General features: G+C 71.8%; 49 protein-coding genes and 1 riboswitch (2 of these 50 only partly in view). Of the genes, 14 read left to right on the top strand and 35 right to left on the bottom strand.

Going from position 1 to position 57035, the window contains the following annotated elements; all coding sequences use genetic code 11:
• From NOSIN_RS06505 to NOSIN_RS06460, 10 genes are all read right to left on the bottom strand, one after another.
• Nucleotides 1–572 carry the 5' portion of an MFS transporter gene (locus NOSIN_RS06505; protein WP_077689868.1) on the bottom strand. It extends 718 nt beyond the left edge of the window, so only the first 572 of its 1290 coding nucleotides appear in the window; its start codon is at nt 570–572; its stop codon lies off the left edge, out of view.
• 74 nt (nt 573–646) lie between these two features.
• Complete coding sequence (locus tag NOSIN_RS06500) at nt 647–916, bottom strand: hypothetical protein (RefSeq protein WP_077693448.1); 270 nt, start codon at nt 914–916, stop codon at nt 647–649.
• Between the two features lie 222 nt (nt 917–1138).
• Nucleotides 1139–1543: an aspartate 1-decarboxylase gene (panD, locus tag NOSIN_RS06495; protein ID WP_077689867.1), complete on the bottom strand. Its 405-nt coding sequence runs from the start codon at nt 1541–1543 to the stop codon at nt 1139–1141.
• 253 nt (nt 1544–1796) lie between these two features.
• Entirely contained in the window at nt 1797–4637 is a 2841-nt protein-coding gene (locus NOSIN_RS06490; RefSeq protein ID WP_077689866.1) for a DEAD/DEAH box helicase, read from the bottom strand.
• Between the two features lie 12 nt (nt 4638–4649).
• Nucleotides 4650–5546: a diacylglycerol/lipid kinase family protein gene (locus tag NOSIN_RS06485; protein WP_077689865.1), complete on the bottom strand. Its 897-nt coding sequence runs from the start codon at nt 5544–5546 to the stop codon at nt 4650–4652.
• A 99-nt stretch (nt 5547–5645) separates the two neighbouring features.
• Nucleotides 5646–6068: a DUF397 domain-containing protein gene (locus NOSIN_RS06480; protein ID WP_077689864.1), complete on the bottom strand. Its 423-nt coding sequence runs from the start codon at nt 6066–6068 to the stop codon at nt 5646–5648.
• A 108-nt stretch (nt 6069–6176) separates the two neighbouring features.
• Entirely contained in the window at nt 6177–7007 is an 831-nt protein-coding gene (gene tatC, locus NOSIN_RS06475) for a twin-arginine translocase subunit TatC (protein ID WP_077689863.1), read from the bottom strand.
• A 163-nt stretch (nt 7008–7170) separates the two neighbouring features.
• Nucleotides 7171–7497 (bottom strand): Sec-independent protein translocase subunit TatA, encoded by a 327-nt coding sequence (tatA, locus tag NOSIN_RS06470; protein WP_077689862.1) that lies wholly within the window; start codon nt 7495–7497, stop codon nt 7171–7173.
• A 66-nt stretch (nt 7498–7563) separates the two neighbouring features.
• Nucleotides 7564–7749 carry a hypothetical protein gene (locus NOSIN_RS06465; protein WP_077689861.1) on the bottom strand — a complete coding sequence of 62 codons (186 nt, stop codon included), beginning with the start codon at nt 7747–7749 and terminating at the stop codon, nt 7564–7566.
• A gap of 60 nt (nt 7750–7809) precedes the next feature.
• On the bottom strand, nt 7810–9864 hold the full coding sequence (locus NOSIN_RS06460) for a helix-turn-helix transcriptional regulator (protein ID WP_077689860.1): 2055 nt from the start codon (nt 9862–9864) through the stop codon (nt 7810–7812).
• A 96-nt stretch (nt 9865–9960) separates the two neighbouring features.
• Between NOSIN_RS06460 and NOSIN_RS06455 the strand changes: the two genes are divergently transcribed.
• The gene (locus NOSIN_RS06455) at nt 9961–11049 is read left to right on the top strand and encodes a DUF3866 family protein (RefSeq protein ID WP_077689859.1); all 1089 of its coding nucleotides are present in this window, start codon (nt 9961–9963) and stop codon (nt 11047–11049) included.
• Between the two features lie 75 nt (nt 11050–11124).
• Here NOSIN_RS06455 and NOSIN_RS06450 read toward each other — a convergent pair whose 3' ends face one another.
• The 6 genes from NOSIN_RS06450 to NOSIN_RS06425 form a co-directional block, all read right to left on the bottom strand.
• Nucleotides 11125–12255 (bottom strand): methionyl-tRNA formyltransferase, encoded by a 1131-nt coding sequence (locus NOSIN_RS06450; RefSeq protein ID WP_077689858.1) that lies wholly within the window; start codon nt 12253–12255, stop codon nt 11125–11127.
• 292 nt (nt 12256–12547) lie between these two features.
• Nucleotides 12548–13678, bottom strand: a complete 1131-nt coding sequence (locus NOSIN_RS06445; RefSeq protein ID WP_077689857.1) for an FKBP-type peptidyl-prolyl cis-trans isomerase — start codon at nt 13676–13678, stop codon at nt 12548–12550.
• A gap of 227 nt (nt 13679–13905) precedes the next feature.
• Nucleotides 13906–15264 (bottom strand): Pup--protein ligase, encoded by a 1359-nt coding sequence (gene pafA, locus NOSIN_RS06440; RefSeq protein ID WP_077689856.1) that lies wholly within the window; start codon nt 15262–15264, stop codon nt 13906–13908.
• Between the two features lie 112 nt (nt 15265–15376).
• The gene (gene prcA, locus NOSIN_RS06435; RefSeq protein WP_077689855.1) at nt 15377–16138 is read right to left on the bottom strand and encodes a proteasome subunit alpha; all 762 of its coding nucleotides are present in this window, start codon (nt 16136–16138) and stop codon (nt 15377–15379) included.
• A gap of 53 nt (nt 16139–16191) precedes the next feature.
• The gene (gene prcB, locus NOSIN_RS06430; RefSeq protein WP_077689854.1) at nt 16192–17034 is read right to left on the bottom strand and encodes a proteasome subunit beta; all 843 of its coding nucleotides are present in this window, start codon (nt 17032–17034) and stop codon (nt 16192–16194) included.
• A 167-nt stretch (nt 17035–17201) separates the two neighbouring features.
• Nucleotides 17202–17405, bottom strand: coding sequence for a ubiquitin-like protein Pup (locus NOSIN_RS06425; RefSeq protein WP_077689853.1), 204 nt, complete (start codon nt 17403–17405; stop codon nt 17202–17204).
• Nucleotides 17406–18473: 1068 nt separating this feature from the next.
• Here NOSIN_RS06425 and NOSIN_RS06420 point away from each other — a divergent pair.
• Nucleotides 18474–19625, top strand: a complete 1152-nt coding sequence (locus NOSIN_RS06420) for a S1 family peptidase (RefSeq protein WP_077689852.1) — start codon at nt 18474–18476, stop codon at nt 19623–19625.
• A gap of 136 nt (nt 19626–19761) precedes the next feature.
• Here the strand turns inward: NOSIN_RS06420 and dop are convergent, their stop codons facing one another.
• From dop to NOSIN_RS06405, 3 genes are all read right to left on the bottom strand, one after another.
• Nucleotides 19762–21279, bottom strand: a complete 1518-nt coding sequence (gene dop / locus NOSIN_RS06415) for a depupylase/deamidase Dop (protein ID WP_077689851.1) — start codon at nt 21277–21279, stop codon at nt 19762–19764.
• A gap of 236 nt (nt 21280–21515) precedes the next feature.
• A complete protein-coding gene (locus NOSIN_RS06410; protein ID WP_077689850.1) occupies nt 21516–22823 on the bottom strand; it encodes a hypothetical protein in 1308 nt (435 codons plus the stop codon).
• Nucleotides 22813–24825, bottom strand: coding sequence for a hypothetical protein (locus NOSIN_RS06405; protein WP_143832866.1), 2013 nt, complete (start codon nt 24823–24825; stop codon nt 22813–22815). The genes NOSIN_RS06410 and NOSIN_RS06405 overlap by 11 nt, the downstream gene beginning before the upstream one ends.
• A gap of 43 nt (nt 24826–24868) precedes the next feature.
• Between NOSIN_RS06405 and NOSIN_RS26635 the strand changes: the two genes are divergently transcribed.
• The 3 genes from NOSIN_RS26635 to NOSIN_RS06395 all read left to right on the top strand — a co-directional run bounded on the left by NOSIN_RS26635 (nt 24869) and on the right by NOSIN_RS06395 (nt 27078).
• Nucleotides 24869–25060: a hypothetical protein gene (locus NOSIN_RS26635; protein ID WP_143832865.1), complete on the top strand. Its 192-nt coding sequence runs from the start codon at nt 24869–24871 to the stop codon at nt 25058–25060.
• 531 nt (nt 25061–25591) lie between these two features.
• Nucleotides 25592–26353, top strand: a complete 762-nt coding sequence (locus NOSIN_RS06400) for a hypothetical protein (protein WP_077689848.1) — start codon at nt 25592–25594, stop codon at nt 26351–26353.
• A gap of 35 nt (nt 26354–26388) precedes the next feature.
• On the top strand, nt 26389–27078 hold the full coding sequence (locus NOSIN_RS06395; RefSeq protein WP_077689847.1) for a class F sortase: 690 nt from the start codon (nt 26389–26391) through the stop codon (nt 27076–27078).
• A gap of 423 nt (nt 27079–27501) precedes the next feature.
• Here NOSIN_RS06395 and arc read toward each other — a convergent pair whose 3' ends face one another.
• Nucleotides 27502–29271 carry a proteasome ATPase gene (gene arc / locus NOSIN_RS06385; protein ID WP_077689846.1) on the bottom strand — a complete coding sequence of 590 codons (1770 nt, stop codon included), beginning with the start codon at nt 29269–29271 and terminating at the stop codon, nt 27502–27504.
• Nucleotides 29272–29601: 330 nt separating this feature from the next.
• A complete protein-coding gene (locus tag NOSIN_RS06380) occupies nt 29602–30627 on the bottom strand; it encodes a tRNA (adenine-N1)-methyltransferase (protein ID WP_077689845.1) in 1026 nt (341 codons plus the stop codon).
• Nucleotides 30628–30861: 234 nt separating this feature from the next.
• Here NOSIN_RS06380 and ppgK point away from each other — a divergent pair, with 234 nt between their 5' ends.
• On the top strand, nt 30862–31626 hold the full coding sequence (ppgK, locus tag NOSIN_RS06375) for a polyphosphate--glucose phosphotransferase (RefSeq protein ID WP_077689844.1): 765 nt from the start codon (nt 30862–30864) through the stop codon (nt 31624–31626).
• A 39-nt stretch (nt 31627–31665) separates the two neighbouring features.
• Here the strand turns inward: ppgK and NOSIN_RS06370 are convergent, their stop codons facing one another.
• Complete coding sequence (locus tag NOSIN_RS06370) at nt 31666–32076, bottom strand: DUF2000 domain-containing protein (RefSeq protein ID WP_077689843.1); 411 nt, start codon at nt 32074–32076, stop codon at nt 31666–31668.
• Between the two features lie 74 nt (nt 32077–32150).
• Between NOSIN_RS06370 and NOSIN_RS06365 the strand changes: the two genes are divergently transcribed.
• A complete protein-coding gene (locus NOSIN_RS06365) occupies nt 32151–32975 on the top strand; it encodes an AraC family transcriptional regulator (protein ID WP_236743314.1) in 825 nt (274 codons plus the stop codon).
• A gap of 174 nt (nt 32976–33149) precedes the next feature.
• Here the strand turns inward: NOSIN_RS06365 and NOSIN_RS06360 are convergent, their stop codons facing one another.
• A complete protein-coding gene (locus NOSIN_RS06360) occupies nt 33150–33440 on the bottom strand; it encodes a hypothetical protein (protein ID WP_236743313.1) in 291 nt (96 codons plus the stop codon).
• 294 nt (nt 33441–33734) lie between these two features.
• Between NOSIN_RS06360 and NOSIN_RS06355 the strand changes: the two genes are divergently transcribed.
• Nucleotides 33735–35012 (top strand): helix-turn-helix domain-containing protein, encoded by a 1278-nt coding sequence (locus NOSIN_RS06355; protein ID WP_077689841.1) that lies wholly within the window; start codon nt 33735–33737, stop codon nt 35010–35012.
• 32 nt (nt 35013–35044) lie between these two features.
• On the top strand, nt 35045–35518 hold the full coding sequence (locus NOSIN_RS06350) for a hypothetical protein (RefSeq protein ID WP_077689840.1): 474 nt from the start codon (nt 35045–35047) through the stop codon (nt 35516–35518).
• Nucleotides 35519–35640: 122 nt separating this feature from the next.
• Here the strand turns inward: NOSIN_RS06350 and NOSIN_RS06345 are convergent, their stop codons facing one another.
• Nucleotides 35641–36735, bottom strand: a complete 1095-nt coding sequence (locus tag NOSIN_RS06345; protein WP_227015403.1) for a site-2 protease family protein — start codon at nt 36733–36735, stop codon at nt 35641–35643.
• 168 nt (nt 36736–36903) lie between these two features.
• Between NOSIN_RS06345 and NOSIN_RS06340 the strand changes: the two genes are divergently transcribed.
• From NOSIN_RS06340 to NOSIN_RS06325, 4 genes are all read left to right on the top strand, one after another.
• Nucleotides 36904–37758, top strand: coding sequence for a RecB family exonuclease (locus NOSIN_RS06340; protein ID WP_077689838.1), 855 nt, complete (start codon nt 36904–36906; stop codon nt 37756–37758).
• A 55-nt stretch (nt 37759–37813) separates the two neighbouring features.
• Nucleotides 37814–38518: a response regulator gene (locus tag NOSIN_RS06335; RefSeq protein ID WP_077689837.1), complete on the top strand. Its 705-nt coding sequence runs from the start codon at nt 37814–37816 to the stop codon at nt 38516–38518.
• Nucleotides 38519–38797: 279 nt separating this feature from the next.
• Entirely contained in the window at nt 38798–40246 is a 1449-nt protein-coding gene (locus NOSIN_RS06330) for a threonine/serine exporter family protein (RefSeq protein WP_227015400.1), read from the top strand.
• 185 nt (nt 40247–40431) lie between these two features.
• Nucleotides 40432–40620, top strand: a complete 189-nt coding sequence (locus NOSIN_RS06325; RefSeq protein WP_077689836.1) for a DUF5999 family protein — start codon at nt 40432–40434, stop codon at nt 40618–40620.
• Nucleotides 40621–40707: 87 nt separating this feature from the next.
• Here NOSIN_RS06325 and NOSIN_RS06320 read toward each other — a convergent pair whose 3' ends face one another.
• From NOSIN_RS06320 to NOSIN_RS06275, 10 genes are all read right to left on the bottom strand, one after another.
• Complete coding sequence (locus NOSIN_RS06320) at nt 40708–41934, bottom strand: tetratricopeptide repeat protein (RefSeq protein ID WP_077689835.1); 1227 nt, start codon at nt 41932–41934, stop codon at nt 40708–40710.
• 278 nt (nt 41935–42212) lie between these two features.
• Nucleotides 42213–45107 (bottom strand): aminomethyl-transferring glycine dehydrogenase, encoded by a 2895-nt coding sequence (gene gcvP / locus NOSIN_RS06315; protein ID WP_077689834.1) that lies wholly within the window; start codon nt 45105–45107, stop codon nt 42213–42215.
• Nucleotides 45108–45205: 98 nt separating this feature from the next.
• Nucleotides 45206–45296: riboswitch (glycine riboswitch) on the bottom strand.
• A gap of 207 nt (nt 45297–45503) precedes the next feature.
• Complete coding sequence (locus tag NOSIN_RS06310; protein WP_077689833.1) at nt 45504–45992, bottom strand: MerR family transcriptional regulator; 489 nt, start codon at nt 45990–45992, stop codon at nt 45504–45506.
• 475 nt (nt 45993–46467) lie between these two features.
• Nucleotides 46468–46941, bottom strand: coding sequence for a bifunctional nuclease family protein (locus NOSIN_RS06305; protein WP_077689832.1), 474 nt, complete (start codon nt 46939–46941; stop codon nt 46468–46470).
• 173 nt (nt 46942–47114) lie between these two features.
• Entirely contained in the window at nt 47115–47657 is a 543-nt protein-coding gene (locus tag NOSIN_RS06300; RefSeq protein ID WP_077689831.1) for an FHA domain-containing protein, read from the bottom strand.
• A 629-nt stretch (nt 47658–48286) separates the two neighbouring features.
• The gene (locus NOSIN_RS06295; protein ID WP_077693445.1) at nt 48287–50788 is read right to left on the bottom strand and encodes a mannose-1-phosphate guanyltransferase; all 2502 of its coding nucleotides are present in this window, start codon (nt 50786–50788) and stop codon (nt 48287–48289) included.
• 201 nt (nt 50789–50989) lie between these two features.
• The gene (locus tag NOSIN_RS06290; RefSeq protein WP_077689830.1) at nt 50990–51745 is read right to left on the bottom strand and encodes a CDP-alcohol phosphatidyltransferase family protein; all 756 of its coding nucleotides are present in this window, start codon (nt 51743–51745) and stop codon (nt 50990–50992) included.
• Between the two features lie 305 nt (nt 51746–52050).
• Nucleotides 52051–52977, bottom strand: a complete 927-nt coding sequence (locus NOSIN_RS06285; RefSeq protein ID WP_077689829.1) for an ArsA family ATPase — start codon at nt 52975–52977, stop codon at nt 52051–52053.
• Complete coding sequence (locus NOSIN_RS06280) at nt 52974–53285, bottom strand: cory-CC-star protein (RefSeq protein ID WP_171986562.1); 312 nt, start codon at nt 53283–53285, stop codon at nt 52974–52976. The genes NOSIN_RS06285 and NOSIN_RS06280 overlap by 4 nt, the downstream gene beginning before the upstream one ends.
• A 13-nt stretch (nt 53286–53298) precedes the next feature.
• On the bottom strand, nt 53299–55092 hold the full coding sequence (locus NOSIN_RS06275) for a carbon starvation CstA family protein (RefSeq protein WP_077689828.1): 1794 nt from the start codon (nt 55090–55092) through the stop codon (nt 53299–53301).
• Nucleotides 55093–55232: 140 nt separating this feature from the next.
• Here NOSIN_RS06275 and NOSIN_RS06270 point away from each other — a divergent pair, with 140 nt between their 5' ends.
• Complete coding sequence (locus NOSIN_RS06270; RefSeq protein WP_236743312.1) at nt 55233–56024, top strand: hypothetical protein; 792 nt, start codon at nt 55233–55235, stop codon at nt 56022–56024.
• 43 nt (nt 56025–56067) lie between these two features.
• On the opposite strand, the gene NOSIN_RS06265 is transcribed toward NOSIN_RS06270, so the two are convergent.
• On the bottom strand, nt 56068–57035 hold the 3' portion of the coding sequence (locus NOSIN_RS06265) for a flavin monoamine oxidase family protein (RefSeq protein ID WP_077689826.1). Its footprint extends 430 nt past the window's final position; only the last 968 of its 1398 coding nucleotides appear in the window; the start codon falls outside the window, past its right edge; the stop codon is at nt 56068–56070.

Here is a 57035-nt window from a genome sequence, read left to right as displayed (position 1 = left end):
GTGAACAGCACCGGGCCCAGGAGCGCGGGCAGGCCGAGGAGGACGGCCGCGCTTCCACTGGGGCCGATCAGGTTGGGGCCCGCCACCGAGCCGATCGTGGTCGCCCACACCACGATGGACAGGTCCCGGCCGCGGCTGCGCTCGGATGCCAGGTCGGCGGCGGCGTGGCGGGCCTGGAGGTTGGTGGCGGTACCGCCGCCGACCAGCACCATGCCCGCCAGGAACAGCGTGAACACGCCCAGCACCGTGGCGGCGATGACGACGGTGCCTCCGAGTGCGCCGAGCACCCAGCCCGTCGCGAGGCCGGGGCGGCGGCCGTGCCGGGCGGCCAGCGAGGACAGGGGGAGGGCGAACACCGCGGCGCCCAGGGTGATCATGGTGGTGGCCGCGCCGGACCACGCGTCGGATCCGGTGAGCTCCAGCGCGATGAGCGCGCCCACGGCGAGCATGGCGCCCATCCCGATGCCGCCGACCACCTGGGCGAGCATGAGGGCCAGGACGGTACGGCGCTGGAGCCGGGACCGCGTCTCCTCGGTGAGACGCCCTCCCGGCTGAGCGGTATGTGTCGACACGCGGCCTGCCTTCCGATTCGTCCCATGCAACGGAGGAAGCCTAGCCCCGGCCGCCGTGCGACGGCCATGTCGGTCTACCCACCATCACGGACACGCGGCGCCCGGCCCCGCCCGTAGCGCCACCGCAGGAAGCCGTGCTCGCGTTCGACGTAGCGCATCTCGGAGTAGAGGACGTGCGGGTCGTGCGCGCTGATGACGACCCCGCTCTCGGGAACCACCGGCCAGCACGCGAACGCCCAGAAGCAGCGGGTGTAGGGACCCCACAGGACGACCCAGGCGCCCTGCTTCTGCCACTCGACGTGTGCGGCGATCCTGCGCTGTTCCTCGTCTCCGGTCTCGTCCATGCCGATGTGGACATACCCGGCACCGGGGCGGCCCACCAGGCCGGAACCGGCCATGCCACCGGTGACGTACGGCCCTTGCACGGACCGCCGGGCGTGCTCCCGCTCCCGCACTCCGCCGGTCGGGGCGCCGGTCTCCGGCGCCCCGGGGAAGCACCCCGGAAGAAGGTGCCCGCGCCGACGCGCGCGGCGTCGGCACGGGCACCCACCCGCCGTGGCGGGGGCTCAGCGGCCGGAGACCAGCTCACTGTCCGGAACCGGCTCGGCCGGGTCGTTGCCCAGGGCGACGATCCTGTTGTCCCGGTCCACGTGCACGATGTGCTGGACGTGCTCGGCCCGCTCGGCCTCGGTCAACTGGGCGTAGGAGATGACGATGACCATGTCGCCGGGGCTGACCAGCCGTGCGGCGGCACCGTTGATGCCGATGACGCCCGTGCCGCGCTCTCCGGTGATCGCGTAGGTGACCAGCCGGGCGCCGTTGTCGATATCGACGATGTGGACCTGCTCGCCGTCGACGATGTCGGCGGCGTCCATCAGGTCGGCGTCGATCGTGACCGACCCCACGTAGTGCAGGTCGGCCTGCGTGACCGTGGCGCGGTGGATCTTTCCGTTGATGAGGGTGCGCAGCACTGCTCAAGCCTCTTTCAGGTGTCTGGCGAACTACAGGCCTCGGGGGTCCCGTGTTTGTCCATGATGGCCCCACACGTGTACCGCTTCGGCCACCGGGGTCCTTCATCGCACGCAACATCCCCGAGGACCCGGGTGTTCCTCACCGGGATCCGCCCGGCGGCCGGTTGCACCGCCCGTGAGGAGGAGCCGGGGCGGACGCCGGCCGGCCACGGGCACACCGGCCGCCTTCCCCGGCGACCGGCGCACCGCCCGCCTAGCTGAACGAGGAGTAGGCCACCACGCCCCGGCGCACCAGGTCACAGGCCTTGCGCGCCGTGGAGCGCACCTCGGCGTCGCCGCTGGCCCCCGCGATCTGGCTGAGCATGTCCACCAGCATCTTGGTGGTGCGCACGAAGTCCCCGGCGGTCATGTCGGCCTGGCGCAGGATGGCGTCCAGCCGGTCGCCGCTCGCCCAGCGGTGCGCCGTCCACACGAACCCCAGGTCGGGCTGGCGCAGGAACGACACCCGGTGCCGGGACTCGACCTCGTTGAGCTCGCCCCACAGCCGCACCATCTCCACGAGCGTCTCCTCGATCCGCCCGCCGGGCAGGCGCGGGTAGGCGTCGTCGCTGCGGCGCGCCTCGTAGACCAGCGAGGCCGCGCAGGCCGTCAGCTCCACGGGGGTCAGGTCCCTCCACAGTCCGCGGCGCAGGCACTCGGCCACGAGGAGGTCGAGGTCGGAGTAGATCTTGGCCAGCCGTGTCCCGTCGTCGGAGACGGCGTCCTTCGACAGGTAGTCCAGGTCCTCCAGGACCCCGCACACCCGGTCGAAGGTGCGGGAGATGACGTGCGAGCGCCCCTCCACCCGGCGGCGCAGCCCCTCGGTCTCCTTGCGCAGCCGGAAGTAGCGCTCGGCCCAGCGGGCGTGGTCCTCCCGGTCGGCGCACCCGTGGCAGGGGTGCTGACGCAGCTCCGAGCGCAGCCGCAGCACCTCGGAGTCCTCCCCCGCCTCACGCGAACCCCGCTCGTAGACGGGGTCGGCGCCCTGCTCCTTGAGCTTGTTGCGCAGCGTGGAGGCCAGGTCCTGGCGCGAGCGGGGCGACTTGGCCGAGAAGGACTTGGGCACGCGCATGCGCCCCGACGGCTGTACCGGCACGGTGAAGTCGCTGGCGTTGACCCGCTTGACCTGCTTGTCCACGGTGAGCACCAGCGGCGCGGGCAGGTTGTGGCGCAGCCCCGGGTCCAGCACGACCGCGTGTCCGGAGAAGCGGCCCGACGGGATGCGGATGATGTCGCCGGTGCGCAGCTTCTCCAGGCTCTCCAGCGCCTCGTCGTGGCGCCGGACGGAGCGGGTCTTGGCGAGCATGGACTCGCGGTCGCTCAGGGCACGGCGCAGCGAGGCGTACTCCATGAAGTCGCCCAGGTGGCACTCGGCGGCCTTGGCGTAGCCCTCCAGGGCCTCCTCGTGCTTGCGCAGCTGCTTGACCAGGCCGACCACGGCGCGGTCGGCCTGGAACTGGGCGAAGGAGGCCTCCAGCATGTTGCGGCTGCGCTGGCGGCCGACCTGGCCGACCAGGTTGACCGCCATGTTGTAGGACGGCTGGAAGCTGGAGTTGAGCGGGTAGGTGCGGGTGCCCGCGAGGCTGGCGACCGCCTCGGGATCGGTCCCGGCCTGCCACACGACCACCGCGTGGCCCTCCACGTCGATACCGCGCCGCCCGGCGCGCCCGGTGAGCTGCGTGTACTCGCCGGGGGTGAGCTGGGCGTGGGTCTCGCCGTTCCACTTGTCGAGCTTTTCGATGACCACCGTGCGCGCGGGCATGTTGATGCCCAGCGCCAGGGTCTCGGTGGCGAACACCGCGCGGATGAACCCGCGCGAGAACAGGTGCTCGACGATCTCCTTGAACTTGGGGAGCATCCCGGCGTGGTGGGCGGAGACACCCGCCTCCAGGGCGCGCAGCCACGGCTCGAACCCGAGCACGGCCAGGTCCGCGGGAGGGATGTCGGCGCACTGGGACTCGGCGTACTCGCGGATCTGGCCGGCCTCCTCCGGGGAGGTGAGCACCAGCCCGGAGGACACGCACTGGCGGACGGCCTCGTCGCAGCCCGCCCGGCTGAAGATGAAGGTGATCGCGGGCAGCAGGCCGCCGTCGTCGAGCTCCTCGATGATGGTGGGCCTGGAGGGCGGCGCGAACCGTGAGCGGGGCCGTACGCTGCCGCGGGCCCGCGACTGCGGGTGGCGGCGCCGGTCGGCCATCTGGGTGAGGCGGGAGTCCTCCTCGGCGAAGCGGGTCAGCCGCGGGTTGATCCGCAGCTTCTGGCCGCCCACCTCGATCTCGCGGGGCTGCCAGCCCTGGCGTCGGCGCTCGCGTTTGCGCTTGCCCTTGCGGCCCCGGGCCCCCTCCTGCTCCTCCTGGCCGTTGGAGGGCTCCTCGATGTCCACGAACAGGTCGTGGATGCGGTCACCGACCATGACGTGCTGCCACAGCGGCACGGGCCGCTTCTCGTCGACGATGACGGTGGTGTCACCGCGCACCTGCTGCAACCACTCGCCGAACTCCTCGGCGTTGCTGACGGTGGCCGACAGGGCGACCATGCTCACCGACTCCGGCAGGTGGATGATCACCTCCTCCCAGACCGCGCCGCGGAACCGGTCGGCGAGGTAGTGCACCTCGTCCATCACCACGTAGGCCAGTCCGCCCAGGGTCGCCGAGCCCTCGTAGAGCATGTTGCGCAGCACCTCGGTGGTCATGACGACCACGGGCGCCTCGCCGTTGACGCTGTTGTCCCCGGTCAGCAGCCCGACCTGGTCGGCGCCGTAGCGCCTGACCAGGTCGTTGTACTTCTGGTTGGACAGCGCCTTGATGGGCGTGGTGTAGAAGCACTTGGTGCCCTCGTTCAGGGCCCGGTGCACGGCGAACTCCCCGACCACGGTCTTGCCGGAGCCGGTCGGCGCGGCCACCAGCACCCCGTGGCCGCTCTCCAGGGCCTTGCACGCCCTGATCTGGAACGGGTCGAACTCGAACCCGTAGAGGCCCTGGAAGGCCTCGATGGCGGCGCTGGAGGCCTCCTGGCGCCGACGGAAGGCGGCGTACCGCTCAGCATGACTACTCATATGGCTTCCAGCCTATGAGGTCGGCTCCAACATCTCGACCGCTTTGGGCACGACCTCACAGACCAGCGGCGGATCGCCCATGCGTTCTCCGTCGGCGTAGGCCGCGCCCGCATCGGCGCGGATGGTGACGGTGCGTCCGCGTTCGACCACCACCTCGTCGAGACCGGTGTGGCTGCCGTTGAACACGCGCGGGAACAGGCGCAGGAAGCGGCCGAGCCGGGCCTGGCGGACGAAGACCACGTCGAGGAGGCCGTCGTCGGGCTCGGCGTCGGGGCACACGCGCATGCCACCGCCGTAGGCACAGGTGTTGCCGACCGCGACGAGCATGCCGGGTTCGGCGATGCGGCGGCCGTCCACGTCGATCTCGTAGTCGATGGGACGGAAGGAGCGCAGTTCGGCCATGAGCCCGACCACGTACCCGGCCCGGCCGACCCGGACCCGCTGGGCGTTCACCCGCTCGTTGACCCGGGCGTCGAAGCCGCAGGCCAAAACGCTGAGGAAGTAGCGCCGGGTGCCGTCGGCCAGGCTCAGGCGCACGGCGTCGGTCGGACGGGTGCGGCCCCGCAGGATCGCGGCGGCCGTGTCGTGGACCGACCCGCGCGGGCGGCCGAAGGCGCGGACGATGTCGTTGCCGGTTCCGGCGGGAACGGCGGCCAGGGGGACACCGGTGCCCACCACCCCCTGCAGCGCCTGGTGGACCAGCCCGTCCCCGCCCACGGCCACGAGGGCGTCGGGCCGGTCGGCGGCGGCCAGGCGGGCCATGCGACGGCTGTCGGCCGCCGAGCGGCCGGTGTAGACGTGTACGCGGGCTCCGGCGTCGCGCAGCGCCTCCTTCAGCCGCACCGCGAGGACGGCCGCGCGGCGCCGACCGGAGTGCGGGTTGACCAGGAGGGCGATGTGAGGGGGCATGCGAGTCCTTAGCTACCCGGGGGACCAGGGGGACGAAGGGTGTACGGGGCGGCGGAGGTCGCCCGCACACCCTCGCGCCCGGGTGCGCGCGCGGGGCTGCTAGGAACCCTCGGACTGCTTCTGCTCGGCTTCCTCGCGCTGGCGGCGATGGTACTCCTCCATAGCCTTGGGCGTGTTCAGCGGAGAGGGCACCCAGGCGGCCTCCGTGTCGGCCTCGCCGCGCTGGATGCGGCGCTCCTCCTCGGTGAGGTACTCCTCGGGGATGTCGAACTCGCCGTCACGGGCGCCCAGGACGAAGGCCTCCCACTCGGCGGGGGTGAAGAACAGGGTGCCCTTCTCGGGGGACTTGCCGTCACGCACGGCGCGGAAGCCGTCGTCGAAGGTGGCGACCTCGACCACGGCCTCGGACTCCTCCTTGGACAGGGAGGACCGCATCCAGACCGCGTCGGTGGTGTCGTGCCACTTCTCGTTGCCCATGGCCTCGGGCGGGAGCTCCCGCCCGGCCTCGGTCTGCTCGCTCATCGAACTTCCTCTTCCCAACGACCGTCCTCGGCCGGGAACCCCCGGACCGGCGGGGCGGCGCCACCGGCCACCGCCCAACGCACGACCCTAGGGCATGGCCGGGACGGCTCAGGAGCGTTTCCCGGACTGCTCGCCGACATCGGGATCCTCCAGGGGCGAGGGGGTCTCGTCCATCTCCGAGATCTGGTCGTCGTCCAGGTCGGCGTAGGGGTCGTCGCGCCGCTTGCGCCGGTCGTTGAGGAAGGCGAACAGCTCGGCCAGCTCGAAGAGGACCACGAGCGGCACGGCAAGGGCGAGCATGGAGATCGGTTCGGCCGGGGTGATGACGGCCGCGATCACGAACGCGCCGAAGACGATGACGCGGCGCCACTTGGCGAGGGCCTCGTGCGGCAGGATCCCGGCGATGTTGAGCAGGGCCACCAGCAGCGGCAGCACGAAGCCCACACCGAACATGCCCATCATGATGAGCATGTAGTCCAGGTACTCGCCGATGGTGAGGAAGGGGTCCGCGTCCTCGGGCAGGAACCCGAAGAGCATGGTCAGCGCGTAGGAGGTGATGTAGTAGGCCAGGCCCGCGCCGACGGCGAACAGCACCGCGGCGAACGGCGCGAAGATGTAGGCGTAGCGCTTCTCGCGGCCGTGCAGGGCCGGGGCGACGAAGGCCCAGAGCTGGTACATCCAGAACGGCGCGGAGACGAGGGCTCCGACGAACAGCCAGACCTTGAAGGCGACGAAGAAGGCGTCGAAGGGGCCGGTGACGATGAGGGAGCAGTCGTCGGGACCGCTCACCTGGGACTCGGGGAGGGAGCAGTAGGGCTCCACCAGGAAGTCCCACACCAGGTCGTGGACCAGGTAGCCGACCACGGCGCCCAGCACGAGAGCGATCGCCGCCTTCGTCAGGCGGCTGCGCAGCTCGCGCAGGTGCTCCATGAGCGGCATCCGGGCCTCGGGGTTGCCAGCCCGGCTTCGTGCCCTCATCGTGCGGTCACTCTCTATCTCCTTCGGCCCGCGCCGGTGGGGGGTGGTGCCTGCGGCCGGGGCGCGGCGTCACGCCGCGCGGTACACCGCGAGGCCCCGGTCCGCGCTTCGACCGGTTCCCGTGCTAGTTGCCGTAGGTGCGGTGCGTGGCCTCACCGGACTCGCTGACGATGCGCTGGCCCGCGGGCAGCTGCGGGTAGCCCTGCGGCTGCTGCTGGGGCTGCTGCGGCTCCGCGGACGCGTTCTGCTGCGGGGAGGAGGCCTGCTGGTGCTGGGCGTCCTTGGCCTCCTCGGTGTCGTTCTCCTCGTCGATCAGGCCCTTGCTCTCGGCCTTGAGGATGCGCGCGCTGCGCCCCAGGGAACGGGCCAGGTCCGGAAGCTTCTTGGCTCCGAACAGCAGGATGGCCAGGATCACCAGGATGGCGATGGTAGGTCCGTTGAACGGTCCCATGGTTCTACCTCTCTGTGGGGCGCGACCAAGCGCCTTCGATGGTACGCGCATTCGGACACGGGGTCATCATGGCCCCGTACCGTTTCGGCCGACGCGCTCACGCAGGTCAGCGCTGCTCGTCCGGTACCCGTCCGAGGCCCGGGCCACCGCCACCGACAACACGTCCGCCGCACGGCGCACACGTAGTGCGAGGACACCGATGACGACGAGTCCGGCCGCGACAGCACCGAACAGGACAGCGAGGACGATCACGCTTTTACCCTATCCCTTCAGACATGGACCGCACCTCGCCCCCGGGTGAACGTCTGGGCCTCACTCGGGCGACGAAGTGGTCTCGACCAATTTCGGAGAGGTTTGAGGTGCGCGGTAGTGCTCCAGGGCCCGCCGCGCCTCGGCACGCGTCTCCTCGGCGAGCGCCTCGGGAGACACCACGCGCCCCTGCGGCCCCAGATGCAGCGCCAGCCTCACCACCCAGGCGGGAGCGGGGGTGCGCAGGGTCGCGCGGATCCCTCCCCCCGGCAGTTCGGCCACCGACTCGCACACGTAGTCCTCGGTCACCCAGCGGGCGGTGGGCTCCAGGTCGAGGACGACCTCGGCGTCGCGGTCCGAGCGCTGGAGCACGCCGCCGGACAGGTCGCGGCGGCCCACGCCCTCGGGCACCTCGGCCGCGTAGGGCAGGACGGTCAGCTCCAGGACCCGGTCCAGACGGAACAGGCGCACGTCGCGGCGCAGGTGGCAGTAGCCCTCCAGGAAGGGGTAGCCGTCCTGCACCACCAGGCCCATGGGATCCACGTCGCGCTCGGTGACCTGGTCCAGGTAGCCCGACAGGTAGCGCAGGTGCAGGCGCTGGCCCGTCTCCAGCGCGTCGGCGCAGCGGCGCTGGGTCCGGGCGACCTGCTCGTCGCCCTCCAGCCGCACCTGGACCGAGTCGGCCAGGGAGCCCAGGGCGGCCCCGGCGGCGGCGCGCAGCTTCTCACCGACCCTCTTGAGCGCTCCGACCTCCAGGCCCTCCGCCTCGGGCAGGGCTTCGAGCAGCGACAGGCCCACGACCAGGCTGGCCGCCTCGTCGGCGGTCAGGCGCAGCGGCTGGGCGAGGGTGTCTGCGTTGCCGATGATGATCTCGCCGGTCTCCTTGGCGGCGTCGAGGTCGACGTCGATGAGGTCACCGGGGGTGTAGCCGGGCAGGCCGCACATCCACAGCAGGCTGAGGTCGGCGACCACCTGCTTCTCACTGAGCCCGAAGTGCCGGGCCACCTCGGGCACGCGCACGTCCCGGCCCAGGGCGTAGGGGACGAGCATGAGGAGGCGGCGCAGCTGGTCGGCCGAGCGCGGGCCGCGCGCGGGGGCTCCGGATTCCTCGGCCGCGCCGAGGCCGTCGGGGGCCGCGGTGGCGGCGGGCTCGGCCTCGGCGACGGCCGCCAGGTGGGCGGCCGAGGCCTCACGGGCCTCGGCGGGTTCGACGACGACGGCGCGCGAGCCGAAGGAGGCCACGCGCCGTACGAGGTCGGGAGTGTCGGCGTAGGGGTAGGTGAGGGTGTCCCAGCCGACGCCGGAGCTGTCGCGCTCGCCGGGGACCACGCGCAGGGCGCTGCGGCGCAGGGCGTGCGCGGAGTCGGTACGCACCCGCAGGACGGCGGTGCGCTCGGGCTCGGCCCTTTGCCCCGCGACCACCGAGCGCAGGTCGACGCCCTCGGGGATGACGACTTCGGGGCCGTCGCGCAGGACGGTCACCTCGCCGCGGACGCGGCCCAGGCGGAAGACCCGGCGGGCGCCGCGGACGCGGTCGTGGCCGACCACGTACCAGTGGCCGCGCAGGTTGACGATGCCCCAGGGTTCGATCTCGCGGTTCTCGGTCTCGGTCTGGCCGGGCTTGCGGTAGCCGAAGGAGATGGGGCGCCGGTCGCGGACGGCCTGCCAGACGGGGCCGAAGGAGGGCTCGTCGGTGCGCATGGCCGGCGTGAGGCCGGGCGCGGCCTCGCTGTCGACCGGAACCCCCGCGGAGCGGAGCTTGAACAGGGCGTTGGCGGCGGCCTCGCCCAGGGAGGCGTGCCGCCACGCGCGGGCGGCCAGGCCCAGGACGAGTGCCTCGTCGGGCAGGAGCTCGATCTCTGGCAGCTCGTAGTCGGAGCGGGAGATGCGGTAGCCCTCCTCGCCGCTGATGGCGTCGCCGGTGCCCACCTGGATGGGGATACCGCTGTCGCGCAGTTCGCGCTTGTCGCGCTCGAACATCCGCTTGAACGCCGACTCGGTCTCCGCCTCCGCGTAGCCGTGCACCGTCTGCCTGATCTCCTGCGCGGTCAGGTGACGGCGCGTGGACAACAGACAGATGACCAGGTTCAGCTGTCGTTCCGTCTTCCTGCGCGACATCGTCCGCACCCTTCTCGACCGTGGTGGATGTACCGGGCGGGGCACGCTGGCGCGTCGTCCCGCGGCCGGTTCAGCAACGACGGTACCGTGCCAGGCATGATCCGGTGGCGTCGCGGCGAAGTCCGTCAGATCCTTCCCTCCTGGCCCGGGGCCGTCCTGTGCGCGGTCGCGGTGGAGTCCGCCGGCGGCGGGACGGACGGGTCGGCGACGTGCCGCGCGCTGGCCTACACCGAACTGGTGGGCTCCCCCGAGGTGGGCGACACCGTGCTGCTCAACACCGGAGCCCTGGACCTGGGACTGGGCACGGGGGGATACGCGCTGGTCGTGGCCGTACCGGACCGGCTGCCCGCCGACCGGGAGGGGCCCGGACACCTGGTCAAGGCCCGGTACACGCCGCTGCAGGCGACCGTCCTGGGCGCCGACGAGCAGGGTTCCCCGTACCACGGGGTGATGCGCTCGGCCGAGGACGTGGACGGAATGCCGGTGGTGGTGGCCGACCTCCACTCGGCGCTGCCCGCCGTGGTGGCGGGGGTGCGCGCGCGGCGGCCCGGGGCGCGGATCGTCAACGTGATGCTGGACGGCGGCGCGCTGCCCGCGGCGTTCTCGCGACTGGTGGGCGCTCTGCGCGAGGAGGGGCTGCTGGCGGGGTGCGTGACCACGGGCCAGTCCTTCGGCGGTGACCTGGAGGCGGTGACCGTGCACTCGGGGCTGCTGGCGGCCCGGCACGTGATGGGCGCGGACGTGGCGGTGGTGTGCCAGGGGCCGGGGAACCTGGGCACCGGGACCCCGTGGGGGTTCTCCGGGGTCTCGTGCGGCGAGGCGGTGAACGCGGCGGCGGTGCTGGGCGGGCTCCCGGTGGCGTCGCTGCGTGTGAGCGAGGCCGACGCGCGCGAGCGGCACCGCGGGGTGTCGCACCACAGCCTGACGGCCTACGGGCGGGTGGCGCTGGCCCGGGCACAGGTGGTGGTACCGCTGCTGCCGGGGGTGTTCGGTGAGCGCGTGCGCGCCCAGGCCGGGGCGCTGGGCGACCGGCACGACCTGGTGGAGGTGGGCGTCGACGGCCTGGAGGAGGCGGTGCGGGCACTGCCGGTGAAGGTGTCGACGATGGGCCGGGGACTGGAGGAGGACCGCGCGGCCTTCCTGAGCGCCGCGGCGGCGGGCCGCCACGCGGCCGACCTGTCGTAGCCGTTCCCCGTCCCCTCCCGCGCGGGACGGGGGTGCCCTGGACCGGGGGTGCCCGGCAGGGCCGTGGGTCCTGTGTCAGCGCTGGTCCGCCGGGCTGGGGTCACCCGTCATGACACCGGAGCCGAGCCCCGGACCGGCCGCCTCCGTGGGATCCGCGGTGTTGTCCGAGGCGTCCTCCGCGGCGTTTCTGGCCGGGGGCACCGTCTGGCCCGCCGACTCCTGTGTCTGGCCGGGCACGGGCGACCGGCGGGTGGCCGCCAGCATGTGCGGTGAGGGCGCGTCGAAGAAGGTGCCCGGCCGGAACATGGCCAGCGACGTCGGCTCCGCCCGTACCCCCTCGTCCACCCGCAGCGCCTCGGGCACGAACACCGTGCCGTCCCCGCAGGTGATCCCCCACTGGCGTCCGTTCCCGGTCGCCACCACCTGGCCGGGCGCACCTTCGGAGAGCCGGCCGGCCAACCGTCCCGCGCACAGCGTGATCCGCGCGCCGCCGAACATCGCGAACGCCCCCGGATAGGGGTCGGCGAGCGCGCGCACCATCCTGTCCACGTCGCCTCCGGACGCGGTGAGGTCGATCTGGCCGTCGCTGGGGCGCCGCCGCGGCCACACCGACGTGTGGCCGGTCTGCGGGCGCCGGGGCGCGCTGCCCTCCAGGAGGCCGTCCAGGTGCCGCACGAGCAGTTCCGACTTCAGCCGGCCGACGCGCTCGTACAGGCCGGTGGCGGTGGCGTCGGGCTCGACGTCGAACCAGGCCTGGTCGACGATGTCGCCGCTGCCCGTCTCGCCCCCCAGGTGGAAGAGGGTGACGGCGCTGGAGCGCATGCCCCGCAGGATGGTCCACGGGATGGGTGCCCCGCCGCGCCCGACGGGCAGCGGGGCGGGGTGCAGGCCGACCCCGCCCAGCGGCAGGGAGGACAGGACGTGGTCGTGGACCGGCTGGGACCAGCCCGCGACGACCATCAGGTCGACGCCGTGCTCCGCCAGGGCCTCGCCCACCTCGTCGGAGTCGAGGTCGGCCGCGCGCAGGTGCGGCAGTTCGTGCCGGCGGGTGACGGCCTCGTAGTCGAGGTAGCCGGAGCGGTGCGCGAGTTCGGCCGGGTAGGACACCACCAGACTCGGTGGACGGCCCTGTGCGCAGAGCTCCTCCAGCGCCGGAGCGCCGAGGCCCAGTCCGGACACGTAGCAGTAGCGTCGCCGGTCCGACATCAGCTTCCCCTCCCCTGTCCGCCGATGTTTCGACTCTACGCACCGCCCGGATACGGGCCAGGGAGGGCACAAAGGTGTGTCTGCACGCGAAGCGTGACGGTCGAGGGTGGCGGAGGGTGACGAAGAGGGAGGGACCGCGGTCGAAGGCCGACCGTTGAGGGTGGTGGAGGGCGACGGGCGGGAGTGTCCGCGGCCGAGGGCGGGCCTCTGGAGGTGCCGTGGGAGCGCACGCGGGCCCCCGCGGGTTCGTTGCCCGCGGGGGCCCGTGTGCGTTCAGGGGTGTGGGAGCGGGCTACTCCTCGTTGCCGCCACCCTCCTCGGGTGCGTCGGCCTGCTCCTCGGCGGAGCCTCCGCCTTCCGCGCCCTCGCCCTCGGCACCCTCAGCGCCCTCCTCGGGCTCGGCGGGCGGCGGGTTGTCGTAGGCGCCCAGGACGTCGATGACGAAGACCAGCGTCCCGGCGGGGGCGCCCATGGCCTCCTCCTCGTTCTCGCCGTAGGCCATGGAGCCGGGCACGACCAGCAGCAGGCGGCTGCCGACCGGCTGTCCGACGATGCCCTTGTCCCAGCCCTCGATGACCGCGCCCGCACCGATCGTGGTGTCGAACGGTTCACCGCCCCGGCTCCACGTGGAGTCGAACGCCTTGTGGTCGCCGTTCTCGTCGGCCTCCCAGCGCACACCGGTGTACTGGACGATGACCTGCTGGCCCTTCTCCACCTTGTCGCCGCTGCCCTCGATGAGCGGGACGACCTCCAGCTCCTCGGGCGGGTCGGTGTCGGGGACCTCGATGTTGGGCGCGCTGTGGCCCTCCTGGGTCACCGTGGGCAGACCGTCACCGCCGTCGGTGGTCTGCTCCCCGGGCACGACCGAACCCTTGTTGTAGCGGTTCATCAGGTCGATGACCAGGACGCTGGCGCCCTCGGGAGCGGGCTGGCCGGACTGCTCGGCCTGGTTCCTCTCCTCCTCGGTCAGCGGCGGGAAGACGTACACCGCCCGGCTGCCGACGGGCTGGTTGACCAGCACGTCGCTGATCTGCTCGGGCATCTGCTCCATACGGATCAGGTCGGGAGCGCCGGTCTCGTAGCTGGACTGCCCCTCGACGGGCTCGCCCTCGCCGGGACCGGTCCACTGGTACTGGACGACGTTGGCGATCAGAAGGTCGTCGGCGCGCACCAGTTCGTCCTCGCCCGAGCCCTCGCTGACGATGCCCGAGAGCTCCTCGTCCGGGGGCTTCACATCGGGGAAGGTGATCTCCGGCTCCTCACCGACCGGACCGGTGACGGTGGGGATCCGCGAGTCGAGCTGTTCCTCTCCCATACGCAGGAAAGCGGGAGTACGCCACTCCTCGGGGATGTTTCCGCAGCTTGAGACCGCCAGGGTGATGGCGGTCAGCGGCACCGCGAGGGCGGCAGCACGTCGGTGCATGAGTCACAACCTCTGATTTCCGGCTCAGGACAGGCTCACACTACCGAAAAGAAAGGCCGTAACCACCCCCGGGAACGTCACGAACACCGTAACCCCGCCACAGGCGGCCTTTTCGACCGCTCCACGAAGTTCCCGGGCGCGCCGGACCCACCGGGCATGTTCCGCGGGTACCGCCCGTCCCACCTGCGACGGGCGGTACCCGCGGAACACACCCCCGGATTCGGGGCTCACATTCCGGCGATGAGTTTCTCCACCCTCTCGTCCACCGATTTGAAGGGGTCCTTGCACAGCACGGTGCGCTGTGCCTGGTCGTTGAGCTTCAGGTGCACCCAGTCCACCGTGAAGTCGCGGCGCTGCTCCTGGGCGCGGCGGATGAACTCGCCGCGCAGCCGGGCCCGCGTGGTCTGCGGCGGCACCGACTTGGCCTCGAAGATCTTCAGGTCGCCGACCACCCGGTCCATCTGGCCGCGGTTCTGCATCAGGTAGAACAGCCCGCGGTCGCGGTGGATGTCGTGGTAGGTCAGGTCGAGCTGGGCCACCCTCGGAGAGGACAGGGACAGGTCGTGCTTGTCCCGGTAGCGCTCCAGCAGCAGGTACTTGGCGACCCAGTCGATCTCCCGGGAGACGGTTTCCAGGTTCTGGGTCTCGACCGCCTCCAGGGTGCGCTGCCACAGTTCCAGGACGCGCTTGCCGGTGGCGTCGGTGCCGTGCCGGTCGACGTAGCTCTGCACCTTGTCCAGGTACTCGCGCTGGATCTCCAGCGCACTGGCCTCGCGGCCGTTGGCCAGGCGCACCTTGCGGCGTCCGGTCATGTCGTGGCTGACCTCGCGGATGGCCCGGATGGGGTTCTCCAGCGTGTAGTCGCGCATGACCACACCGGCCTCGATCATCCGCAGCACCAGGTCGGTGGAGCCCAGCTTGAGCAGGGACGTGGTCTCGCTCATGTTGGAGTCGCCGACGATGACGTGCAGGCGGCGGAAGCGCTCGGCGTCGGCGTGGGGCTCGTCGCGGGTGTTGATGATGGGGCGCGAACGCGTGGTGGCCGAGGAGACGCCCTCCCAGATGTGCTCGGCCCGCTGGCTGACACAGAACAGGGCGCCGCGGGGGGTCTGTAGGACCTTTCCGGCACCGCAGACGATCTGTCGGGTGACCAGGAAGGGGATGAGCACGTCGGCCAGGCGGCCGAACTCGCCGTGCCGTCCGACGAGGTAGTTCTCGTGGCAGCCGTAGGAGTTGCCCGCCGAGTCGGTGTTGTTCTTGAACAGGTAGATGTCCCCGGCGATGCCCTCCTCGTGCAGGCGCTGCTCGGCGTCGACCTGCAGCCCCTCCAGGATGCGCTCACCGGCCTTGTCGTGGGCCACCAGGTCCACGAGGTTGTCGCACTCGGGGGTGGCGTACTCGGGGTGGCTGCCCACGTCCAGGTACAGACGGGCGCCGTTGCGCAGGAACACGTTGCTGCTGCGCCCCCAGGAGACCACCCTGCGGAAGAGGTAGCGGGCGACCTCGTCGGGAGACAGGCGGCGCTGTCCCCGGAAGGTACACGTGACCCCGTACTCGTTCTCCAGCCCGAAGATCCGTCGTTCCACGCGGCCTCACCAACTTCCCGTCACCGGGTGCGGACGACGGGGCCTCGCCGTCCGCACCCGCCCGTCCGGTGCGGCGCCTCGGTCGCGCCGCACCGGGATCATCGTTTCCAGGTCACTCGTCGGCCTCGTCCGCGGTGTCCGCACCGGAGGTCCCGCCTCCGGAGGCGGCGCGTCCGTTGGCCTTGCCCTCCTCGATGAGCCTGGTCAGGCGTCGGCCGTGGATACGGCGGAACTTGCGGTGCTGCCTCGCCCGTTCCAGGATGGCGACCTCCAGGTTGGAGGCCTCCAGTTCGCGCTCCTCACCGTTCTCCCGGGCCAGGGCGTGGGTGGCCGCGTTGAGGGCGGCGCTGAGGGAGGCGTCGGCGGCGAAGCGGTCCTTGAGCACGTCCGACACGTGTTCGGAGGAGCCGCCCACGGCCACGAAGCCCTGCTCGTCCACGATGGAGCCGTCGAAGGTGATGCGGTAGATCTCGTCCTCGTCGGCGGCGTCGCCGACCTCGGCGACGACGATCTCCACCTCCCAGGGCTTGAGGCTCTCGCTGAAGACGGTGCCCAGGGTCTGGGCGTAGATGTTGGCGAGCTGGCGCCCGCTGACGTCGCGGCGGTCGTACTGGTACCCGCGCACGTCGGCGAAGCGCACACCCATCAGGCGTAGGTTCTCGAACTCGGGGTAGCGCCCGACGGCGGCGAAGCCGATGCGGTCGTAGATTTCGCTGATCTTGTGCAGGGTGCGGGACATATTGTCCGCCACCATGAGAATGCCGCCCTCATACTGCAGGACGACGGCGCTGCGGCCGCGCGCGATACCCTTGCGCGCGTAGTCCGCCTTGTCCTTCATCTGCTGTTCGGGGGCGACGTAGAACGGCATCGACACCGCGGATCGTTTCCTTACCTAGTCGGGAGATGTCTGGTTGGGGACGGGGCGGCTCAGCCCAACGGGGCCGTGGGGCCGTCGGGGTTGGCCGCGCGTCCCTCGACCACCTCGGTCGCCAGGCGGGCGACCTCTTCGGTGGACAGGCGGCGGTGGCCGTCCTCGGTGATGACGTCGACAAGGGGGAAGATCTTGCGGTGCAGGTCGGGGCCTCCGGTGGCGGAGTCGTCGTCAGCGGCGTCGTAGAGGGCCTCCAGGGCGACCTTGGTGGCGCCGGTCTGGTCGAGGTCCTCGCGGTAGAGCTTCTTGACCGATCCCCTGGCGAAGACCGAGCCGGACCCGATGGAGTGGTAGCGGTGCTCCTCGTAGCGGCCGCCGACGGCGTCGTAGCTGAACACCCGGCCCTGTTCGGTGTTCTCGTCGAAGCCGACCAGGAGCGGGACGACGACGAAGCCCTGCATGGCCATGCCCAGGTTGCCGCGGACCATCTGGGAGAGCTTGTTCGCCTTACCCTCCAGGGAGAGCGACCGGCCCTCCATCTTCTCGTAGTGCTCCAGCTCCACCTGGTAGAGGCGGGCCAGTTCGATGCCGATCCCGGCCGAACCGGCGATGGCCACCGCGGAGAACTCGTCGGTGCGGAACACCTTCTCCATGTCGCGGTTGGCGATGACGTTGCCCTGTGTGGCCCGGCGGTCACCGGCCACCAGCACGCCCCCGGGAAAGGTCAGGGCGACGATGGTCGTGGCGTCGGGAGTGAGGTGCTCGGTCCCGCCGCCCGGGGGCAGCTTGTGTCCGGGCAGCATCTCGGGGCTGACCGAACTGAGAAACTCGGTGAAGGACGAGGTCCCCGCACTCATGAAAGCGGCAGGCAACCGTCCGCCCTCGAACCCTTCGAACACGCGACTCCCTCCACTCGCGTCCCACCCCTGTGTTGGGGGCGGGTGGGACGCCTCTGTTCTTGTTGACTGTGGCCGGACCGTGTTCCGGCCGTTGGGACTGACCCTAGTCCTGCGTGCGGCGGGGCCGGCCGCGCTGGAATGCGCTGTCAGCGAACCGCCGCCGGGGACTACTGGCCGCCCTTCTGCACGAACTGCCGGACGAAGTCCTCGGCGTTGTTCTCCAACACGTCGTCGATCTCGTCGAGGATGTCGTCGACGTCCTCGTCCAGCTGTTCCTTGCCTTCCTGGACGTCGGTCGAGGCCTCGGTCTCCTCGACCTCCTCGTCGCGGCGCGAGGTGTGCTTCTGACCGCCGGTGTCCTTCGTCGCCATGGCTTCCTACCTCCCGTTCGGGCTCCCCGTTCGGGGCTCTCGCCCTTATCTTGGCCCAACACCGGGCGCCTCAACCCCCTTCCCGGTGCCCGATACTCGCTAGTTACCTTGGACCGTCCGTATGCCCGTGCACGTGCCCGTACGTGTGCCGGTCGCGCTCCGGGCGTGTCAGGCGGAGCGCCGCTCCGACCCCCGGGACCGCTCTCGCGCTCCGTCCCGCCACGGGCGGAGGACCCGGGCGGTGTCCGCGTCCGGCCGCTCCGCACCCCCTGCGTTACCCATGGGCCTGTGGACGGAAATCAACCTTAGCCAAAAACCCCAAGGTCAAACAGACCGCCACCACAGGCCGCATAGTGCGCTACGAAGCTGATATCGCAGGGCACTTCCCCCTCCCGTGCGAATGGCGCGTCCGTGCGTCGGTGCCGTCGGCGACGAGGCGCGCCGGCCGAACGGCGGACGCCGTTCGGCCGGACTCCCGCGACCGACGGATCCGGTTCGGACGGTTCCGCGCCGGCGGGCCGCCAGGCCGGGTGGGACCGGGGCCGCCGGAGCGGTCACGACCGCGCGTGCACGCGTGGCCGCGGGCGCGGGACAGCGGCCGCGACCGCTTCCGGCCAGGCATGCGCCCTTTCGTGCGCATACCGAACCGGTCATTTCTCCCCTCGAGGGGACCCGTGACCTCCGGAGTTACACCCATGTAGCCGGATGATCACCGATGGCACCCGGTACCAGTGTCCGCATCCGGCCACAGAACACCCCTTGCGTACATAGCGCCGTTTCGATCCGTGATCACGCGAATGCGAGGATCGGGAGGTCGCACGGACGGCGACTACGCGTAGCCATCACCAAACGAGGGGTCATGGGACCATCCCCTCCCCTTCTGAATGGATCTACACCAAGAGGGTCTTTTCACCAACAAAGTGTGCACTTATGGTTAGGGATCGTTTACCGGATGTCTCGGTGAACTTCGGGAGTCGGACCAACTCCGGCCCTCGAAAGGGGCTTTACGTACCCACAGGAATGGAAGCCCCGATCCCCCCGTCAATCCCCCTGGAGAGTTAAGGACCCATGCGACCCTCCCCCGTTATCTCCGCCGTCGGCACAGGAGCACTGGCCTTCGGCTTGGCACTGTCCATGGCTCCGGGAGCCCTCGCGGCGACCGGACCCGTACCCCAGACCCCCGTCGCCGACGACAACGCGTCCAGCATGCTGGAGGCGATCGAGCGAGACCTCGACCTGTCCCCGTTCGAGGCCGAGTCTCTCCTCGAGGCGCAGGAAGCCGCCATCGACACCGACGCCAAGGCCACCGAGGCCGCAGGAGAGGCCTACGGCGGCTCCCTGTTCGACACCGAAACCCAAGAGCTCACCGTCCTGGTGACCGACGACTCGGCGGTCAAGGCGGTCGAGGCCGCCGGCGCCGAGGCCACCGTGGTCTCCCACGGCGCCGAGGGCCTGACCGAGGTCGTCGAGGACCTCAACGAGGCCGAGGTCCGTGAGGGCGTCCTGGGCTGGTACCCGGACGTGGCCAGCGACACCGTCGTGGTCGAGGTGCTGGAAGGCTCCGAGGCCGACGTCGACGCCCTGCTCGCCGACGCGGGTGTGGACGCCTCCGCCGTCAAGGTGGAGGAGACCGGCGAGACCCCGCAGACCTACGCCGACATCGTCGGCGGCGTGGCCTACTACATGGGCGGCCGCTGCTCCGTCGGCTTCCCCGCGACCAACAGCTCCGGCCAGCCCGGTTTCGTCACCGCCGGCCACTGCGGCACCGTCGGCACCGGCGTCACCATCGGCAACGGCCGCGGCACCTTCGAGCGGTCGGTCTTCCCCGGCAACGACGCCGCCTTCGTGCGGGGCACGTCCAACTTCACCCTGCACAACCTGGTCTCCCGCTACAACGGCGGCTACCAGTCGGTGACCGGCACCAGCCAGGCCCCGGTCGGCTCCGCCGTGTGCCGCTCCGGCTCCACCACCGGCTGGCACTGCGGCACCATCCAGGCCCGCAACCAGACCGTGCGCTACCCGCAGGGCACCGTCTACTCGCTCACCCGTACCAACGTGTGCGCCGAGCCCGGTGACTCCGGCGGTTCGTTCATCTCCGGTTCGCAGGCGCAGGGCGTCACCTCCGGTGGCTCCGGCAACTGCTCCTCCGGCGGCACGACCTACTACCAGGAGGTCATGCCGATGGTGAACTCCTGGGGCGTGCGCATCCGCACCAGCTGATCCCGTTCCCTGATCCGTCCCCCGTCCGCGCGCAGGCGCGGGCGGGGGACGCCCGTGTGCGGGACACGCGGCGCCGGGCGGCGCGTGTCCCCGTGCGCCGCGGTGCCCGCGGCGCACGGGACGCCCGTGTACGGGGTCAGCGCCCGCCTGTGAGCACCGAGACCAGGTCGGCGGCGGTGTCGGAGGCGTCCAGCAGGTCCCCCACGTGCTCCTTGGTCCCCCGGAGCGGCTCCAGGGTGGGCACCCGCTGCAGGGAGTCGTAACCCGGCAGGTCGAAGATCACCGAGTCCCAGGAGGCCGCGGCCACCTCGTCGGCGTACTTGGCCAGGCAGCGTCCCCGGAAGTAGGCCCGGGTGTCCTCCGGCGGCTCGGTGACCGCGCATACCACATCCGGCTCCTCCAGCAGGCGCTGCATCCGCCCGCGCGCCGCCAGGCGGTTGTAGATCCCCTTGTCGGCCCGCACGTCCGAGTACTGCAGGTCCACCAGTTGCAGGCGCGGATGCGACCACTCAAGGTCGTCACGGGAGCGGTAGCCCTCCAGCACCTTGAGCTTGGCGACCCAGTCCAGCTCGGTGGCCAGGTCCATCGGGTCGCCGCCCAGGCGGTTGAGCACCGACTCCCAGCGGTCCAGGACGTCGGCGGTGTCGGGGTCCACGTCGGTGCCGAAGCGGTCCTCCACGTACTTGCGGGCCTGGTCCAGGTACTCGCACTGCAGCTCCAGCGCGGTCATCCGACGCCCGTCGCGCAGCCGCACCCGGTGCGTGAGGCCCGGGTCGTGCGAGACCGCCCGCAGGTCGGCCACCGGGGTCTCCAGGGACAGGTCCGCGCTCAGGAAGCCGTCCTCGATCATCGACAGCACCAGCGCGGTCGTCCCCAGCTTGAGGTAGGTGGAGATCTCGCTCATGTTGGCGTCGCCGATGATGACGTGCAGCCGCCGGTAGCGGTCGGGGTCGGCGTGCGGTTCGTCCCGTGTGTTGATGATGGGACGCTTCAGGGTGGTCTCCAACCCCACCTCGACCTCGAAGAAGTCGGAGCGCTGGGAGATCTGGAACCCGGTGCCCTGCCCGTCGGAGCCGATGCCGACCTTGCCCGAGCCCGTCACCACCTGCCGGGAGACGAAGAAGGGGATCAGGTGGCGGACGATGTCCCCGAAGGGCGTCGACCGGTTCATCAGGTAGTTCTCGTGGCAGCCGTAGGAGGCGCCCTTGTTGTCGGTGTTGTTCTTGTACAGCTGGATGGGCTCGATCCCGGGCGTGGCGGCAGCCCGGGCCGCGGCGTCGGCCATCACCCTCTCCCCCGCCTTGTCCCACAGCACCGCGTCACGCGGGTTGGTGACCTCCGGCGCCGAGTACTCGGGGTGGGCGTGGTCCACGTACAGGCGGGCGCCGTTGGTGAGGATGACGTTGGCCAGTCCCAGGTCCTCGTCGGTGAGCTGGGTCGGGTCGGCCACGTCACGTGTCAGGTCGAAGCCGCGCGCGTCACGTAGCGGGTTCTCCTCCTCGAAGTCCCAGCGGGCACGCCGTGCCCGAGCCGCCGAGGCGGCCAGATAGGCGTTGACCACCTGGGTGGAGGTGACCATCGCGTTGGCCCCGGGGTTGCCTGGCACGGAGATCCCGTACTCGGTCTCGATACCCATAATCCGCCGCACACTCATGGTGAGAGGTTATCCACCGTGGCCCGGTCTTGAACGCCCACGCGCCAATTGTGGCCCAAGTGCCGTGTTCCCGGGCGTTTCGCGACAGGCGGCACACTACTGTCATCCCAGGTCGGACCGTATCCACGCGTTGAGGGGGCACACGGCACGCCCGGGAACTTCCCGTCGGAGCGGAGGGTGTCCCGGCGCCGGGACGGGGCGCCGGGGCCGGCGGTACCGGACCCGGCGCCCCGCCGTCACCGCGGACCGGCCTCGTGGTCGCCGCGCAGGATCCGGTCGACCAGGTCCTTCCGGAGCGTCCCGTAGCCGGTGGCCGCCCACACGCTCTCCTCCGCGGGCACCTCGTAGTAGGGGACCTCACGGCCGCGGTGGCGCGCGGGCAGGACGGTGGGACGCCGCCGGTCGCGGACGGCCCCGGCGCACGGTGCGCACAGCGGCACCGTGACGTCACCGCGCCCGCCGAACTCGCGCCACCGCGTCATCTTGGTGACGGTCCCGTGGAGCGGGTTCGCGTAGCAGTGCGAGCGCACGGGCGTGGAGCGCCGGCGACCGGACGGGCGGACGGCCCGGTTGATGTGGTCCTCCGCCGCGTCCAGCAGCACCAGCACCCCGGCGATGTCGGCCAGCGCCCCCTCCTCGGGGAGCCCGTCGTAGACCCGGCGGGCCGCCGCGTGTGCGTCGAGTGCCTGGTGGAGCGCCTCGACCGCGGTGGGGTCGTCGGCGGCCGGCACGGCGGCGCCCACCCGTTCACCGACCTCCACCAGTTCCCTCCCGGCCCTGTCGGCCAGTTCGTCCCTGCGGGCCTGGTTCGCGTTGTCGAAGGCGGCGTGCTGGGGCAGCGACGGGGCCCTGCGGGGCCTGCGCCAGCGGAACAGGGCCACGCCCAGCCCGAGCAGGGCGAGTCCGGCCAGGACCCAGGGCAGCACCGTGAACAGCGCGTACGTGCCCGGCCCGAGCGAGTAGTACCAGTCGGACACCCCCGTCCGCCGCTGCTCGTCGGCGGCGGTGTAGATCCCCTCGGGGTCGTCGGACAGCGCGACCTCCACCGCCCTCTCCACGCGCTCCGCGACCGGGGCGTCATAGCCCATCTCCATGGAGACGGCCTGGGAGGCGTAGAAGCCGCGGCTCACCTGGGTCGCGCTCCCCGTGGAGAAGTCGTGCCCGGACAGCCTCTCCCCGTCCAGGACCAGGTAGTGCCCCTCGCCGCCGATCCTGTCGTGCACGGCCGCCGCCATGAGGTCCGCCTGGCCGTTCCAGTCCCCGCCCTCGATCAGGGGGACGGCCAGCACGCGCAGCGGCACGCCGGATTCGGTGATCCGCTGCCCCATCTCCTGGGCGAGCTCCTCGGGGAAGGCACTCGCGTAGGAGGGGTCGACGTGGACCGGCGACTCCTCGAGCTCGGCCACGACCCGTTCCGTCGCGCTCATCTCCTCCTGGACCGTGTCGGCCCGGCCGACCGACGGCGCGGCGGGCACGAGGGCGACGGCCAGAAGCGCCGCCGCCACGGCCGGCCGGAAGCGGGCGGATCGGTGCTCAGCGAACATGGGACTCCCCCATCAGGTCTTCGGCGTCGAGTCGGCCCCCGGCCCCGTATCCGGTCACGACCCACCGTCGGTCCAGTTCCAGGTGCGGCCGGCGCCCGCCCGGGGGGACGGCGACCCTGAGCGTGCGGCGCTCGCGCATCCGGTCCGACAGCAGGGCGCAGGAGGCGCACACGGGCTGCCGGTGGCGGGGGCCGTGCAGGACCGACGGGCCGTGCAGGGGATTCACCATACAGACCGGGGCCCCGGCCCCGGCCGCGGTGTCGGGATCGGAGTCGAGCCGGCGCACCGCGCGGTCCGCCAGCACCACGACCCCGACCAGGTCGAGTTCGTCCGGTTCACCGCCCAGGACGGCCATGGCCGCGTCGGTCTCGCGCAGAGCCCCGTCCAGGCCGGCGCGGTCGGCCGGAGCCTTCTGGACCGCCTTGGCGGCGCGGCGGACCGCCCGGTCGGCACGCGGCCGCAGGAGGCGTCCGGGCACGGTGTCCATACGCGTCACGGCGCCGAGCGCGGACCACACCAGGGCGAGGACCGCCAGAGCGGAGAGGGGGCCGACCGCGAACAGCGCCTTGCCGAAGTCCCCGGAGGCGAACTCGGACAGCTTCGAGGGTTCGGGGGCCGGTTCGGTCCCCCACTCGATCCAGCTCGGCACCGGTGGCTCCTTCTCCGGAGCGGCCGACACCTTCTCCAGCTCGTCCAGCAGCTCGTCCAGCGCCTGTGCGGCCGTGTAGTCGAACCGGGTTCCGGTCACGTCCGTCAGGGGATACCGTCCGGCCTCCTCGGGAAGGGCCACCCCGAACAGGGCCGCCTTCACCTCGGGGGCGGTTCCGGCCTCGGCGCTCACGACGACGAAGACGCCGTTCTCGTCCATGGCGTGGTGGAGCGCGTGCGCGAAGACCTCCGGGTCGCCGCCGGACTCGTCGGACCGGCTCATGGGAAGCACCGCGGTGTAGACCGGCGGTTCGATGCCGGCCACGCGTTCGGCGATCCCGGACAGCGCCTCCGCGCTCTCCCCCGCCAGGGGGTCCACGTACAGGGGATCGTCCCGCATCTGCGCGGCGACCCGGTCGACCCGGACCGTGGAGGTGACGTAGGGGGCGAGGGAGGGCCGGGGCGGCCCCACCTGCTCTTCCTCCTTGGGCAGGGCCGAGGTGTTGAGGTGGATCAGGGACGCGGCCACGGTGGCGGTCCCCGCGAGGAGGACCAGGGTCCTGCCCGCCGCCAGGGCCCGGTCCCCGGGCGGCCTTGCGGTGAGCCCCACCGCGGTGGCCCGGCCGCGCCTCCCCGAGCGGACCGCGGTGAGGAGCAGCCACACCGTCACCGTCATGCCGGCGGTGACCGCGGTGGCCTCGCCCAGAGCCGCCGGGCCGCTGACGGTCCTCAGCCCCAGCTCGTCGATGCGGTGCTTCAGCCACCAGCCGGCCGGGAGGGCCGCGTACCACCGCGGCTCGGCCCGCTCGGCGAGGTCGGGGGCGGTCAGCGTGTCCACGAAGGTGTCGGCCATCGTGTCCAGCGGCGTGTAGTAGGTGAACGCGCTCTCCCAGGAGAGCACCCGGTCCGCCTCCTCCACGGGCAGGTCCACCTGCCGGGCCATCGCCTGTACCCGGGAGGCCCCCGGCTTCAGGAGGACGTACAGACCGGGTTCGCCCACACGGTCCTGCAGGGCGGAGAGGAAGGGACGGCCCCAGGACGCGTTCTCCGGGACGGCGCTGGCCACGACGTGGTACGGGACGTCCAGCCGGCCGAACGAGTCGTTCAGGCTCCGCTCCAGCTCCGCCAGGTCGTAGTCGCCCGCGAGCGACTCGTGGACGACGACCGCCTCGCCCTCGGGCCGCTGTTCCAGGAGTCCGGCGAAGTACTCGGCGTCGCTCACCCCGCCCTCGGGGCGGTCCTCGGGACCGGCGTGGGCGGGGGCGGCGGGGAGCACCACGAGAACGGCCAGCAGCGGCACCGTCAGGAACGACAGCGCGCGGCGGACAGCGGTCGCGGGGAACGGGGGACGCATCACCACAACCTACTTCAGCCCCCCTCCCGGCCGACCTGCGGGTGTGCCGTCTCCCCGGGCCGACCGGCGGCGCGTGCCCGACTGCGGCACCTGCGCCGAGGACGGCACGGACGCCGACCGCATCCGCGACCGCGACGACCACCGGGTGGGAGCCCTCCAGTCGCTGTGTTCGTGGCACCACGCAAGAAAGACCGCGGAAGAAGCCGACACGTCCGGGTTCCACCCCTCCCCGTGAGGTGCACCCCGGCCTGCTGTGACTATCTCTGCTGCCTGCGCGCTTGGACCACAGCGCCTGATCGTGTCGATGGCACTCAGCAGCAGTCAACCTCGGATCCGGGTGGGGACGGAGCTTCGCTGATGTGGCCCCGGCAGCGGCCGCGGCGATGACTGGCTTCCGCTCAACAGGGCGTGACCGGAGCACAGCGACCGCGTGCTGCACAGATGAGGGTGCTCTCCGGGCAGGAGACCGGCCCCGGCGCCGGCCTGTTCGCCACTCACCGCCGTCAGCGGGACCGGCGCTGTGCCACTTGCTCGGTCGGGATCTCCTAGTGACCCCCAAGACACGGAAAGCGCACCAGCAATTCATCCCAAGCCTGACCGGGGATAAAAATATGGTTTATGTGGTTTTGTCTGCTTTGGCGATAAAGAATAGCTTATGTCTTTGAATGGGGTGTATGTGGATTTATTTCTGGGGGTATGTGGCCCGAACACTCATCTCACCGCCCCGGTTCCACCACGGAGCCGGGGCTGTTTCGAGGGAGAACCCATGAAGAACCGAAAGCTGGCACTGCTGGCGTTCGCTCTGCCCGTCGGCGCACTCACCGCAGCGTCGCCCGCCTGGGCCGATGAGTCGACGACGCTGCACGCCGACCTCGCTCCGCTCAACGACTCCGGTGCGAGCGGCACCTCCACGGTGACGGTCGAGGGCACCAGGGTCACCGTCGACATCGACACCTCCGGGCTGCTGGCCGAACAGCCGCACGCCCAGCACTTCCACATCGGCGGCACGAACATGTGCCCGAGCTCGGACGCCGTTGACGACGTCGAGGACGACGACCGCCTCAGCACCTCCGAGGGACAGCCCTCCTACGGCGGGATCGAGGCCTCACTGACCACCGAGGGCGACACCTCGCCCGACAGCGCTCTGGCGGTCGAGCGCTTCCCCGCCGCCGACGCTGACGGCAACGTCTCCTACCAGCGGACCTTCGAGGTGTCCGCGGACGTGGCCTCCGCGATCGAGGCCGGTGAGGCCGTGATCGTCCAGCACGGCGTGGACTACAACGGCAACGGTGAGTACGACGCGGAGGGCGGTGGCGCCAGCGACCTGGATCCGGAGCTGCCCGCAGAGGCCACCGACCCCGCCACGTGCGGCAAGCTCACCCCCGCGCCCGAGGGCGGTATGGCCGCGGGTGGTGGCGGTACCGGTTCCGAGGGCCTGGACGCGCTGGCGCTCGGTTCCGGCGCGGCCCTGGTGGCTGTGGCCGGTGCGGGGTTCCTGGCCCGTAAGCGGATGTTCCAGGGCCGTTGACATGAGTGGGCACGCGCAGTCCGGACACTCGGCCGATGAGCGCTGAGCGCCCACGTGCCGGGGATGGCCGCCGCAGAGGCTCTGCGGCGGCCATCGCCGTGGCCGCGACCACGGGGGCACTGCTGATCGCCTTCGCCCTCACCACAGGCCAGGACGAAGCGCCGGCGCCGCCCGGCCACAGCGCCCAGTCCCAGCGGAGCACGGGGGACGGGCCAGAGGTGGCACGCACCTCCCCGCCCTCACCCCGGGCACACGCGCGGTCGCTACCGCACTCCGCGCCGGTGGGGTTGGAGATCGAGGCGATCGGAGTGGACGTCGACGACGTCGTCCGGCTGGGGCTGGAACCGGACGGCGAGATCGAGGCGCCCCAGGACTACGACGCGGTGGGCTGGTACGAGCACGGGCCCTCGCCCGGCCAGTCGGGACCGGCGGTCATCGGCGGCCACGTCGACTCACGGACCGCACCGGCCGTGTTCTACCGCCTGGGGGAACTCCAGCCCGGGGACACGGTCCGGGTCGAGCGCGCCGACGAGACCACGGTCGGCTTCACCGTGTACGCGGTCGAGCAGCACCCCAAGGACGACTTCCCGACCGAACGGGTCTACGGACCCACCGGCGGCGGCCCCGAGCTGAGGTTGATCACGTGCGGCGGCCGGTTCGACGAGGCCACGCGCAGCTACCGGAGCAACACCGTGATCTACGCGGAACTGGCCCCCCAGTCCTGACCCCGGCGCATGGCGCCCCTCTGGTGAGAGGCGGGCCACGACCACAGGCTTGGTCGGCTTCACCGCCTGCTCGCGGGTCCCGGTCGTGGACACCTGGAGGTGGACGTTCATGGAGGGGTCCGTTTCGTCACAGGGGTGGGACGTGGTGAAGGCACATCACCCCGCCCATGGCCGCGCTGGTGTTCCTGGCATCGCCGTGTCAGCGCCGTCCACCGCCCTGAGGCCGGGTGGATGCTCGGGGCACCGCCCGCCGGAACAGCTCCCACAGTCCGTCCGGCACCGGCCGCCCGACCGTCGACGCCCGGCCGGGCTGCCGAGAACCCGAACGAGACGGGCTCCAGCACGGGGCCGGAGGCGGTCGCGGCACACGAGGGGGCCGACCGGTGGTCCGGTCGGCCCCCGAAGCGCTCTCGGCGTGCGCCGCTACAGGTACTGGCCGGTGTTGGGCACCGTGTCGATGCTCCGCCCGGAGTCCGTACCCTTCTTGCCAGTGACCAGGGTCCGGATGTAGACGATGCGCTCGCCCTTCTTTCCGGAGATCCGCGCCCAGTCGTCGGGGTTGGTGGTGTTGGGCAGGTCCTCGTTCTCGCTGAACTCGTCCACGCAGGCCTGGAGCAGGTGCGAGACCCGAAGCCCCTTGGACTGGTGGTCGATGAAGTCCTTGATGGCCATCTTCTTGGCCCGGTCGACGATGTTCTCGATCATCGCGCCGGAGTTGAAGTCCTTGAAGTACAGGACCTCCTTGTCACCGTTGGCGTAGGTGACCTCCAGGAAGCGGTTCTCCTCCCCCTCGGTGTACATGCGCTCCACGACCCGCTGGATCATGGCGTCCACCGTGGCCTTGGCGGAACCGCCGTGCTCGGCGAGGTCCTCGTCGTGCAGCGGCAGGTCGGGGGTGATGTACTTGCCGAAGATGTCGCGTGCCGCCTCGGCGTCGGGCCGCTCGATCTTGATCTTGACGTCCAGGCGGCCGGGCCGCAGGATCGCCGGGTCGATCATGTCCTCGCGGTTGGAGGCGCCGATGACGATGACGTTCTCCAGGCCCTCGACACCGTCGATCTCGCTGAGGAGCTGGGGCACGATCGTGTTCTCCACGTCGGAGGACACACCGGAGCCGCGGGTGCGGAAGATCGAGTCCATCTCGTCGAAGAAGACGATGACCGGGGTGCCCTCGGAGGCCTTCTCACGCGCACGCTGGAAGACCAGGCGGATGTGGCGCTCGGTCTCGCCCACGTACTTGTTGAGCAGCTCCGGGCCCTTGATGTTGAGGAAGAAGCTCTTGCCGACGTCGCGGCCGGTGCGCTCGGACACCTGCTTGGCCAGTGAGTTGGCGACCGCCTTGGCGATGAGCGTCTTACCGCACCCGGGAGGACCGTAGAGCAGTACGCCCTTGGGCGGGCGCAGCTGGTGCTCGTAGAACAGCTCCTTGTAGAGGTAGGGCAGTTCGACCGCGTCGCGGATCATCTCGATCTGCCCGGTCAGGCCGCCGATGTCGGTGTAGGCGATGTCGGGGACCTCTTCGAGGATGAGCTCCTCGACCTCGGACTTGGGGATGCGCTCGTACACGTACCCCGAGCGCGGCTCCAGCAGCAGGGAGTCCCCCGGACGGACCGGTTCGTCGCGCAGCGGCTCGGCCAGCCGCACGATCCGCTCCTCGTCGTGGTGGGAGATCACCAGGGCGCGGTCGCCGTCCTCAAGGATCTCCTTGAGCAGGACCACCTCGCCGACGGTCTCGAAGGACTCCACCTCGACGACGTTGAAGGCCTCGTTGAGCATGACCTCCTGGCCCGGCCGCAGGCTGTCCAGGTCCACCGACGGGCTGACGTTGACCCGCATCTTGCGGCCGTTGGTGAAGATCTCAACGGTCTCGTCCTCGCGCGAGCCCAGGTAGACGCCGAAGCCGGAGGGCGGCTGGGCCAGCCGGTCGACCTCCTCCTTGAGCGCCACGATCTGCTCGCGCGCCTCCTTCAAAGTGGAGACGAGCCGTTCGTTCTGACCGTTGGCGGCGGCGAGGTTGGCCTGGGCCTCCCGTAGCCGTTCCTCCAACAGGCGTACATGCCGGGGCGAATCAGCGAGCTTACGCCGGACCACGCTGAGTTCCTTTTCCATGTAGGAGACCTGGGCCGTGAGTTCTGCGACTTCACGGTCCCGGTCGCTCTGACGCTCGTCGTCGCGCTCGGCCACGTCCGCCACCTCCCTATGAGGAACTACATCGGAGCCTACCTACCCTCGCCCATTTCCTAACCTCCCGGGGAGGACGAGTGTCGTAGGCCTCATTTCCGAGTCTTGCGTCATCACAGGTCAGAGTGCTACCGGATGACCCGACGTAATGAGAAAGTAACCTCCGCGTCCGGCCCGGGGCAAGCGCCCCACGGATGCCGGCGCTCTTTTCGGCGCACGTCAGCGGGCTTTTCCGGGTACGCCGGAGCCCGCCCGGGCAAGGATCCGCGAGGCCGTACGGAGGGTGTCCGCTGCGGAGTCCGGTGTGCCCGGGCGGGCTCGGAGGAGGGGAGGGGGCGCCGCCTACTCGTCGGCGGAGGAGTCGGGGTCCCCGGGCGTCTCGGGCGCTCCGGACCCGTCGGGCACCCCGGGCGCCTTCGCGTCGGCGGCCGTGTCCCCGGCCTCCCCGACCGGGGCCGGCTCCGGCGCGCCACCGGCCGCAGCTTCGCGGTCGCGCTCCCGCGCGGCGGTGAAGTCCTTGCCGTAGGCGCCCTTGGCCGGACGGCGGCGGCGGTCGGGGGCCTCGACGCCGTCGGCCAGACGGCGCGCGACCACCAGGAACCCGGTGTGACCGATCATGCGGTGGTCCGGACGCACCGCCAGGCCCTCCACGTGCCAGGTGCGCAGCATGGTCTCCCATGAGCGCGGCTCGTAGAAGCGGGCGTCCTCGCGCAGCTCCTCCACCACGCGCGAGAGCTGGGTGGTGGTGGCGACGTAGCAGCACACCAGGCCGCCGGGGATGAGGGCGCGGGCGACCGAGTCCAGGCACTCCCAGGGGGCGAGCATGTCCAGGAAGACGCGGTCGACGTCGGTCTCGTCCAGCTCCTCGACCAGGTCGCCGACCGTGAGCCTCCAGGCCGGGTGCGGACCGCCGTGGAAGCGCTCCACGTTCTTGCGGGCGATCTCGGCGAAGTCGGCGCGGCGCTCGTAGGAGTGCACCATGCCCTGTTCACCGACCGCGCGCAGCAGCCAGTTGGACATGGCGCCGGAGCCCGCCCCGGCCTCCACCACGCGCGCGCCCGGGAAGATGTCGGCCTCCACGAGCACCTGGGCGGCGTCCTTGGGATAGACGATGGTCGCACCGCGCTTCATCGACAGGGTGTAGTCGATCAGCAGGGGGCGCAGCGCCACGTAGGCCGTGCCGGTGTTGGAGCGGACCACGCTGCCGTCGGGCTGTCCGATGAGGTCGTCGTGGTCGACCTTGCCCTTGTGCGAGTGGAAGGCGCCGCCTTCGCGCAGTGTGGTCGTGTGCATGCGACCCTTGGGGTCGGTCAACTGCACGGTGTCGCCGTCGGTGAAGGGGCCGCGGCGGCCATGGATACCGGTCAACGTCGCTCTCGTCTTCCACATCGCTGTTGGTTGGCAGGGCAATCGCCCAGCGTATCGGCCTTCCGGTACCGCGGCGAACCGGCGGGTGCCGCGCGGGGGCGCGGCGGTCGCCGGCCGGGCGCGCCGACCGGGCCGCGGCGGCACGTGCGAAGAGCCGCCCGCCGGGGCAGTATCAGCCTGCGGGGCCGTGACGACGCCCGTCCACCACACGATGACCACGGGAGACGACTACCCATGTCACAGCTGACCACGGGGCTGGGAATCGACATCGGCGGCAGCGGGATCAAGGGGGCGCCGGTCGACCTGGCCACCGGCGAGTTCCTCAAGGAGCGCAAGAAGGTCCTCACGCCGGAGCGGTCCGCCCCCGAGGCGGTGGCCGAGATCGTGCACGAGATCTCCGAGTACTTCCCCGAGACGGCGGGGGCGCCCGTGGGCGTCACCTTCCCCGGCGTCGTACAGCAGGGAGTGGTACGCACCTCCGCCAACCTGGACAAGGCCTGGATCGGCTACGACGCGGGGGAGCTGTTCCGCGAGGCCACCGGCCATCCGGTCCGCGTCCTCAACGACGCCGACGCCGCGGCCGTGGCGGAGACCCGCTACGGCGCCGCCAAGGGGGTGTCGGGGGTGGTGCTGATGACGACCCTGGGCACGGGGATCGGCTCCGCCCTGGTGGTGGACGGGCGGCTGGTGCCCAACACCGAGTTCGGGCACCTGGAGATCGACGGCCACGACGCGGAGACGCGGGCCTCGTCCGCGGCCAAGGACGAGGAGGGACTGTCCTACCGGGAGTGGGCGACCGAGCGGCTGCACCGCTACTACCGGGTGGTGGAGGACCTGCTGTGGCCTGACCTGATCGTGGTCGGCGGCGGGGTGAGCCGCGACGCGGACAAGTTCCTCCCCCTGCTGGACATCCGGACCCCCACCGTGGCCGCTACGCTGCGCAACACCGCGGGGATCGTCGGCGCCGCCCTGGCCGCCGTCGAGACGGAGACCGTCTGAGGGACCGCGCACGGCCCGGACGGCGCCAACCGGCCGGGGTCAGGGATGCAGGCGCAGGCCTTTGAACACCTTGTCGACGTCCCCCCTGGGACCGTGCACGGCCACACCCACCAGGTTCAGGTCCTCCGCGGCCACGGCGAGCACGGCGGCGCGGTTGTCGTCGTCGTTGCCGGTCTTGAACAGCTCCTCGGTGTAGAGCGCGGCGGGCAGGTTCCTGGAGCGGGCGCGGTCGAGTGTGCGGGCCAGGGTCCGCGACTCGGCGGCGTGGACGAGGACGGGTTCGCGGAACATCGGCGAATAGGTGTTGCCGGACGCGTCCTCGTAGGGCTCGCCCATGGACTCGGGCCGGGAGTGGGCGATGCCGCTGCTGAGGAAGGCGACGACGTTGAGCTTTTGCCACGCGGCCAGGTCCTCGCGCACGGCCACGGCGATCTTGGTGTCGAAACGCATGTGCCGATGGTGGCGGAGCCGGCGTTCCCGGTCTTGAACGCTGGTGCGCGCCGGCGGTGCCGGACAATGGGGGCGTGACACAGGACTGGGCCAGGTACTGGAGGTCGCCCGAGCGGCCGCTGGAGGCGATGCACGCGCACTTCGAGCGGCACGCCTACCACCGGCACAGCCACGACGCCTACTCGTTCGGGGTGACGGAGTCGGGGGTACAGGCGTTCAACTGCCGGGGCGGCGCGCACGCGAGCGTGTCCGGAATGGTGCTGGCCTTCAACCCGGAGGACCCGCACGACGGGCACGCCGGTGGCGAGCTGGGATTCACCTACCGGATCGTGCACATCGGACCGGAACTGGTGCGGGAGGTGCTCGCGGACGCCGCCGAGGGGCGGGCCGGGCTGCCGCTGTTCGCCGATCCGGTGGTGCGCGACCCGGCGCTGGCCGCGGCGCTGCGCGGGCTGTACACGGCGCTGTCGCGAGAGGGCTCCGGGCTGGCCGTGGACGAGGCACTGCGCGGTGCGGTGATGTCGACGGTGTGCCGCGGGGCGACGGAGCGTCCGGCGGTGGCGGGGATCTCGGACCCGGACGCGGGGCGCGTGGCGGCGCGGGTGGAGGCCGTGCTGCGTGAGAGGTTTCCCGAGGACGTGGGAGCCGGGGAGCTGGCTTCGGCGGCCGGGCGGAGCCGTTTCGCGGTGTACCGGGCCTTTCGCATGGTGCGGGGAATGGCGCCCAGCGACTACCAGCGGCAGTTGCGGCTGCGGCGGTCCCGGGAGCTGATCGCGGCCGGGGCGTCGCTGGCGGAGGCCTCCGCACTGGCGGGGTTCGCCGACCAGAGCCACCTGACCCGGTGGTTCGGCCGGTACTACGGGATCACGCCGGGGGAGTTCCGCGCGGCGGGCGGCTAGGTCACGGGCCCCGGGAGGAGGGACCGCCGGACGGTGCCGTGTGGAGGGCGGGCGAGGCCGGGCGGCCCCGCGCAGAGGGAGACTGGGTTTCGGGGAGAACCCGGGCCCCGCCCGCCTTCCGGGCGCGGACGACACACGCGCCCGCATGAGCGCGGACCGACGGCCCGCGCGTGCTCAGGTGTCGCCGACGGCCACGGACAGGGCGCCCGCGATCCGCCGCGCGGCGTCGGAGGTCCGGGCGACCGGCGAGAGGGGGACCCCCGCCAGCGACGGCGGCACCCCGTCCTGGAGCGGCCAGCGCATCCACCACCACAGGCCGCCCCGGTGGGGCCGCAGCAGGGCCCGCTGGGGCCGGGCCCTGGGGCCGGCGTCGACGGCGCCGAACGCGCCGTCCTCGCGGACCTCCACCCCCCGCGAACGCAGTTCCGCGGCCAGGCCCCGCAGGGCGAGGCCCGCCAGCTCCACGCGGTCCGCCGCCCCGGCCGTACCGGGTGTACCGGTCGCGCCAAGGGCACATCTCAGACTCGGGCTTCCCACAGCCGGGGTCTCAACGGTCACGGGACTTCCCCTCCCAGGCTTTCCGGGACCAACGACTCTTGCACTCTGCCGTACCGGAGAGGGGGGTGGGCGACTCTATGCGTATCCCGCATGGCCCCTTCTTTTTCACACATAGCCACCAAGGCCGCACGGAATCCCTAACCTAAGCTCATGCCCCAACCAGACGGCGTTCTTCCACCGGACCTGTGGACGCGGCCTCGCATGGCGAGCGCCCTGGCCACCTGTGACATGGCCTCGGTCATCGAGGGCGTGCGCACCGCACGCGGATGGTCCCAGGGCGACCTCGCCCGCGCGATCGACTACTCCCAGAGCTGGGTCTCGCGCGTGGTCAACGGCCAGCAGTCACTGACCATCAGCCAGGTACACGACCTCGCCCGACGACTGGGTGTCCCGCTGCACCTGCTGCGTTTCGGCGACGGCCCTCCCCGGGCCGGTTCCGCAGAGAAGGGGGTGGACACCACGAGACGCCGCGACTTCGGGCGTGCGGTCGCCGCGAGTGCCCTGCTCACCGCCACCGCCGCCACGGCCGCCGCGCCGGCGGGCGCCCGGGCGGCGGGCCACCGATGCGTCAACGAGACGACGGCCTCAGCCCTGCGTTCCATCACCGGGGGCCAGCGCCGCATGGACGCCGACTCCCCCGCCCGCCACCTGTTGCCCAGCGCGGTGGCGCACGTGCATCTGTCCGAGCATATGCTCGCGCAGGCGCACGGGACACCGTTCCACTCGGACCTGAGTGCGGCCGCCAGCGAGGCCTCGGGGTTCGCCGCCTGGCTGCACGCCGACCGCGGCGACACGGGATCGGCCCGCACGTACTACCGCACGGCGGTGGCCCGTGCACGGCAGGCGGGCACACGCCTGCTCGACGTGTACATGCTGGGCTCCCTGGCGGCCTTCGAGACCGACACCGCACAGGATCCCCACCTGGGCCTGGGGCTGGTGCAGGAGGCCGGGCACGTCCTCGGCGCCTCGGCCCACCCCACCGCCCGCGCCTGGCTCGCCTGCGTGGAGGCGCTCGCGCACGCCGGGGTCGGCGACGGCCCGGCCGCCGTGCGCGCCATCGGACGGGCGGAGAGGGAGGCGGCCCGGTCGGCCAACACCGACCCGCCCTGGCCGTGGGTGTTCGCCTTCGACGAGGCCAAGGTCGCCGGCTACCGGGCCCTGGTGGGTGTGCGGCTGAGCCGCCCGCACGACGCCCGCCGGGCCTTCGCCGAGGCGTGCGCCCCGAGGGCGGCCAACGCCAAGCAGTCCGCCGTACTACAGGTGGAGCTGGCCTCGGCGCACGCCGAGGCGGGCGACGTGGACGAGGCGTTCCGCCTGGCCCGGGAGGCGCTGGCCACGGGGATGCGGTTCGAGTCGGAGCGGGTCATCGGACGGGTGCGGTCCTTCCGGCGCCGGTACCCGAGGCCGCGGACGCGCTGTGCGGCCGACCTGGACGAACAGCTCACGTCGCTGGTTACCGGTGTCACCGCTTCCGGGTAGAAGAGCCGCGAAGCGAACAAAAGGGAGATTTCGTGATTCGTATCGGAGTCACCGGCCACCGAGCCCTGTCCCCCGAGGTGAGCGGAGCCGTCGCCGAGCTGGTCTCCGCGCACCTGGAGCCGTACGGCTGCGAGATGGTGGGCCTGTCCTGTCTGGCCGACGGCGCCGACGCCGTCTTCGCCGAGGCGGTCCTGGCCGCCGGAGCGCCGTTGGAGGCGGTCGTCCCGGCCGCCGGTTACCGGGAGGCGCTTCCGGAGGAGCACCACCCCGTCTACGACCGCCTGCTGGCACAGGCCGTCCTCGTCCACGATTTACCGCACACCGAGTCCACGTCAAAGGCGCACATGGAGGCCGGAAGGCTGCTCGTGCGGCGCTGCGACCAGCTCGTGGCCGTCTGGGACGGCCGACCCGCGCGGGGCCCCGGCGGCACCGCCGACGTGGTGGCCTACGCGCGCTCGCTCTTTCGCCCGGTGTCGGTGCTGTGGCCCGATGGAGCCCGTCGCTAGGGCGTGTGCCCGCCGGGCACGTCCTGGGCCACCGGTGCGCGCTCCGCTGGTGCATCCGCCGGTACACGCCCGCCGACACGCGTCCCCGCGGACCCGCGCCGCCCGGCCCCGCGGCGGCGGCCTCAGATCCGGCCCGACACCGCCGCGTTCACGTCCGTGGCCCGCAGCACTCCGCGCACACCGCCGTCCTCCGTCACCACCAGGTACTCGGGCAGCGGATGGCTGGTGAGCGTGTTCAGCAGTTCCTCCCCCTCAAGCCCCACCGGCACCAGTGAGTGCGCGGTGACCGCCCGGGCCACACTCGACACCGGAACCCACGCCCGACGCTCCTCGGCGATCGCCTCGGCCGCCGCCGGATGCACGATCGCGGTCGCCGCTCCGCTGGAGTCGGTCACCACGATCTCCACGCCCCCCGCCTCCAGCGCCCGGCGCCGGGCCTCGGCGAGCGGGGTGTCGGCCGGCACCGTCACCGCCTTCCGGGCCAGGTCACGGGCCCGCAGGCGGGGAAGCCGCTCACGCATCCGGGCGGCGCGCAACGCGTCCGTGGCGCCCATCCACATGAAGCCGCCCAGGACCAGGCCCCACACCACGGTCCACGGGCTGGGCCCGCCACCCGCCGACCAGGCCAACGCGAACGGCAGCGACACGACCACCAGGGCCAGTACCCGGCCGCCCCAGGCGGCGGCCACGCTCCCCAGGTAGGGCCTGCCGGTCAGCTTCCACACCCCGGCGCGCAGCAGCCGCCCGCCGTCCAGGGGAAGCCCGGGCATCAGGTTGAACACACCCACCAGCAGGTTGGCGATCCACAGTTGGAACAGCAGCTCACCGACCACGCTGAACGGGTCGGCGAGCAGGTACAGGCCGAATCCGCACGCGGCCAGGAGCAGGGAGAACAGGGGGCCGGCGAAGGCGATCCAGAACTCGCGGCCCGGTGTGGGCGCCTCGCGCTCGATCTCGGAGACCCCGCCCAGCACGTACAGCACGATGCGCCGGACCGGCAGGCCGTACATGCGCGCGACCACCGAGTGGGCGAGCTCGTGCACCAGGACCGAGACGTAGAGCAGGACGGCGAAGACGAACGCCAGCAGGTAGGCGGCGGGGCCCAGCGCCAGACGGTCCTGGACGATGCCGCCGTAGACCAGGGTGATCAGCACCGCCACGATCAGCCACGAGGGCGTCACGTGGACGGGGATGCCGAAGGGGCGGCCGATCAGCAGCCCCGGCTTCGCGGAACGGCTGCGGGATCGGGGCGATGATGGGTCACTACCGGTCGTCACGCCCCCAGCCTACGGCCCGCCCGGCGCGCTCCACCGGCACGTCCGGGCCCGGCGTCCTCTCCCCGCTTCCGGCTCCCACCTGTCACGGCCTTCTCATAGGCTCGTCACATGACCACCGCGTTCCTTCCGTCCGCCCTCTCGCCCTCCCGGGCCTCCGACTTCCTTCAGTGCCCCCTGCTGTTCCGCTTCCGCACCATCGACCGGCTCCCCGAGGCGCCCAGCGCGGCGGCCCTGCGCGGAACCCTCGTCCACGCCTGCCTGGAGCGCCTGTACGAGCTGCCCGCCGAGTCGCGCACCCCGCGCAACGCCCTCGGCCTCGTCGACCCCCAGTGGAGGAAGCTGCGCGAGAGGAAGCCCGAGCTGGAGGAGCTCTTCGCCGACGAGGCCGAGCGCGACACCTGGCTGGAGTCGGCCCGCGCCCTGGTCCAGCGCTACTTCGACCTGGAGAACCCCGCCGCCCTGGAGCCCCGCGACCGCGAGATGCGCATGGACGTGTCCCTGCCCACCGGGCTCAAGCTGCGCGGCTACGTGGACCGCCTCGACGTCACCCCCTCCGGCCAGATCCGGATCGTGGACTACAAGACCGGCAAGTCGCCCCATCCCCGCTTCGAGGACAAGGCCCGGTTCCAGATCTTCTTCTACGCGGTGATGATCTGGCGCGACCTCGGCGTCGTCCCCACCCGCCTCCAGCTCGTCTACCTCGGCGGCGACGGCGCCGTGCGCTGGTACGACCCCACCGAGGACGAACTGCGGGCCGCCGAGACGGAGATCTCCGACGTCTGGGCACAGATCGAGGCGGCCGGACGCGCCGGTGTCTGGGAGCCCAGGAAGAGCAAGCTCTGCGGCTGGTGCGAGCACCAGGCGCTGTGCCCGGAGTTCGGCGGCACCCCGCCGCCCCTGCCCGTCCGCTCCCCCGCCGCCACCGACCCGGCTCCGGGCCCGGGCCCCTCCCCCGAGGCCTGAGCCCGGGGCCCGGGCGGACCGCGGACCGGTCCCCGGATGCGGCACAATCACTCCTGTGCCCGTCTCAGTACTGCTGGTCGACGACCAGCCCCTCGTCCGCGCCGGCTTCCGCATGATCCTGGAGTCCGACCCGCACCTGTCGGTGGTGGGCGAGGCCTCCGACGGCCGCGAGGCGGTCCGCGCGGTCCGGAGCCTGCTGCCCGACGTCGTCCTCATGGACGTGCGCATGGCCGGGATGGACGGCATCGAGGCCACCCGGCAGATCGTGTCGTGGGCGCGGTCCCTGGACCACCGGGTACGGGTACTGGCCCTGACCACGTTCGACCTGGACGAGTACGCGGTCGAGGTGCTGCGCGCGGGCGCCACCGGGTTCCTGCTCAAGGACGCGCCGCCCGCCGAACTCGTGTCGGCCGTCGGGGTGGTCGCGGACGGTTCGGCGATCGTCTCCCCGCCGGTGCTGCGCCGCCTGCTGGACCGCTTCGCCCCGCTCCTGCCCGCCGCCTCGTCCGGCTCCGGGGACGGCGAGGACCCGCTGACCGCCCGCGAGCACGAGGTCCTGCGGCTGCTCGCGCGCGGGTGGTCCAACGCCGAGATCGCCGCCCACCTCGTCCTCGGCGAGACCACCGTCAAGTCGCACGTGGGCAGCATCCTGACCAAGCTGGGGCTGCGCGACCGGGTCCAGGCGGTGGTGTACGCCTACGAACACGGGCTGGTCCGCCCGGGGCAGCTCGACGAGGACGCCGGGCCGCCCTCCCGCTGAACCGGGGCACGGGGACCGCCCCGGGGCGCCGGGGTCCTTCCTCCGAGTACATCCCCGGGCCCCCGGGCAGAACCCTCCGGGGGTCCGCGGCCGCCCCCACGGCCCCGGCGCGTCGCTGTCGGAGGGCGACACGGCTTGACAGGATGTCCCGGTGATCGAACTCACCGGCCACCGCCCCCGCTCCGGGCGAACCCGGCCCCCTCGGGCCGCGTCCCCTCAAGGGTTTGATCAACGCGCCGACCACCGTGGTGTACAGGCGGGGAGGGAACGGAGACAGGGATGCCAAGCAAGCGGGAGCGGCCCGTACCCCCGAGCGAGGACCGCCTGCTCAGCAGGATGCGGGACTGGCGGGCCGCGCACGAGCGCGAGCTGACCCCGGACGGCCTCGAAGAGGACGAGGACGTCGACCTCCCTGACGCACGCGCCATCGACCTGGTGTTGCGCGCGGGCGAGCTGATGCTGGCCAGCGGTGAGGGCACCGAGACCGTCAGCGAGGCCATGCTGAGCCTCTCGGTCGCCTTCGACCTGCCCCGCTCGGAGGTCTCGGTCACCTTCACCACGATCACCCTGTCCATCCACCCCGGCGGCGACCACCACCCGATCACCGGCGAGCGTGTGGTGCGCCGCCGCGCCCTGGACTACTTCCGCGTCAACGAGCTGCACACGCTGGTCCAGGAGTCCGCGCTGGGGCTGCTGGAGCTGGAGGACGCCGCCGCCCGCCTGAAGCAGATCCGGCGCGCCCGCATGCCCTACCCGAACTGGGTCATCGCGATCGGGTTCGGCCTCATCGCCTCCAGCGCGGGCCTCATGGTGGGCGGTGGCTTCGTCGTGGCGGCCGTGGCGTTCATGGCCACCGTGCTGGGCGACCGCACCGCGGTGTTCCTGGCCAAGCGCGGCGTCGCGGAGTTCTACCAGATGACGGCGGCCGCGATCGTCGCGGCGACCATCGGCGTGGCCATGCTGTGGGTGAGCAGCACGCTGGACCTGGGGCTGCAGGCCGGGGCGATCATCACCGGGAACATCATGGCCCTGCTGCCCGGCCGTCCGCTGGTGGCCAGCCTCCAGGACGGGATCAGCGGCACCTACGTGTCCGCGGCGGCCCGTCTGCTGGAGACCTTCTTCATCCTGGGCGCGATCGTCTCGGGTGTGGGCGTGGTCGCCTACACCGCGGGGCGCCTGGGCGTGGGCATCGACCTGGACAGCCTGCCCTCGGCGGGCACCTCCCTGGAGCTGCCGGTCCTGGTCGGCGCGGCGGGGATCGCGATGGCGTTCGCGATCTCGCTCGCGGTACCGCCCCGCATGCTGCCGACCATCGGCGCGCTCGGCGTGATGATCTGGGTGATCTACGCGGGCCTGCGCTCCCTGCTGGACGTGCCGCCCGTGGTGGGCACGGTCGTGGGCGCGATCGCGGTGGGCATGGTGGGCCACTGGCTGGCGCGGCGCGCGCACAGGCCGGTGCTGCCGTACCTGGTGCCCTCGATCGCGCCTCTGCTGCCGGGAAGCATCCTGTACCGGGGGCTGATCCAGATCACGCAGGGCACCGACAACCTGGAGATCGGCGCGGTGGCGGGCCTGCTCAGCCTGGCGGAGGCGGTCATGGTGGGCCTGGCGCTGGGCGCCGGGGTCAACCTCGGCGGCGAGCTGGTACGGGCCTTCCAGCGCGGCGGTCTGGCGGGCGCCGGAATGCGCAGCCGCCCGGCGGCACGCCGCACCCGTGGCGGGTACTGAGTTTCTTTCCGTCCGGATCCGGACAGGCGGGAACCGCCGCTGACCTGGGGGTGTCCCACAGGGGGAGAGCGGACGACGGCGACAGGGCCGCTCGTCCGCTCCAAACCGCAACAAGCATGTGATGTGAGCCACTACCCTTGGCTTCAGCTCAACGACGAGCACCCGTGGATCGAAAGGCCAGACCCATGTGCAGCCATGAACCTCCCTGCCCGTCCTTCGAGGACACCGACCGCGAGGCGGCCCGGGTCCTCTCCAGTCACCCGGAACAGGGCTGGAGTCTGCTCTGCAACGGCGTCGTCCTCTTCGACGACACCGGCGAACTGCTCCCCGACGGGGTGTCCGTCGCCCCGCACCGGCCCCGCGTCGCCGCCTGAGCGCGCGAGCGGACCACATCCGACGGGGACGCGGTCGGAAAGCGGCGCCCGGCCCCGCGGGACCGGGCGCCGACGCTCCGGGACCGCTCATCCCCCGTTCTCGGGCCAGCCCTCGGGTAGCACGTCCCGACCGCCCGTCGCCTCGCTCAGCCGACGTCGGAAGTCGGCGTGCACGCCGGGGCCCCACACCAGCTCGCTCGGGGTGCGCACGGCCTGCTCCATCGCGGTCCGCAGCGCGCCCGGACGCGACTCCCCCTCCACCACCGGCACCGCCAGCAGGGCGTGCATCCGGGTGATGACCGCGAACAGCTCTCCCGCCAGGGCGGGCGCGCTCGCCGTCGCCACGGCCTCCTCCAGGTAGGGCTCCCACCACGGGAGTCCGGCCTCGCCGCCCTCCTCCTCGGGCGTGGCGAAGCCCCTGCGCAGCCGCCGGCGCACCTCCTCGGCGGTGTCCTGGTCCCGGTCGCCCAGGCCCAGCCGCCAGGCCCGCTCGGCCGCGGCGGGATCCCCGCGCAGGGCGAGCAGTCCCGCGAGAAGCTCCACGGCGGCGGCCGTCTCCCCCGTACCCCCTTCCGAGTCGACGACCGCGCCGGCGTCGGCGATGGCGTGTTCGAGGTGGGCGGCGGCGCGCAGCAGGCGCAGCCCGGGGTCGTCCACGACCGACAGGCCGCGTTCGACGGCCGCCGCGGCGGCGCCGGGCAGTCCCCGTCCCAGCAGGCGCCCGGCCAGGTCGCGGGAGGCGTCGGCGACCGTGGCGGCGTGCAGTCGGCTGACCGCGTCGGGGTCGGGCGGCAGGGTCAGCGCCGCCTCCCAGTGCTCCTCGGCACCGTCGGTGTCACCGCGTTCCTCGGCGGCGCGGGCCAGCCCGTAGTGGGCCACGGCGGTGTGGGCCGGGCCGCCGAGGTCGAGCAGGCGGCGCCAGACGTGTTCGGCCTCGGCGGCCTCGCCGTCCTGCTCCAGGGAGAGCGCGAGGTGGTGGGCCGCGCGCGGGGCGTACCGCGAGTCCCCCGTGGCCAGCGCGCGGCGGGCCGCCTCGCGGGCGGCGGGCGGGTCGCCGCGCTGGTCCTCGACCACGGCCAGGCCGAGCAGGGCCCTGGCCTGCACGTGCGGGTGGGGGTTGGCCGCCACGGCCTGCCGGTAGAGCTTGGCGGCGCGTGCGAGGTGACCGTTCTCGGCGAGGTCCTGGGCCTGGTCGCACAGGCCGGAGGCGTCCCGCCCCGAGGGCGCGGCGGGCTCTGCCGTGTCCTGGGGGTCGGTGGCCGAGGGCGGGTCGGCGGGGCCAGAGCGCGCGGGAGGTCCGGACGTCGTGGTCATGGGTTCCGCTTTCCATGGGGGCGTCGGTGCGTGTGGTGGGAACGCGAGCCGTGTCGTCGCAACCCTAACGCGGTCGCGCCGGGGGCGGCGGCTCGCGCCCGGGTGTCGGCCGGGTGTCTTCCCCCTTTCCCTGCCCCTCCCCGTTCCTTCTCAACACAAGCAGCACCTGTACGACGTAGATTCAGCACCGGGCGCCTTGGAGCGCCTCCCCCGCCATCGGGGAGGCACGCGAAGGGGCGCCGGCCCGAAGGCCGGCGCCCCTCGCGCCCTCGGGCGCCCTACATCTGGAAGGCCTCCGGCGGCGGGCAGGAGCAGACCAGGTTGCGGTCGCCGTAGGCCTGGTCGATCCGGCCGACCGGCGGCCAATACTTGTCCGTGCGCAGCGACGCCAGCGGGTACGCCGCCTCGGCGCGGGTGTAGCCGTGCCCCCACTCGTCGGCGGTCACCGCCTCGGCCGTGTGCGGCGCGTTGCGCAGCGGGTTGTCCTCGGCGTCCCACTCACCCGAGGCCACCCTGTCGATCTCGCCGCGGATGGCGACCATCGCCTCCACGAACCGGTCCAGCTCGGCCAGGTTCTCGCTCTCGGTCGGCTCCACCATCAGAGTGCCGTTGACCGGGAACGACATCGTCGGCGCGTGGAAGCCGTAGTCCATGAGCCGCTTGGCGACGTCCTCGTTGCTGATGCCGCTGGCCTTCTGCAGCGGGCGGATGTCGATGACGCACTCGTGGGCCACCAGGCCGTCCGCGCCGGTGTAGAGGACGGGGAAGTACGGCTCCAGCCGCCTGGCCAGGTAGTTGGCGGACAGCACCGCGATCTCGGTGGCCGAGCGCAGGCCCTCCTCCCCCATCATCCGCATGTAGGCCCAGGAGATGGGCAGGATGCCCGCCGAGCCGAACGGGGCCGCGGAGACCGGTCCCACGCCCGTGTGCGGGCCCGCCTCGGGCTGGCTCGGGTGGTTGGGCAGGAAGCCGGCCAGGTGGGAGCGGACCGCGACCGGGCCCACGCCCGGGCCTCCGCCGCCGTGCGGGATGCAGAAGGTCTTGTGCAGGTTCAGGTGGCTGACGTCGGCGCCGAACTCCCCCGGCTTGGCCCAGCCCAGCAGCGCGTTCAGGTTGGCGCCGTCCACGTACACCTGGCCGCCCGCCTCGTGGACCAGGCGGCACACCTCGGTGATGGTGCTCTCGTACACGCCGTGCGTGGACGGGTAGGTGACCATGATGGCCGCCAGGTCCTCCGCGTGCTCCGCGGTCTTGGCGCGCAGGTCGTCCATGTCGACGTTGCCGTTGTCGTCACAGGCCACGACGGCCACGCGCATACCGGCCATGACCGCGCTGGCGGCGTTGGTGCCGTGCGCGGAGCTCGGGATCAGGCACACGTCGCGGTGGGCCTCGCCCCGCGAGCGGTGGTGCCCGCGGATGGCCAGCAGGCCGGCGAGCTCGCCCTGGGAGCCGGCGTTGGGCTGCAGGGACACCGCGTCGTAGCCGGTGACCTCGGCCAGCCAGGCCTCCAGGTCGTGGATCAGGGCCACGCTTCCGGCGGCCTGGTCCAGCGGCGCGAGCGGGTGCAGGCCCGCGAACTCCGGCCAGGTGACCGGCTCCATCTCGGTGGTGGAGTTGAGCTTCATGGTGCACGAGCCCAGCGGGATCATCGTGCGGTCCAGCGCCAGGTCGCGGTCGGACAGGCGGCGCATGTAGCGCAGCAGCGAGGTCTCGCTGCGGTGGGTGTTGAACACCGGGTGGGTCAGGTAGTCGATCTCGCGGGCCAGTCCGGCGGGCAGGCGGTCGGCGGCCTCGTCCACGCCCAGGCGCCCCCGGGAGGGGCCGCGCTCGGACTCGCCGAAGGCGGCCAGGACCTGCTCCAGATCGGCCTCGGTGGTGGTCTCGTCCACGCTCACCCCGACCGTGTCCCGGTCGACGGCCAGCAGGTTGTACCCGGCCTCCAGGGCGGACCGCACGACGCGGTCCGCGCCGGGCACGCGCACGCGCAGGGTGTCGAAGTAGGCGGAGTGCACGACCTCGAAGCCGCGCTCGGCGAGGGCGTCGGCCAGGGCGGCGGTGCGGGTGTGTACCTGGCGGGCGATCGCGCGCAGGCCGTCGGGGCCGTGGTAGACGGCGTACATCCCCGCCATGACGGCGAGCAGGACCTGCGCGGTGCAGATGTTGCTGGTGGCCTTCTCACGGCGGATGTGCTGCTCGCGGGTCTGTAGGGCCAGGCGGTAGGCGGGCCTGCCCGCGTTGTCCACCGAGACGCCGACCAGGCGGCCGGGAAGCTGGCGGCGCAGCTTCTCGCTGACGGCCATGTACCCGGCGTGCGGACCGCCGAAGCCGAGCGGGACGCCGAGGCGCTGGGTGGAGCCGACCGCGATGTCGGCGCCCAGGTCGCCGGGGCTGCGCAGCAGGGTCAGGGCGAGGATGTCGGCGGCCACCACCGCGAGGGCGCCGCGCTCGTGCGCCCGGGCGATGACGGTGCCGGGATCGCGGACCGCGCCGCTGGAGGCGGGGTACTGCACCAGGACGCCGAAGGCCTCGTCCTCGGGCAGGCCCCGGGACAGGTCGGCGACCACGATCTCGATTCCCAGGGGTTCGGCGCGGGTGCGCAGTACCTGCAGGGTCTGGGGGAAGACGTCGGAGTCGACGACGAACACGTCGGCCTTGCTCCGGGAGGCGCGGCGGGCCAGGGTCATGGCCTCGGCGGCGGCGGTGGCCTCGTCCAGCAGCGAGGCGCCGGAGACGGGCAGGCCGGTCAGGTCCGAGACCATGGTCTGGAAGTTGAGCAGGGCCTCCAGGCGCCCCTGGGAGATCTCGGGCTGGTAGGGCGTGTAGGCCGTGTACCAGGCGGGGTTCTCCATGATGTTGCGCAGGATGACCGGCGGGGTGAAGGTGCCGTAGTAGCCCTGGCCGATCAGCGAGGTGCGCGTGTCGTTGCGCGAGGCCAGTTCGCGCAGTTCGGCCAGGGCCTCGGCCTCGCCGATCGCCTCGGGCAGGTTCAGCGGCGCGCTCTTCCCGGGGCCGGTGAGGATGGACTCGGGTACGGCGTCGGCCATGAGCTCGGCGGGAGAGCCGTAGCCGACGGCCTTGAGCATCTCCTGGGTCTCGGCCGGGGTGGGGCCGATGTGGCGGTCGGCGAACACCCGGGCGGGTGCGCCGGGGGTGTGCAGGGGCTGGTCTGGCACGGAGACCTCCTGGTGACAGGGCCGAGTCTGTTCGGCGGTGTTCCTCACGGTCTCCCCCTCTGTCACCGGGCACGGCGGTGCCCAGGCTTCAGAGCGGCCTACTCCACGCGGTCCATGGTGCCTGAGAGGTTACTGGGGAGTATTGCCCCGTCGGCGCCCCGTTGGCGGGGTCTCTCTCGCGCGGCATCGACAGCCAGCTGACAGTCTGTACATGTGTACAAGCAGGGTGAATGTCGGTTTTCATCCCCGTTGTGACTACGACGGTACTCGATGGCCGTGCCGAGCACCGCCTCCGGTCAGGTGTTCCACCGGGGGGACGGCGCCCTCCTGTGGGATTCCACGAACGGGGCCGGGCTCCGGCGGCGGGTTCTTCCCCCTCGCGCCCGGAGGGGCGGTTCAGCCGGTACGGCGCTCCCGGCGGCGCCTGGCCAGCTCGTCCATGGGCTGGGGCGCCGCGGCGGGCAGGTCGGTCCGCTCCTCGGCGGGGACCACGCCCAGTGCCTCCTCCAGCTCGTGCCAGACGTTGGCCAGGGCCAGGCCGAACATGCCCTGTCCGCGCTGCATGAGGTCGACGACCTCGTCGGGCGAGGTGCACTCGTAGACGCTGACGCCGTCGCTCATGAGGGTGATGCGGGCCAGGTCGGGGGCGGGGCGGCCGCGCAGGTGGTCGACCGCGGTACGGATCTGCTGCAACGATATCCCGGTGTCCAGGAGCCGTTTGGCCACCTTGAGCAGCAGGATGTCGGGGAGGCTGTACAGGGGGGCGTTGTGGGCTCCGGTGCGCACGCTCGGCTCCACCAGGCCTGTCCTGGCCCAGTAGTCGAGCTGGCGGTAGCTGATCCCGGCAGCGGTACACGCCGCGGGGCCCCGATACCCGACGTCCATAGGCAGCGCCACCACGTCCTCTTCGCACAGTAGGCCCTGCTGCCCTGCCAGCCGCAGCGCGAACCGCCTGTCATGGGGATCCCGCTCGCCGCCCGCTACCGCCACGCCGACCTCCGGCTTCTCGTCCCACGGCGGTATCGACAGGGGATGTCCACTCAGGGAACGGGTGCGCCGCGGGTTCCACTGGACTGACGGTAGGACGGCCGACCGGCAGCGTCAACGACACCACGCGGCGCGTCGCCAAGTGCGCGCGGCGCTGGTGTCGCGGAGCCGTCCGGCGGCGCCCTGTGCGCCGACCGGGGTTTCGGCCCGGATCGCTACGGCCATTTCCGTGCTCCAATCTATCACCGGCGCCCGGAACAAAGCCGCAGGTCACGACGTGTCCTTCTCGGCCGCGCCGGTGCGTTCGCACCGGTGCCGCCCACGCGTGGGACCCGCACGCGGGTGCGGGTCCCGGGAGGGGTCGCTCCGGTGCCTACTCCGTACGCCTGCCGAAGTCCTCGGGCGAGATGTTGTCCAGGAACTCCCGGAACGCCTCGACCTGGTCCTCCTGCTCGTCCGGTATCGGCATCCCGGCCTCGGCGATCACGTCCTCGTGGGCGTAGATGGGTGTGCCCGTCCGCAGTGCCAGGGCGATCGAGTCGGAGGGGCGCGCGCTCACCTCCACGCCGTTGCTGAAGACCAGTTCGGCGTAGAAGATGCCGTCGTTGAGACCGGTGATGTTGACTGTCTCGAGTCCGGTGTCCAGGGCGTCGAGCACGTCCCGGAGCAGGTCGTGGGTGAGCGGCCGGGCCGGGGCCACGCCCTGCTGGGCCAGCGCGATCGCGGTCGCTTCCACTCCGCCGATCCAGATCGGCAGGTAACGGTCCCCATCGGATTCCTTGAGCAGGACAATCGGCTGGTTCGAGGGCATCTCAACCCGGACGCCGACGACCTCCATGTGCTTCACAGCGTCTCCGTCCCACGAGTCGTCATGCCGGATGGGCGCTCGTCCCTGCTCCTCCTGTGGATCAGGACCCGAGGGCGAAATCGGCACCCTTCGTTACAAAGCTGTCCTGTGGCGGGGGGCCGCAAACCTCATCGGCCCGCCCGCCGCACCCGCGCTCGCCCCCGGTGTGCCCGTCAGCGTCGCGGTTTGGTCAGCAGCACCATACGGAACTTGCCGATCTGGATCTCGTCCCCCCCGCCGAGCTGGGCCTCGTCGACCGGTTCCCGGTTGACGTAGGTGCCGTTGAGGCTGCCCACGTCGCGGACACCGAACCCGTCACCGCGGCGGAAGAACTCCACGTGGCGGCGGGAGACGGTGACGTCGTCGAGGAAGATGTCGCTGTTGGGGTGGCGGCCGGCGGTGGTCACGTCACTGTCCAGCAGGAAGCGGCTCCCCGCGTTGGGGCCGCGCCTGACCACGAGCAGTGCCGTGCCCGGCGGCAGGGCGTCGGGGTTCGTGGGGTCGTCGCCGCCCAGTTCGTCACCGGACTCCTCGTCCTCCAGTGCCTGGATACCGGAGATGGAGATGGTCGACGTGACGTCTCCGCCGGAGTCCCCGCCAGCGCCGGGCCGGGGATCCTGCTGTTCGGCCTTGCGGAGGGGAGTCCCACAGTGGGAGCAGAAACGGGCATCATCCGCAACGGCGTGACCGCACTGCGTGCAGTAAACGCTCGACATAGGTCGGCTCGGCCTCCTACCGCACGGGGCGGTGCTTGATTCGGCTGGTCGGTGGCGCGTACCGGGCACCGTGCGGGCACCTGGCCCCCACCACGCCCGGAACGCGGCGAGACGTCCACTGTCACGCCAGCGGTGCGCCTCACACGGTCGTCGGTCTCGCTAGGTCTCATCCCCCATGTCGTACTCCTTGTCACCCCCGGTGAAGGGTGTCCGCCGTTGCCGGGATACCCGGCCCCGTGGGCGACGCGGCGCGCCGGGGAACACTCGACTTTAAACCATATCCTTGTCCAGGAAGGTTTTCGCTCCTCCCCGGCCTGCCGTGGGCGCTCCCGGCGCGATCGCGCCGGGCAGCGGTGGATCCGCTGCCCGGGGCACCGCCCCGCGCCGGTGGCCGCCCCCGTCGGACAAGGACACCTGCCCTGGTGCTGATGCCCCGCCGACGGATTTGGTTCTGCGTGGATCCCCGCGGATTCGCGTCGGCCCCACCGGAGGGCCGTGACCTGCCCCGATGCCCGGACCGGTCGGCGGGTCCGCGTCGGAACGGACGCGCGGAGAACCGCCCGCGCCGGCGGAGCGGCACCCGCCGTGTGGGCGCGGGCGGTCCCCCGCCCGCGCCCACACGGCCCGGCTCAGCCCTCGGCGCGCTCCACGACGGCCGACCACTCGTCCAGCAGACGGTGCGCGGTGTCGGGGTTGGGACCTTCGGCCCAAAGATGGGTCACGGCCTCCGAGGTGTCGGGGAGGACCAGGGCCCAGCTGCCGTCCGGCTCGATCACCCGGACACCGTCGGTGGTGTCGAGCTCGCGGTCGCCAGCCGCCTCCACGACGGACCGCATCACGCTCCCCTTGATCGCCCACGGGGTGGGCACGGAACGGCGCAGCAGGTGCGCCTGGGGGATCGTACGGTCGATCTGGCTCAGCGAGCGGCGGGTGCGGGCCACCAGGGACAGCAGCCGCACGAAGGCGGCGATGGCGTCACTGGTGGGGCTGAACCGCGGCACGACGAAGCCGCCCCGGCCGTCACCGGCGAAGATGATGTCGTCCTCGGCCTGGACCGCCTTGGTCAGCTCGTCGGTGGCCGTGGCCGTCCAGTGCACCTTGACCCCGTGCGAGGCGGCCACCGTCTCGGCGACCCGGGTCGTGGTCACCGGCAGGGCCACCGTCCCGCCGCCGTACTCGGCGCAGACCAGCTCCAGGACGACCAGCAGGGCGCGCCCGCTCTCGACCAGCTCGCCGTTCTCGTCCACGATGGACAGCCGTTCGGCCACGGGGTCGAACCGCACCCCGAAGTCGGCGCCGGAGTTGGCGACCAGCTCGCCCAGCCGCGCCAGGTCCCGGTTCTGCTTGGCGACGCTGTCGGTGGGCGAGGACTCGTCCAGCCGGTTGTTGACGGTGAGGACGTCCACCCCGATCCGGCCCAGCAGGGAGGGCAGGATCAGCGAGCCGCTGCCGCCGGCGCAGTCCACCACGACCTTGAGCTCGGCCTCGGCCACGCCGGAGGTGTCCACCCTGCGCAACAGCTCGTGGGAGTAGCTCTCCACGTTGCGGGACGGGAAGGTCAGCTCGCCGATCTCGCCGGGGAAAGCCCGGCGGTACTCGGCGCGGGAGAAGACCCTGTCGAGCTTGCGCTGGGCGGCGGGCGAGAGGTCGGCGCCCTCACCGTCCAGGAACAGGATGTCCACCGACTCCGGGTCACCCGGGCTGGTGCGCACGGTGATGCCGCCGCTGACGCCGCTCTGGGAGGTGTGGAAGCGGGCCACCGGCAGCGGCACCACCTCCAGGTCGCGCACCTCTATGGCGGCGGCGGTGAGCGCGCTGATGACGGCGCGCTTGAGCGTGCGGGCGGCGCGCGAGACGTCACGCGAGGTGGTGACGATCGCGCCCTTCTTCAGGGTGGTGGCGTAGGCGTTGGCCAGGCGCACCGCCAGTTCCGGGGTGATCTCGACGTTGATCAGGCCCGACACGCCCCGGGGGCCGAACAGCGAGCGCTGCCCGCGCGACTCCCAGATGACGTTGTTGCTGACCACCGCTCCGGCCTCGATGGTCTTGAAGGGGTAGACCTTGACGTCGTTGTGGACGTAGGCCTCGGACTCGATGACGCAGTCCTCGCCCACGACCGCGCCCTCCTCGATCCGGGCCGCGGCCATGACGTCGGTGTTCTTGCCGATGACGGCGCCGCGCAGGTTGGCGCCGCGTCCGATGAACACGTTGTCGTGCAGGACGGTGCGGTGGGCGAAGGCCTCCGAGCGCACCACGGCGTTGCTGCCGACCACGGTGAACTCGCGCAGCTCGGCGCCCGCCTCGACCTTGGCGTAGTCGCCGACGTAGAGCGGGCCCTTGAGCACGGCGGCGGGGTGGACCTCGGCCCCCTCGCCGATCCACACGCCCGGGGAGACCTCGAAGCCGTCGATGTCCACGTCGACCTTGCCCGAGAGCACGTCGGCCTGGGCGCTGAGGTAGCTCTCGTGGGTGCCCACGTCCTCCCAGTAGCCGTCGGCGATGTAGCCGTAGAGGGGCTCGCCCTCCTTCAGGAGCTGGGGGAAGACGTCGCCGGACCAGTCGACGACCTCGCCCTCGGCGACGCGCTCCAGCACCTCCGGCTCCATGATGTAGATGCCGGTGTTGACGGTGTCGGAGAAGACCTGGCCCCAGGTGGGCTTCTCCAGGAAGCGCTGGACGCGGCCCTGCTCGTCGACGATGATGATGCCGAACTCCAGCGGGTTCTGCACCCGCTTGAGGCCGATGGTGACCTTGGCCCCGCGCTCGCGGTGGAAGCGGACCATGTCGGTCAGGTCGATGTCGGTGAGAGCGTCTCCGGAGATGACGATGAAGGGGTCACCGCGCAGGTGCTCCTCGGCGTTCTTGACACTGCCCGCGGTACCGAGCGGAACCTCCTCGGCGACGTAGTGGAGCTTCATGCCCAGTTCCTCGCCGTCACCGAAGTAGTTGCGGATGAGGGTGGCCAGGAACTGGACGGTGACCACGGTCTCGGTGAAACCGTGTTTGCGCAGCAGGCGCAGGACGTGCTCCATGATGGGTTTGTTGACCACCGGGAGGAGCGGTTTGGGCTGGTTGGCGGTCATGGGGCGCAGGCGGGTGCCCTCGCCGCCCGCCATCACGACGGCCTTCATGGTGGGCGTGGTGCCCTCCGGGGCGGTGTCTTCGTTCTGGCTCATCGCCGATACCTCCGTACGGCCTTGCCGTCGGGGAAGGCGACGGAAGGATGGTGCGCGGAGCGCGCGCCGTCGCGCGCGGTGGGACATGTTCTCATGACGGAGACGACACTCCCTTTCGATCCGACAGGACTCGTGGTGAGCCGGTCCGTCGGCGGCTCAGGGGCCGGCCCGTCCCTGATCCGGACGGCTCGGCCGGTCCGAGCCGTCGTTCACCGCACCGGGATCACCGTCAGCGGTCGCCGGTGTGGCTGGATCGGGTCGATCCGTGGCGTGCCCGCGTACGGGGTCGCTGTCCCCGACGGCCCTGGGGCCTCCGGCGTGATCAGCGCGTTCGTCGCGGCGGGTCTGGGCGATCAGGCGCAGTCCCTGTACGGCGTAGAGCAGTCCGGCCCACCAGTACAGAGCCGTTCCCCAGAGTGCGAAGGCCCAACCTATAATCCTTGCCACATCTGTGACTATCGAGGCGTATCCCGCGATGAACAGCAGCGGGAACGAGTACAACAGGCACAGTGTGGCGGCCTTCCCGGCGAAGTTGACCGGGAGCGGTCCGTAGCCGAAATGGCGCAGGATCGGCAGCGCGCCCAGGATGACGACGTCGCGCAGGACGAGGATGGCCATCAGCCACCAGGGCACGATGTCGCGGACGACCAGGCCGAGCAGGGCGGCGAAGATGTAGAGCCGGTCGGCCAGCGGGTCGAGTACGGTGCCCAGGCGCGAGGTCTGGTTCCAGGCCCGGGCGATCTTGCCGTCGAGCCAGTCGCTGAGGCCCGCGGCGGCCAGCACGAACAGCGCCCACCAGTCGGCGTGGACCACCAGGATGAGCCACAGGAACAGCGGTACGCCCAGCAGCCGGAGCATGCTCAGTAGGTTGGGAACCGTCCAGACGCGGTCACTGACCGTCGGGCTGACCACATCGCCCCCCGCCGTGAGTCTGCCATCTTCCGCGGATCGCCCCATGGCACCAACGATAACGGGCGGAGGGGTCGTTTCCCGCCGTCACGGGGTCCTCCGGCCCTGGCATGGCCGGAGGGCGGCCTCGGATCGGTCGTGGACCACGCGTTCGCGGGGCCCTTCCCCGATGGTGCCTCTCCCCTGTCCAACGCGGGATACCCGGACACGGTTCCCGGCCCCCGCGGGCCGTCCGAAACGACCTCGGTGCGCGGGAGGGGCCCGGCTCCCCGGCCGGCGCGCGGGGAGTCCGCCGGCCGCGGGCCGCCTCAGCGGGGCACGAGGAGGGCGGCCAGGGAGCGCAGGCGGTCCGGACCGGTGGGCTCGGCGTCCTGGAGCGGGACCTCCACCGTTCCCAGAGCCGCGAAGCGCTCACGGGTGGCGGCCAGGGCCTCGGCCGTGTCGGGCCCGGCCGCGGCCTCCGGCGGGATCTGGTTGACGACCACGGGGGCGAGCCGGAACCCGGCTCCGGTGAGCTGCTCGACGGCCCGGGCGGTCTCGGCGAGCACCATGCGGCGGGGCAGGGTCACCAGACGCACCACGGCGTCCCGGCGCAGGCGCTCGGCGGCGCGCTCCAGGCGGTGGCGGCGGGCGTGCAGGCGCTCGGTGAGGGGATCGTCCTCCTCCGCCGAGTCGCCGACGACGTCGGCGAAGGCCTCGGCGCGGCGGGCCCGCTCGCGCTGGCGGGTCAGGCCCACGATCCACGGGGTCAGGAGCGTGGGCAGGTTCAGCAGGCGCAGCAGGTGCCCGGTGGGAGCGCTGTCCACGACCAGGGCGTCCCACCGCCGTCCCACCTCCTCCATGCGGTCCACGAGCAGGTCGGCCAGCGCGGACTCGGCCATGCCGGGACTGGCCCCCGCCTGCTCCAGGTGGCGGCGCACGGCGGGCAGGACCTCCCGGGGAACGGCCTTGCGCGCGTCCTCGGCGACCTGGGCGATACGCCGGCGCACGGCGGCGTCGGCGTCGGGCTCGGCGGCCCAGAGGTTCGGGGCGACCTGGACGGGCTCGTCCTTGAGCGGGGCCTCCAGGGCGTCGCCCAGCGAGTGGGCGGGGTCGGTGGAGACCACCAGGACGCGGTGTCCGGCGTCGGCCAGGGCCAGCGCGTGCGCGGCGGCCAGGGTGGTCTTGCCGACGCCGCCCTTGCCTCCGACGAAGGTGATCGGCGCGGCGGCGGGGCCGGTGGCCGGCTCGGTCAACAGCAGCCTCCGGGTGCTCCGAAGTCCTCACGGCCCATCCGCTGGTGCCACTCGTGCAGGTCGGCGACCATGTACGGGATGAGGTCGAGGGTCTCGTAGGCGACGGGGTTGTCCACCCCCAGGGTCTCCAGCATGAGCAGGGCCCGCAGGGTGTCCTGCTGGGTGCGGGCCTCGCGTTTGCGCGCGTGCCCCCAGCGCGCGTCGAAGACCGCCTGGTGGAAGTCCTCGACGCGGCGCCAGGCGGTGACGGTACGCCGCCAGGCCCGCTTCAGGGATGCGGGCCCGGCGGCCTCTCGGTGTTCACGCATCAGGGGTCACGGGCTACTTGTCCTCGGTTCCCTCGGCGGCCGCCTCGGCGGGGGCCTTCGGCTCGCCGGGTGCCGCCCGTCGGGCCGCGAAGGCCTTGCGCAGGGCCAGTACGGCCTCCACCGTCATCCAGACGGCCAGAACGAAGATGACCACGTCCAGCGGCGCCAGCACGAAGGTCTGCATGGCGTCGCCCGACCGCAGGAAGCCCATCAGCTGGGTGACGAGCGCCCAGGAGGTCATGACGACGAGGAAGACCAGCGGGACCAGGACCGCGATCGGGTTGCGGCCGCGCTTGGTCACCCAGACCGCGATCACCGCGAGCGCCAGGCCGGCGGTGAGCTGGTTGGTGGTGCCGAAGAGCTGCCACAGCGTCCCGGCGGCGAAGTTGCCGGGCACCAGCGCCAGCACCAGGGGCACGCCCACCGCGATCAGGGTGGCGACGGTGATGTTGCGGGACAGGAAGAGGCACGCACGGTGCACGGGGCCGCCCTCGGCCGCCCGGTCCGCCGCGATGGTGCTGATCTCCTGGACCGTGTAGCGCTGTAGGCGCACCGCGGTGTCCAGGCTGGTGGCGGCGAAGCTGACCACGACGACGGTGGCGAAGACCACGCCGATGCTCTCGGGGATGCCGATGTTGGCCGCGAACCCGGCCACACCCTGGACGAACATGCCCGCGGGGCTGGCCCCGGCGGCGGCCCAGTCGGTGTACAGGTCGGTCCAGGCGCCTCCCTCGTTGGCGGAGAAGACCATGACGCCCGCGGTGCAGGCCAGGATGGAGCAGACCGCGAGCGTTCCCTCGCCCAGGGAGCTCAGATAGCCCACGTACCGGGCGTCGGTCTCCTTGTCCAGCTGCTTGGAGGTGGTCCCCGACGCCACCAGGCTGTGGAAGCCGGACACGGCGCCGCAGGCGATGGTGATGAACAGCAGCGGGAAGATCGGGGGCGAGCCCTCGGGCATGTCGCCGCGGAAGGCCGGGGCCTGGATGGTGTCCATGCCCACGACGATGCCGACCATGATGATGATCAGGCCCAGCACCATCTGCTGCTGGTTGATGTAGTCACGCGGCTGCAGCAGCATCCACACGGGCAGGCGCGAGGTGAAGAAGGTGTAGGTGAAGATCAGCACCAGCCACACCAGAGCGGGTTCCACGCCCAGTGCCCCGGCGACCGGGTCGACGGTGATGGGCAGTGCCTGCCCCAGCGGGATGCAGGCGTACACGATCACCAGGGAGGCCAGCGAGGGCAGCAGGGCGGCCGTGCGGCGGCGGTAGATGAGCTGGCCCACGCCGATCGCCAGCGGGATCGTGACCAGGGTGGGCAGCACGGCCTCGGGGTTGTCGATGAACAGGCCCGCGATGATGACCGCGAACACCGCGTTGACCATCGTCACCAGGAAGAAGATGATCAGCAGGAACAGGATCCTCGCCCGGGCGCTGATCACGTCGCTGGCCAGCGCGCCGATGCTCTTGCCCTTGTGCCGGACCGAGACCACGATCGAACCGAAGTCGTGGGCGCCGGAGGCGAAGATCGTTCCCAGCACGACCCACAGCAGAGCCGGCCCCCACCCCCAGAAGACCGCGATGGCCGGACCGACGATCGGCGCGGCCCCGGCCACCGAGATGAAGTGGTGCGCGAAGACGATGTGCTTGTTGGTCGGGACGTAGTCCACGCCGTCCTTGTAGGAGTGCGCGGGCGTCACGAAGGCCGGGTCCAACGCGTAGACGCTTTTGGCCAGGTAAGCCGAGTAGAAGCGGTAGCCGAGCGCGAACAGCGCCAGGGCTCCGAGGAGGACGGCTACGGCAGGCATGGGGATTCCTTCACTGTGCGCACCTTACGGGGGATGACAGCGGCTGCTCGGGCGCTGTGATGCTGTGGTGCTGTGTGTCGGCGGTTCGAGTACAGTCCCGAGAAATTAACATGAGGTGCACATCACAGAAAAGGACACATGTGAACGATTTGGCCACAGCGTGGCGTGGTTCCTCCGCGGGTGAGCTGTGCTGGTTGGCCGCCGACGGGCCCGCGGCCGTCCCGGTCGTGCCCCTGTTCGTGGACCAGCCCTGCGTCGCCCTGCCGTTGGCCCACCTTCCCGAGATCGACTCGCTGCCCGACCGCGCCGCCTTCTGCGTGAGCGCCCCGACCGGCCCGGACGGGTCGAGCCTGGTCGCCACCGGCACGATCAGCGTGAGCCTGGACCCGCGGGGCACGGAGTTCGGCGGCGACCTGGTGGAGCAGGAGGTGCTCAAGCATCCGCCGAGCCGGTTGCGTGTGGGCAGTCTGATGGCCCGCAGGGAGAACTGGTGGTGGATGGCGCGCGCCCTCGTGCGGCTGACCAAGGTCGACGGCGTCCGCGAGCTTCCCGCCCGCAAGCGCGCGGAGGACGCCGTCCTGGTGCGCGAGCGGGACTCGGACGTGCGGGTGGACGTGGTCACCGCCGAGGACTGGTCCGCAGGTCCGGGCCAGGACGTGGAACTGTGGCCGCGTGACGGCGGCGGCCTGGACGGGCGGGGCGACACGGTGCTGGTGATGGGCCACCAGGCCAGCCCCGACTTCGAGCGCTGGGAGCGCTGGACGCGCACCGGCACGCTCTCGGGGCAGACCCTGCGCGTCACCGGCGCCGACGGCGGCCCCGAACCGGATCCGCGCCCGTACCGCCTGATGGAGCGGCTGCGCAACCACCGGGAGGTGGAGCGCGCCTGCCGTGCGGGCGTGGCGGCGGTGGAGCGCCGGTCGAGGAGCTGATCCCCGGCACGGGTCCGGCCCCTGCGGCGGGCCGCGTCCGGGGTCAGAGTCCCAGGATGTCGTCGGCCGCCCTGCGCCCCGACAGCAGGGCGCCGTGCACGGTGGCCGTGTGCTCGATCTCGGTGGCCTCTCCCCCGAAGAAGACCTTCTCCCCGATCGGTGCGCCCAGCGCCACCCGGTCGTCGTCGCTCGATCCCACGGCCGTGAAGGAGAAGGCCCCCCGGGAGAACGGATCGTCCGTCCAGTGCGTGACGAGGTGGCCGACCGGGTCGGGTGCCTTGCGGAACATGCCGCGCAGCGAGGCCATCGCGTGCTCGACCACGTCGGCGTCGTCCATGTCCGCCAGGAACCGGGCCGCGTTGCCGCCGTTGCGGCTGACCAGGATCGGCGCGCCCAGGACCCTCTGCCCCGAGTACCAGTGGAACCACGTTCCCTCTTCGGTGCCCAGGTGCACGAGGACCTCGGCGTCGCCCCAGAACACCTCGTCGAAACGCAGGAACAGCTTCTCCAGGCGTCCGTTGCCCAGGCGCTGTACCGCCTGGACCTTGTCGTCGGACAGCGGCGGGTCGAAGTCGACCTGCCCGGCCTTGAGCACGCCCAGCGGCAGGGTCACCAGGACCCGGTCGCCGGTCACCACGTCCTCTCCGCGGGGGGTGTCCACGCGTACCCTGACGCCGCCGTCGTCGTGGGAGACCTCCAGCGCCACGTGCTCCAGGCGCACGTCCAGCCCCCGCGCCAGGTGGTCGGTGAGCTGGCTCATGCCCTCGGGGAAGACGACGTCGTCGCCGCTGAACTCGTGCAGGGCCGCCACCGTGGAGAAGGCGATCTCCTCGGCGTCGGCTCCGTGGTCGGCCTCGACCATGCGGTGCGCGATCTCGTTGGCGTCGCGGGCCCGGGCACGTACCAGGTTGGCGTCGTAGAGGGCCTGCTTGATGCCCTCCTCCAGCGACTCCTGCGGGCCGGCGCCGACCTTGTCCCAGTACATGTGCTCGTTGAGGAGGTGGACGTCCT

It is taken from the genome of Nocardiopsis sinuspersici, assembly GCF_001998325.1.
Lineage (GTDB): Bacteria > Actinomycetota > Actinomycetes > Streptosporangiales > Streptosporangiaceae > Nocardiopsis > Nocardiopsis sinuspersici.
The sequence above is the reverse complement of the archived record's forward strand: the minus strand, read 5'-3'. Positions and strand labels throughout refer to the sequence as shown.

Excerpts from the sequence above, each read along its gene's own strand:
- NOSIN_RS06330 (WP_227015400.1), top strand. The coding sequence starts at position 38,798 with ATGCCAAGCAAGCGGGAGCGGCCCGTACCCCCGAGCGAGGACCGCCTG.
- NOSIN_RS06340 (WP_077689838.1), top strand. The coding sequence starts at position 36,904 with ATGACCACCGCGTTCCTTCCGTCCGCCCTCTCGCCCTCCCGGGCCTCC.
- NOSIN_RS06445 (WP_077689857.1), bottom strand. The coding sequence starts at position 13,678 with ATGCACCGACGTGCTGCCGCCCTCGCGGTGCCGCTGACCGCCATCACC.
- NOSIN_RS06420 (WP_077689852.1), top strand. The coding sequence starts at position 18,474 with ATGCGACCCTCCCCCGTTATCTCCGCCGTCGGCACAGGAGCACTGGCC.
- NOSIN_RS06325 (WP_077689836.1), top strand. The coding sequence starts at position 40,432 with ATGTGCAGCCATGAACCTCCCTGCCCGTCCTTCGAGGACACCGACCGC.
- NOSIN_RS06485 (WP_077689865.1), bottom strand. The coding sequence starts at position 5,546 with ATGCCCCCTCACATCGCCCTCCTGGTCAACCCGCACTCCGGTCGGCGC.
- NOSIN_RS06480 (WP_077689864.1), bottom strand. The coding sequence starts at position 6,068 with ATGAGCGAGCAGACCGAGGCCGGGCGGGAGCTCCCGCCCGAGGCCATG.
- NOSIN_RS06405 (WP_143832866.1), bottom strand. The coding sequence starts at position 24,825 with ATGCGTCCCCCGTTCCCCGCGACCGCTGTCCGCCGCGCGCTGTCGTTC.
- NOSIN_RS06500 (WP_077693448.1), bottom strand. The coding sequence starts at position 916 with ATGGACGAGACCGGAGACGAGGAACAGCGCAGGATCGCCGCACACGTC.
- tatC (WP_077689863.1), bottom strand. The coding sequence starts at position 7,007 with ATGCCGCTCATGGAGCACCTGCGCGAGCTGCGCAGCCGCCTGACGAAG.
- NOSIN_RS06320 (WP_077689835.1), bottom strand. The coding sequence starts at position 41,934 with ATGACCACGACGTCCGGACCTCCCGCGCGCTCTGGCCCCGCCGACCCG.
- NOSIN_RS06450 (WP_077689858.1), bottom strand. The coding sequence starts at position 12,255 with ATGTCGGACCGGCGACGCTACTGCTACGTGTCCGGACTGGGCCTCGGC.
- NOSIN_RS06395 (WP_077689847.1), top strand. The coding sequence starts at position 26,389 with ATGAGCGCTGAGCGCCCACGTGCCGGGGATGGCCGCCGCAGAGGCTCT.
- NOSIN_RS06400 (WP_077689848.1), top strand. The coding sequence starts at position 25,592 with ATGAAGAACCGAAAGCTGGCACTGCTGGCGTTCGCTCTGCCCGTCGGC.
- NOSIN_RS06460 (WP_077689860.1), bottom strand. The coding sequence starts at position 9,864 with ATGTCGCGCAGGAAGACGGAACGACAGCTGAACCTGGTCATCTGTCTG.
- NOSIN_RS06275 (WP_077689828.1), bottom strand. The coding sequence starts at position 55,092 with ATGCCTGCCGTAGCCGTCCTCCTCGGAGCCCTGGCGCTGTTCGCGCTC.
- NOSIN_RS06280 (WP_171986562.1), bottom strand. The coding sequence starts at position 53,285 with ATGCGTGAACACCGAGAGGCCGCCGGGCCCGCATCCCTGAAGCGGGCC.
- NOSIN_RS06310 (WP_077689833.1), bottom strand. The coding sequence starts at position 45,992 with ATGGACGTCGGGTATCGGGGCCCCGCGGCGTGTACCGCTGCCGGGATC.
- ppgK (WP_077689844.1), top strand. The coding sequence starts at position 30,862 with ATGTCACAGCTGACCACGGGGCTGGGAATCGACATCGGCGGCAGCGGG.
- NOSIN_RS06295 (WP_077693445.1), bottom strand. The coding sequence starts at position 50,788 with ATGAAGGCCGTCGTGATGGCGGGCGGCGAGGGCACCCGCCTGCGCCCC.
- NOSIN_RS06410 (WP_077689850.1), bottom strand. The coding sequence starts at position 22,823 with ATGTTCGCTGAGCACCGATCCGCCCGCTTCCGGCCGGCCGTGGCGGCG.
- tatA (WP_077689862.1), bottom strand. The coding sequence starts at position 7,497 with ATGGGACCGTTCAACGGACCTACCATCGCCATCCTGGTGATCCTGGCC.
- NOSIN_RS06455 (WP_077689859.1), top strand. The coding sequence starts at position 9,961 with ATGATCCGGTGGCGTCGCGGCGAAGTCCGTCAGATCCTTCCCTCCTGG.
- NOSIN_RS06355 (WP_077689841.1), top strand. The coding sequence starts at position 33,735 with ATGGCGAGCGCCCTGGCCACCTGTGACATGGCCTCGGTCATCGAGGGC.
- NOSIN_RS06490 (WP_077689866.1), bottom strand. The coding sequence starts at position 4,637 with ATGAGTAGTCATGCTGAGCGGTACGCCGCCTTCCGTCGGCGCCAGGAG.
- NOSIN_RS06300 (WP_077689831.1), bottom strand. The coding sequence starts at position 47,657 with ATGTCGAGCGTTTACTGCACGCAGTGCGGTCACGCCGTTGCGGATGAT.
- dop (WP_077689851.1), bottom strand. The coding sequence starts at position 21,279 with ATGAGTGTGCGGCGGATTATGGGTATCGAGACCGAGTACGGGATCTCC.
- NOSIN_RS06425 (WP_077689853.1), bottom strand. The coding sequence starts at position 17,405 with ATGGCGACGAAGGACACCGGCGGTCAGAAGCACACCTCGCGCCGCGAC.
- NOSIN_RS06370 (WP_077689843.1), bottom strand. The coding sequence starts at position 32,076 with ATGCGTTTCGACACCAAGATCGCCGTGGCCGTGCGCGAGGACCTGGCC.